A 57149-nucleotide genomic window follows, 5' to 3' on the forward strand; every position below is an offset into this window, starting at 1 on the left:
TGCTGCTCAACCTGCTGCTGGCGGCGCTGATGGGCGTGGTGATCCCGATGACCATGCTCAAACTGGGCCGCGATCCGGCGGTCGGCTCGAGCGTGCTCATCACCGCGCTAACCGACACCGGCGGCTTTTTCATCTTCCTCGGCCTCGCCACCCTGTTCCTGCTGTAATACGCCAAAAGCCGGCCCTGTGCCGGCTTTTTCGTCATTCTGTCTCCGGGTTTGCGCTAACGCAGTAAAGTCGGCCCTCCCGGTAGGTTTTCCTCCCGCGCTGTACTACCCTTTTTCAATAAATCATCTTGATTCATCCACGTCATGAATCCAATCACAGGCAGAGGTCATCGGTAAGGATGTCTATGGATATCAGCGCGCCGAACGCGTTCGGCACACACAAAGGCGTTATGCTGACACATTCTCTGTTCGTGGCGCTGGCGACATTTTTACTCGCCTTGCTGAGCCTGTCGTTATCCAGTGAGGCTCATCTCTTCACGCCGCTGTGGTTCCCGACCGCCGCCGCGATCGCCGTGCTGTATCGCCATCCCCCGCGTCAGTGGGGTTTGCCGCTGCTGGCCAGCGGCACAGGCATCGTACTCGCCAGCTTCCTGCTGTTCGGCTTCAGCGCCATTCCGGTCAAGCTGGCCGCCATCAACCTGCTGGAAGCAGCAGTGTGCGCTCTGCTGCTGCGCCGCACGCTGCCGGCGATCGATCCGCTGAGCGATCTGGGCTGTTGGCTGCGCTTCGTGGTCTGCGCGGTGATCTTTACCCCGTTGTTCAGCGCGCTGCTGGCCGCCGGACTGACCCCCACGCCGGACCAGACGTTTTGGCAATCGTTCGGCACCTGGTTCATCTCTGAAGCGATAGGGGTGCTGTCGCTGGCGCCGCTCGGGCTCACCTATCACCGCCGTCTGTTGGCCGGGCTGAATCCGTATCCGCTGCTGTTGACCCTGATGGGCTCGCTGGCCTTCAGCTATCTGGCGCTGACGCATCTGCCCTTCCCCTTTACCTTCGTCATCCTGCCGCTGCTGTGGGCGGCCATCGCCCTGTCGCGCTTCGAAACCTTCACCGTCTGTTTCTGCACTCTCCTGCTGATCACCGTCCTGCTGTCGCTGGGCCTGCTGCGCCTTACGTCTTCCCGGCACACTTTCCTGGGCGAACTCGGCCTCTATCTGCCGATGTTGCTGATCCTGATCCCGGCGCACGCCATGGCGATGGTGATGCACACCTTCCGGGTGGAAAAGCAACATATCGTCGAGAGCGAAAGCCGCTTTCGCAGCGCGCTGGAGTATTCCGCCATCGGCATGGCGCTGGTGTCGCCGGAGGGCAAATGGCTGCAGGTCAATCAGGCGCTGTGCAAGCTGCTCGGCTATCCGCCCGAAAGACTTTATCGCCTGACCTTTCAAGAGATCACCCATCCGGACGATCTGAACGCCGACCTGACCCAACTGCACGAACTGCTCGACGACCATATCAGCAGCTACACCATGGAGAAGCGCTATATCCGCAGCGACGGCCAGACGGTCTGGGCGCTGCTGGCGGTCTCGCTGGTGCGCGACGGCGAAGGCCGGCCGTTGTACTTCATCTCTCAGGTGGAGGACATCAGCGACCTTAAGCGCAGCGAGGCGGAGAACAACCGGTTGGTGGAGCGCATCACGCTGGCCAACCAGGTGGGCGGCGTCGGCATCTGGGAATGGGTGATGAGCCAGGAAAGCTTCACCTGGGATCAGCGCATGTTCGAACTCTACGATCTCCCCCCCGACCAAACGCCGACGCTGGCGTTGTGGCGCACCCTGCTGGTGCCGGAAGATCGCGAGCGCACCGATCGCGAGCTGGCCGAGATCCTGGCGCAGCCGCGGCCATTCATCATGGAGTTTCGCATCACTACGCGCAGCGGCAAAGTGCGCCATATCCGCGGCCAGGGCAACGTGATCCTCGACGATCAGGGCCGGCCGCTGCGCCTGATCGGCACCAATATCGACATGACCGAGCTCAAGAGCCTCGCCGAGGCGCTGCACGAAGAGAAAGAGCGCCTGCACATCACCCTCGACGCCATCGGCGAAGGGGTGATCTCCACCGACAGCCACCTGCGCATCACCTTTATGAATCCGGTGGCGGAACAGATGTGCGGCTGGCCGCTCGACCTGGCGATCGGTATGCCCGTCGCCGGCGTGGTGCGCCTGACCAACGGCAAAGACGGCCCGGAAATCGAAAACCTCACGCAATACCCACGGCAATGGCCGGCGGATTATGCGCTGGTGCTGCACAGCCGCGACGGGCGTTATTTCGACGTACAGCAGTCGGTCTCACCGCTGAAAACCCTCGACGGGGAAACCATGGGCGCGGTGATGGTGCTGCAGGACGTCACCGCCTCGCGCGAACTGATGAAAAAACTCAGCTACAGCGCCTCGCACGATGCGCTGACCGGATTGCCGAACCGCACCCGTTTCGAGAAACAGCTGAAAGCGGCGATCGTCGCCGGCGGGGAACCGTCGCCGCCGCATTCGCTGGTGTTCCTCGATCTGGATCGGTTCAAGGCGGTGAACGACACCGCCGGCCATGCGGCGGGCGATGCCCTGCTGCGGGATATCGCCCAGCTGATGCGGCATCAGCTGCGCCATAGCGACTGCCTGGCCCGGCTGGGCGGCGACGAGTTCGGTCTGATCCTGTACGACTGCCGGCTGGAACAGGCCAAATCGCTGGTGCAGCAAGTGGTTAATCAAATCAGCCAGCACCCGTTCTACTGGGAAGGGAAGATTTACCGCGTCGGCGCCAGCGCCGGCATCACGCGCATCAGCGCCGACGCCAAAAGCAGCGAACTGCTGGCGCAGGCCGATATCGCCTGCTATACCGCCAAACACCAGGGGCGCGGCCAGGTTTATCTGTACGAAACGCGGCAGAAACAGCTGCTGGAGCGGCAGCACGAGGTGCTGAGCCAGCAGGAAGTGCAGACGATCATCAGCGAGGGGCAACTGCGGCTGCTGACTCACGCGGTCGCGCCGCCGGCGACGCCGCTGTCGGCCGCGTTTCACCAGGTGAAGCTGCAGGTGATGGCGCCGGACGAGCGCCCGCTGTCGCACGAGGCGTTCATCGCCGCCGCGCAGCTGTACGGCCTGATGCCGGACATCGACCGCTGGACGGCGGCGCAACTGCTGGTGAAATATGCCGACGACATCAAACGCAAAGGGCTGTCGCTCGCGCTGCCGCTGGCCATCGACAGCCTGCTGAGCGCCGACTTCCAGCGCTACCTGACGGAAACGGTGCGCGCTTCCTCGCTGCCGCCGCAGGCGCTGCTGTTCAGCGTCGATGAGGCCGCGATACTGGAGCACGCTGCGCAGTGTCGGGCATTGCTCCGCGAACTGCAGCAGCAGGGCTGCCGGCTGATAGTCAACGGCTTCGGACATAACATCAATGCGTTCGATGAGCTCAGCGACCAGAGGATCGACATCATTCGCATCGATGAGCGCTTTATCACCAACGTGCACTGCAACCAGATGGACGAGCTGATGGTCTCGATGCTCAACGGCGCGGCGCATCGCATTAAAGCGCAGACCTTCGCCGGGCCGGCTCACCAGCCGGTGACGCTGCAGGCGCTGCGCGACATCGGCGTCGATCTGGCGGACGGCGACCAGGTGGCGCTGGAGCAGCCGCTGGCGGTGTTGCTCAGCGACGGCTATTTCGGCATCCGTTAACCTTCTCCCCCCTCTCAGGCGCCGTCTCCCGGGCGGCGCCTCGCATCTCGTTCGTTACATGATATTAACCAAGACAAGATTAGTGATATAAATAACACCTGAAGCTTAAACGATTAAGTAAGATGAAGCGCCCATGCGATTATCAGCGTATCCGTTGATTTTCCTCGACATGTGATAGCTCAGGGATAAGGGACTATGGAAAAGAAATGGTTTTCCGCCAGGGAACTGATGGGTAAGGCGGGGTTGCCTTCAACTCCGCAAGGGGTCAATTTGATGGCCCGGCGTGAAGGCTGGGTCAGCCGCCGCCGCAGCGGCGTACAGGGCAAAGCGCTGGAATACCATATCGACAGTCTGCCGTTCGGCGCGCGCAGCCTGTCGGCGTTGCGCGAAACCGACCATCCGGATTACGACGTCAAACGCCAGGATCCGATACGGGTCTGGATCGAGTATTACTACCACCTGACGCCGGCCGAGCGGGAAAAGCTGCTGGCGTTCCTGATGCGCGAGGGCATGAGCCGCCTGCTGCAGCTGATCGACACCCCTCGCTAGCTCTGCGTTCAACTCTCCCCTTCCGGCGCCCAGCCGTCGTTGTGCCACAGATGCAGCGTGGCGTAAGAACGCCACGGGCGCCAACGTTCAGCGTAGCGTTCTATCTGGCGCGGCGTCATGCCGGGAAAACGCTGTTTGATCAGGTAATCACCGGCCAGGAACACATCCGGCCACGACCAGGCGCGCATCGCGATATAGCTGGCGGTCCAGCTGCCGATGCCCGGCAGCGCGGTCAGCGCCTTGATGCCCTGTTCAATATCCAGCACGTTGTCGAGCTGCAGCCGCCCTTCGCCCAGCGCGCGGGCGATCTCGATCAGCGCCGCCGCGCGCTTCACTTGCACCCCAAGCGGGCGCAGTTCTTCGGGCTGCAGCTGCGCCACCCGTTCTGCGGTGGGGAAGACATGGGTGATGCCCTCATGCGGCGTCGCCAGGGCTTCCCCCCAGCGTTCAGCCATCCGCCCGGCGAAGGTCGCCGCCATTTTTACGCTGACCAACTGGCCCAGCACCGCCCGCGCCGCCTGCTCGAAACTGTTCACACAGCCCGGCAGGCGCAGCCCCGGCGCATCGGTCGCCAGCGAGCCCAGCGCCTCATTGATGCGATCCGGCGCGGCATCCAGATCAAACAGCAGGCGCACCCGCCGCAACACCTCCGTCGTCACCAGACTGAGCGCAGGCGCGATCTCTACCCGAACCCGATTGCGCGCTTCTTCCGGCTGCACGCTGACCCAGCCGCGGTGTTCCGTGCCGCCCTGGCTGACGGCGATCGAGCGCAGGTAGCGGCGTCCGTCGACCCGCTCCACGCCCTGCACGGCGCGCGCCTGCAAGAAATTCAGCATGCGCTCCCAGTCATAGGGCGGCCGATAGCCCAGGTGAAACACCAGCCCACTGGCGGCGGCCCGTTCACCGCGCGCGCCGCCGCTGCGCAGCGCTGACGGTATCAGGCGGTAGCGCGCCTTGAACAGCTCGTTGAAACGCCGCAGGCTGCCGAATCCGGCGGCGAACGCCACCTCGCTGAGCGGCAGATCGGTATCCGCCAGCAGGCGTTTGGCCTGCAGCAGCCGGTGCGACTGCGCGTAATCGATCGGCGAGGCGCCAAACTGTTCGGCGAAGATGCGCCGCAGGTGACGATCGGAAATGCCCAGCCGCGCCGCCAGCGCTTCACAGCTGTGTTCAGACAGATACCCCTGTTCGATGAGCTGCACCGCCACCTGCGCATAGCGGTTGCCCAGATCGATCAGCGCCAGACCGGGCGCCAGCTCCGGTCGGCATTTGAGGCAGGGGCGAAATCCCGCCAACTCTGCCGCCGCCGCGCTCGGATAGAAGGTGCAGTTTTCCAGCTTCGGCGTGCGGGCGCTGCACACCGGCCGGCAATAGATACCGGTTGAAGAGACGCCGACGAAAAAACGGCCGTCGAATTTGCGGTCACGCGCGCGCAGCGCGTCGTACAACGCTTGCTGTTGAGTATTCATGGCAACGCTCGGGTTCGGTTTTTTCTGCATTATGGGACTCGGCTAGCGTGCTGACGTGCGGAATTCGGACATTAAGTTACGCACCTTCCCACCGTCCAGATTAGCGATTGTCTTTAATGATTATGCGTCTGAACAGCGTTCAGACACACCATTTTCAACGCCACCGACATAAAGCCCCGCTGCCCGACGACTTATTGCCCCTGGCGCGGTACCCCCAATGCCCGGCGCATCAGCCCATCGAAGGCGCGATCGGACAACAAGCGCCGCAGAAAAATCAGCGGTTTCGCGCCAAACCCCACGGCATAGCGCGTTTTCGGACGATGGGCGGCGACGGCTTTGGCGATCGTATCGGCAATCACGCTCGGCGGCGATTGCCGTTTCTTGCTGGCGTCGCTGACCATGGCGTGGGCGACAGCGTGAGCCTGAGCGGCGTACTCGCTCTGGCCGGAAACGCCGATCAGTTTTTCCGCGGCGATATCCGCCCATTCACTCTGGATGCCGCCGGGTTCGATCACCACGACATCGATGCCGAAAGGTTGCACCTCCATGCGCAAACAGTCACTGATGGCCTCCAAGGCGAATTTGGTGCCGTGATACCATCCGCCCAGCGGCGTATGTATTTTCCCGCCCATCGACGTAATATTGATGACGGTGCCGGAGCGCTGCGCTCGCATGTGCGGTAAAATCAGCTGCGCCAGCCGAACCGCACCGAACACATTCACATCAAATTGAGCGCGAGCCTCATCCGCAGAAACGTCTTCAATAGCGCCATAGGAGCCGTAACCGGCGTTATTGACCAACACATCGATACGCCCCGTTTCGGCGATGATGGTCTTTACCGCCTGCGCCATGGAAGCATCGTCGGTGACGTCCAACGGCAAAACGCGAATGCCGGCGGCAGCCAGAGCCTGCATGCGTTCAACCCGGCGGGCGGCCGCATAAACGGTGTGCCCGCGCTGCTTTAACGTGACGGCGGTGGCTTCGCCAATACCGGATGAGGCGCCGGTCACCAGGATCACTTTGGACTTCATACTGACTGCTCCTTATTAGGATAATTGCGTTGGCGACTGCCTGCGCAGTCTGTATGTTGTCCACTTTAAGCGACGGGCGCTGCCGCAACCATGTCGAACCGCGCCAATCAACTCGCAGAATGCGCCAACGTGAACAGCGCCTCTCGGCTAATTCAGCCGCATCGCCTGGCGAGCCGCTTCCGGCGTTTGCCCTGTCCATTCGTGAAAGGCGCGGAAGAAAGAGTTCGGTTCTTCAAAACCGAGCAAAAAGGCAATCTCTCCGCTGGTAAGGGTCGAATGCTTAAGATAGTGGCGCGCCAATTTTTCCCGGGTGCCGTTGCTCAGCGAACGAAAACTCTCGCCCTCATCTTCCAGACGCCGCTGCAGCGTCCGGCGGCTCATGCCCAATCTTGCCGCCACCGCGTCGATGCCGGCGGTATTGCTGGGAATCAACTCCAGCAGCACCGCACAAACGCGCTCTCCGGTGGTTGCCGTGGCGTCCAGTTCACTGAGGCGACGACGCAACTCGGGTTCGAAAACGCGCCACATGCCCTCATTCACTGTCAAAAAGGGACGCAAGGCATCTGCGGAGGAGAAAGTAATGCCCGGCCCTGCCCCAGGCGTTACCGCGCAGCCGAAGAAGGCTGCCAAGGGGCGTGAAAGGGCTGCAGGCGGCAGTTCAGGCAAGGTGATACGGCGCGCTTTTACCGGTTCGCGCGTGGCAAGCTGCGCCAGCCGAACATAAAATGCCAGCTCAGCCACCAGCAAAGACGCCGGTACCGCCTCCTCCGCCAACAGCCAGCGGGGTGAAATCGTCATTTCGCCTTCAGGGCCGATGGCGAGCTCCAGGCTCATCGGCGCCGTAAGTTGCTTGTATTTCGCTAACCGCTGGACAGCTTGCGCCAGATTGGCGCTGCACAGGGCGGCGAATATCGGAGGGTCAAACGATTCCGTTGACATCAGCGCCACGATTTTCAACGGAAACAACGGGTCGCCCGTTCCTTCCTCCATCGCGCGCCAGAAGCGGAAATATTCTTCCGTAGTGATCCCTTCAGCGGTGCGTGACAACAGATCTTCAGGCAATGCAGCCCGGCGTAAAACATCCGTCGGCTGGAGCCCCAGATCTTTCAGCAGGGTTCTCCAGCCGATATTCATGAGAAAGGTAGAGTTGCGCGTCATGAAATCCTCATCACAGAGTCATAGGGAAAGGCATTCCCCGCTCGGAATACCTGTTGAGTATAAAGAAATGGCGTGCGTCTTGATGGGCGAAGCACGCCATTTTCATAGCCGACTGTGCCATTGCTGCGGCTTGAGCGTTATCCGCACTGAGAAAGTTCGCGCACGCCGCCGCGCCCGCTAAATTTTTCGACACTCGCGCATTGGCGCATTGCCCGCCGGCCTCGTCTCGGGTAAAGTCGCCCCCCTTCATTGGCATGGGGACAAAAAAGAGATGTTTATTGGATTCGATTACGGGACAGCCAACTGTTCCGTTGCAGTGATGCGCGACCACGGCCCCGAGCTGTTGACGCTGGAAAACAACGCGCCCTATCTGCCTTCGATGCTGTGCGCGCCGACCCGTGAAGCGGTGAGCGAATGCCTGCACCGCCATTGGCAGATCCCGACCGGCAGCGAAGAAAACCAGCAGTTGCTGCGCCGCGCCATCAGTTACAACCGCGAAGAAGACATTCCGGTCAACGGCGACAGCGTGCTGTTCGGTCTGCAGGCGCTGGCGCACTACATGGAAGATCCGGAAGAGGTGTACTTCGTGCGCTCGCCGAAATCCTTCCTCGGCGCCAACGGCCTGAAGCCGCAGCAGATCGCGCTGTTCGAAGACCTGGTGTGCGCCATGATGTTCCACATCAAACGCCAGGCGGAAAAGGTGCTGCAGACCGGCATCGATCAAGCGGTGATCGGCCGGCCGATCAACTTCCAGGGCATCGGCGGCGACGAAGCCAACCGGCAGGCGCAGGGCATTTTGCAGCGCGCCGCCGAACGCGCCGGTTTCAAGGACATTGAATTCCAGTTCGAGCCGGTGGCGGCGGGGCTGGACTTCGAGGCGACGCTGAGCGAAGAGCAAACCGTGCTGGTGGTGGACATCGGCGGCGGCACCACCGACTGCTCGGTGCTGCTGATGGGGCCGCAGTGGCGCGACCGCGCCGATCGCCAGCAGAGCCTGCTGGGCCACAGCGGCTGCCGGGTCGGCGGTAACGATCTGGACATCATGCTGGCCTTCAAACAGCTGATGCCGCTGTTCGGCCTCGGTGGCGAAACCGCGAAGGGCATCGCCCTGCCGGCGCTGCCTTACTGGAACGCGGTGGCGACCAACGACGTGCCGGCGCAAAACGATTTCTACAGCGCCGCCAACGGCCGCGTGCTGCGCGATCTGATCCTCGACGCGGCGGAGCCGGAAAAGGTGAAACGCCTGCTGAAAGTGTACCAGCAGCGCCTGAGCTACCGACTGGTGCGGGCGGCCGAAGAGAGTAAGATAGCCCTGTCCGGCCAAACGGCCATCAGCGCGCCGCTCAATTTCGTGCAGGCCGATCTGGCGGAGAGCATCAGCCAGGATCAGCTCGCCGACGCCATCTCGCAGCCGTTGATGCGCATTCAGGAGCAGGTCAGCGCCGCGCTGGCCAGCAGCCAGACCGCGCCGCAGGTGATCTACCTGACCGGCGGCAGCGCGCGTTCGCCGCTGCTGCGCGCCGCGCTGCAACAGCAGCTGCCGGGCATTCCGATCGTCGGCGGCAACGACTTCGGCTCGGTCACCGCCGGGCTGGCGCGCTGGGCGCAAACGCTGTTCCGTTGACAGCCCAAGGGCGCGGCTCGCCGCGCCTTTGTTTATTGGAGGCCCTATCATGTCCACCTTGCTTACCCTCGACAGCGCCAGGCTGCGGCTGCGCCCCTGGCGTGACGACGATCTGCCGGCCTTCGCCGCGCTTAACGCCGATCCGCAGGTGATGCGCTATTTCCCGGCGCCGATGACGGCCGAGGAAAGCCGCGCGCAGGCCGAACGCATCCGCGCCTTCATGCAACAACACGGCTGGGGGCTGTGGGCGGTGGAAGTGAAAGACGGCGCGCCTTTTATCGGCTTTGTCGGGCTGGCGCGGCCGGGTGACGACCTGCCTTGCGCCCCCTGCGTGGAGATTGGCTGGCGGCTGGCGGCGGCTCACTGGGGCAACGGCTACGCCGCTGAGGCGGCGCGCGCCGCGCTGGCGTGCGCCTTCGACACGCTGCACCTGCCGGAAGTGGTGTCCTTCACCGCCGAAGATAACCAGCCGTCGCGCCGGGTGATGACGCGCATCGGTATGCGCTTCGACGGTGAAACCTTCCTGCACCCGCGCCTGCCGGCGGGCCATCCGCTGCAAAAGCACGTCTTGTACCGGCTTAACCGGCAAACGTGGCGCGAACGCCACGGCGATTAATACAGCGTATCCTTCAGCCGCTGCGGCAGCGCGCTATCGTACTCCTCACCGTCGAAGCGCGTTTGGCTCACCGCGGCCAAGATTTGGCCGGGGCTGGGCAGCGCCGAACGTTCGAGGCGGCGGCCCTCTTCCCACAACCCAGAACGCAAGATCGCCCGGCTGCACTGGAAGAACACCGCCTCCACCCGAATGCGCAGCACCGAACGCGGCAGCTGGTTGCGGTGGGCGAAGCGCTGCAACACCGCCGGCGCCACCACGATCTCCGCCCGCCCGTTAATCCGCAGCGTTTCGCCGATGCCGGGGATCAGCAACAGCAGCGCCACCCGGTTATCGTGCAGGATATTGCGCAGGCTATCGATGCGATTATTGCCGCGCCGGTCCGGCAACAGCAGGGTTTTCTCGTCTTCGATCTGGATAAAACCGGCCGGATCGCCGCGCGGGGAGACATCCATGCCGTCCGGCCCGACGGTCGAGAGGGCGGCAAACGGCGCCGCCTCGATAAACGGACGGTACGCCGGGTGGATATAGCTGACTTCTTTAAAAACCGAGGGCGCGGCAGGTTTGCCGTAAAGCTGTTCCAGCGCCGCGAGGTCGTTGATGATATCGCCAGACATTGCAGTTTCCTGAATAAGTCATATTGACCCCTTCAGCATAGAGCAAAATCGCCGGCGGCTCTTACTCAGCGCTGGCGTGGTTCAGCGTCTGAATGTCGTCCGCATCCAGCGTCAGGCGGGTGGCGCTGACCAACTCATCCAGCTGCGGCAACGAGGTGGCGCTGACGATCGGCGCGGTGATGCTCGGACGCGCAATCAGCCAGGCCAGCGAGACCTGCGCCGGAGAGCTGCCGTGTTTGCCCGCCACCTGATCCAGCGCTGCCAGAATGCGGAAACCGCGCGGGTTCAGGTAGCGTTCGACGATGCGATCGCCGCGCTGGCTTTTGCCCTCGTCCGCTTTGCTGCGGTATTTGCCGGTCAGGAAGCCGCTGGCCAGCGCGAAGAAATTGATCACCCCGAGCCCGTGGCGCTGCGCCACGCCTTCCAGCTCGGCTTCATACCCTTCGCGCGCATAAAGATTGTATTCCGGCTGCAGGGTTTCGTAGCGCGCCAATCCGTTGTTCTCGCTCACCCGCAGCGCTTCTTCCAGGCGATCCGCCTGATAGTTGGAGGCGCCGATCGCCCGCACCTTGCCGGCCTTGATCAGCGCATCGAACGCCGCCAGCGTCTCTTCCAGCGGCGTATCGCGGTCATCGTCGTGCGACTGGTAGAGATCGATATAATCGGTTTGCAGGCGCCGCAGCGAATCCTCCACCGCCTGCTGAATATAGCGCGGCGACAGCCCCTGTTTGCCTTCGCCCATCGGTTTGCCCACCTTGGTGGCGATGATCACCTGGTCGCGCTTGCCGCTCTTCTTCAGCCATTCGCCGATGACGGTTTCCGATTCGCCGCCCCGGTTGCCCGGCGCCCAGCTGGAATAAACGTCGGCGGTATCGATAAAGTTGAGCTGATTGTCCACCAGCGCATCCAGCAGATTGAACGAGGTCGCTTGATCCGCCGTCCAGCCGAACACGTTGCCGCCAAAGGTCAACGCCGGCACCTGAATGCCCGAACGGCCCAGTTGTTTCTTGCTCATCACAAAGGCTCCATGGGTTAAATGATTTGCCTGTTAATTATTAGCGCCAAATGCAGGAAATCGTTAAAACGTATTGGCTATAAGCCGGAATAAATCACTTATAAACATAGCACGCGCAAATCACCCACTTATTAAGACAATGCTGACGGTTCCTCCATATTTCCTTCATTTTTATGCCGTCCCCGCTGGCTAAACTAGTATCCTGTAAGGAGTGTCATTTTTGTGGCAATGAGTGCCCGCGCCCCTGCCTTTTGGAGAGAATTTTCACCACCATGAATGCAAAACCCCAACGTCGTTCCCTGCTGCTGCGCCTGCTGGCTGCGGCGATTGCGATCATCGTCGCTGTTCTGGCCTGGCGCCATTTCAGCGCAGCCCAACCGACCGCCGGGACGACGCCGGGCGCGCACCAGGCCGCCGGTAAAACGGGAGCGGGCCGCGCGGCGGGTGGCAGACGCGGCGCGCCAATGTCGCCGGTGCAGGCGGCGACAGCCACGCAACAAACCGTGCCGCGCTATCTTTCCGGCTTGGGCACCGCCACCGCCGCCAATACCGTGACCGTCACCAGCCGGGTCGATGGCCAACTGATGGCGATCCACTTTACCGAAGGCCAGCAGGTCAAAGCCGGCGATCTGCTGGCAGAGATCGATCCCCGGCCGTTCCAGGTGCAGCTGACCCAGGCGCAGGGGCAGTTGGCAAAAGATCAGGCCACGCTGGCCAACGCCCGGCGCGATCTGGCGCGCTATCAGCAATTGGTGAAAACCAATCTGGTTTCCCGTCAGGAGCTGGATACGCAGGCCTCGCTGGTGCAGCAAACCGAAGGCGCCATCAAAGCCGATCAGGGCGCGGTCGACAGCGCCAAACTGCAGATCACCTACAGCCGCATCACTGCGCCAATCGACGGCCGCGTCGGGTTGAAACTGGTCGACGTCGGCAACTACGTCACCAGCGGCAGCACCACCGGTTTGGTGGTGATCACGCAGACGCACCCGATCGACGTGGTGTTCACGCTGCCCGAAGGCAACATCGCCGATCTGCTCAAGGCGCAAAAAGCCGGGCCGGTGAGCGTCGAAGCCTGGGATCGCACCAACCAGAACAAGCTGACGACCGGTTCGCTGCTGAGCCTGGACAACCAAATTGATACCGCCACCGGCACCATCAAGCTGAAAGCGCGCTTCGCCAATGAAGATGACGCGCTGTTCCCCAACCAGTTTGTCAACGCGCGGCTGCAGGTGGATACCCTGCACGATGCGGTGGTGATCCCAACCGCCGCGCTGCAGATGGGCAACGAAGGCAACTTCGTCTGGACGCTCGGCGAAGACAACAAGGTCAGCAAACATCGGGTCACCGCCGGCGTGCAGGACAGCCGGCAGGTGGTGATCAGCGCCGGCCTCAACGCCGGCGATCGGGTGGTGACCGACGGCATCGATCGCCTGACCGAAGGCATGCAGGTGGAAGTGCTCGCGCCGAACGACGCGCCTGCGACGTCAAAAGCCAAGCGCGAACCTGACGTTCAGAGGAAGTCCTGATGCAGGTGATGCCTCCCAACGCCGGCGGCGGTCCGTCCCGCCTGTTTATTCTGCGCCCGGTCGCCACCACGCTGCTGATGGTGGCGATATTGCTGGCGGGGATTATCGGCTATCGCGCGCTGCCGGTATCCGCGTTGCCGGAGGTGGACTACCCCACCATCCAGGTGGTGACGCTATATCCCGGCGCCAGCCCGGACGTGGTCACCTCCGCCATTACCGCGCCGCTGGAACGCCAGTTCGGCCAGATGTCCGGCCTGAAGCAAATGGCGTCGCAAAGCGCCGGCGGCGCCTCGGTGGTGACGCTGCAATTCCAGCTGACGCTGCCGCTCGACGTCGCGGAGCAGGAAGTGCAGGCGGCGATCAACGCCGCCACCAACCTGCTGCCGAACGATCTGCCCTACCCGCCGATTTACAGCAAGGTTAACCCCGCCGATCCGCCGATCCTGACGCTGGCCGTGACCTCCACCGCCATGCCGATGACGCAGGTGGAAGACATGGTGGAAACCCGCGTGGCGCAAAAAATTTCTCAGGTGACCGGCGTCGGCCTGGTGACCCTGGCCGGCGGCCAACGCCCGGCGGTGCGCGTAAAATTGAACGCCGCGGCGGTCGCCGCCTATGGCCTGAACAGTGAAACCATCCGCGCCGCCATCAGCAACGCCAACGTCAACTCGGCGAAAGGCAGCCTTGACGGCCCGACCCGATCGGTCACCCTGTCCGCCAACGACCAAATGAAATCCGCCGACGACTATCGCCAGCTGATCGTCGCCTATCAGAACGGCGCGGCGATCCGCCTGCAGGATATCGCCACCATCGAACAAGGGGCGGAAAACACCCGGCTGGCGGCCTGGGCCAACCAGCAGCAGGCGATCGTGCTGAACATCCAACGCCAGCCCGGCGTCAACGTCATCACCACCGCCGACAGCATCCGCGAAATGCTGCCGACGCTGATTAAAAGCCTGCCCAAGTCGGTCGATGTCAAGGTGCTGACCGATCGCACCACCACCATCCGCGCCTCGGTCAGCGACGTGCAGTTCGAGCTGCTGCTGGCAGTCGCACTGGTGGTGATGGTGATCTACGTGTTCCTGCGCAACGTGCCGGCGACCATTATCCCCAGCGTGGCGGTGCCGCTGTCGCTGGTGGGCACCTTCGCCGCCATGTACTTCCTCGGCTTCTCCATCAACAACCTGACGCTGATGGCGCTGACCATCGCCACCGGCTTCGTGGTGGACGACGCCATCGTGGTGATCGAGAACATCTCGCGCTACATCGAGAAAGGGGAAAAACCGCTCGACGCCGCGCTGAAAGGGGCCGGGGAGATCGGCTTCACCATCATCTCGCTGACCTTCTCGCTGGTGGCGGTGCTGATCCCGCTGCTGTTCATGGGCGACATCGTCGGCCGCCTGTTCCGCGAGTTCGCCGTCACGCTGGCGGTAGCGATTTTGATCTCCGCCGTAGTGTCGCTGACGCTGACGCCGATGATGTGCGCGCGCATGCTCAGCCACGAATCGCTGCGCAAGCAGAACCGTTTTTCCGCCGCCTCCGAACGCTTTTTCGAGCGGGTGATCGCGCGCTACGGCCAGTGGCTGAAAACGGTGCTTAACCATCCCTGGCTGACGCTCGGCGTGGCCGTGGGCACCCTGGCGCTGACGGTGCTGCTGTACCTGCTGATCCCGAAAGGTTTCTTCCCGGTGCAGGACAACGGCATCATTCAGGGCACGCTGGAAGCGCCGCAGAGCGTCTCGTTCAGCAACATGGCCGAGCGCCAGCAGCAGGTCGCGGCGCAGATCCTCAAGGATCCGGCGGTGGAAAGCCTGACCTCGTTCGTCGGCGTCGACGGCAGCAACGCCACGCTCAACAGCGGCCGGCTGCAGATCAACCTGAAACCGCTGAGCGAACGCAGCGACCGCATTCCGGCGATCATCAGCCGCCTGCAGCAGCAAACGGCGCAGTTCCCCGGCGTGAAGCTGTACCTGCAGCCGGTGCAGGATCTGACCATCGATACCCAGGTCAGCCGCACCCAGTACCAGTTCACCCTGCAGGCGATGTCGCTGGACGATCTCAGCCTGTGGGTGCCGCAGCTGATGGATGAGCTGAAACAAACCCCGCAGCTGGCGGACGTCACCAGCGACTGGCAGGATCAGGGGCTGGTGGCCTACGTCAACGTCGATCGCGATTCGGCCTCCCGCCTCGGCGTCACCATGAGCGACGTGGACAATGCGCTGTACAACGCGTTCGGCCAACGCCTGATCTCCACCATCTACACCCAGGCCAACCAATACCGCGTGGTGCTGGAGCACGACGTCAGCGCGACACCGGGGCTGGCGGCGCTCAATGAGATCCGTCTGAGCGGCAACGACGGCGCCGTAGTGCCGCTGAGCGCCATCGCCAAAATCGAAGAGCGCTTCGGCCCGCTGTCGGTCAACCATCTCGATCAGTTCCCGTCGGCCACCGTTTCGTTCAACGTCGCCGACGGCTACTCGCTCGGCGAAGCGGTGGACGCGGTCACCCAGGCGGAAAAAAATCTCAACATGCCAAGGGACATCACCACCCAATTCCAGGGGGCGACCCTGGCCTTCCAGGCGGCGCTCGGCAGCACGCTGTGGCTGATTTTGGCGGCGGTAGTGGCGATGTACATCGTGCTGGGCGTGCTGTATGAAAGTTTCATTCACCCGGTGACCATCCTCTCCACCCTACCGACCGCCGGGGTCGGCGCACTGCTCGCGCTGATGATGGCCGGCAGCGAGCTGGACGTGATCGCCATCATCGGCATCATCCTGCTGATCGGCATCGTGAAGAAGAACGCCATCATGATGATCGACTTCGCGCTGGCCGCGGAACGCGAGCAGGGCTTATCGCCGCGCGACGCCATCTATCAGGCCTGCCTGCTGCGTTTTAGGCCGATCCTGATGACCACGCTGGCGGCCCTGCTCGGCGCGCTGCCGCTGATGCTGAGCACCGGCGTCGGCGCGGAGCTGCGGCATCCGCTCGGCGTCTGTATGGTCGGCGGTTTGATCATGAGCCAGATCCTGACGCTGTTCACCACGCCGGTGATCTACCTGCTGTTTGACAAACTGGCGCGCAACACGCATCGCCAGCCGGATACGCAGGAGCTGCCGTGAAATTCTTCGCCCTGTTCATTCACCGGCCGGTGGCCACCACCCTGCTGACGCTGGCCATCGCCATCAGCGGCGCGATCGGCTTTCGTCTGCTGCCGGTGTCGCCGCTGCCGCAGGTGGATTTTCCGGTGATTTCGATCAGCGCGTCGCTGCCGGGCGCCTCGCCGGAAACCATGGCGTCCTCGGTGGCGACGCCGCTGGAGCGCGCGCTGGGCCGCATCGCCGGGGTTAACGAAATGACCTCGATGAGCTCGCTCGGCAGTACCCGGGTCATTTTGCAGTTCGATCTCGATCGCGACATCAACGGCGCCGCGCGCGACGTGCAGGCGGCGATTAACGCCGCGCAAAGCCTGCTGCCGACCGGCATGCCGAGCCGCCCCAGCTACCGCAAGGTCAACCCATCCGACGCGCCGATCATGATCCTGACGCTGACCTCGGACACCTACAGTCAGGGGCAGCTTTACGATTTCGCCTCCACCCAGCTGGCGCAGAAGATCAGCCAGACCGAGGGCGTCGGCGACGTTTCCGTCGGCGGCAGCTCGCTGCCGGCGGTGCGGGTGGAGCTGAACCCTTCGGCGCTGTTCAATCAGGGCGTGTCGTTGGACACCGTACGCCAGGCCATCGCCAACGCCAACGTGCGCCGCCCGCAGGGCGCCGTGGAAAACCCGCAGCAGCGCTGGCAGATCCAGGCCAACGACGCGCTGAAAACCGCCGATGCTTATCGTCCGCTGATCATTCATTACAACAACGGCTCGGCGGTGCGTTTAGCCGACGTGGCCGAGGTCAAAGACTCGGTACAAGACGTGCGCAACGCCGGGATGACCGACGCCAAACCGGCGATCATTCTGGCCATCAGCCGCGCGCCGGACGCCAACATCATCGAAACCGTCGATCGCATTCGCGCCGAGCTGCCCGCCCTGCAGGAGAATATCCCGGCTTCGATTCAACTCAACGTCGCGCAGGATCGTTCGCCGACCATCCGCGCGTCGCTGGCCGAGGTGGAACAGTCGCTGGCGATCGCCATCGGGCTGGTGATCCTGGTGGTGTTCATCTTCCTGCGCTCCGGGCGCGCCACGCTGATCCCGGCGGTCGCCGTACCGGTGTCGCTGATCGGCTCGTTCGCCGCCATGTATCTGTGCGGGTTCAGCCTCAACAACCTGTCGCTGATGGCGTTGACCATCGCCACCGGCTTTGTGGTGGACGACGCTATCGTGGTGCTGGAAAACATTTCCCGCCACGTCGAGGCCGGCATGAAACCGATCAACGCCGCGCTGCTGGGCGCGCGGGAGGTCGGTTTCACCGTGCTGTCGATGAGCGTTTCGCTGGTGGCAGTGTTTATCCCGCTGCTGCTGATGGAAGGCCTGCCCGGCCGGCTATTCCGCGAGTTCGCCGTCACCCTGTCGGTGTCGATCGGGCTGTCGCTGATCGTCTCGCTGACGCTCACGCCGATGATGTGCGCCTACCTGCTGCGCCACCAGCCGCCGCGTTCGCAGCGGCGGGCGCGCGGCTTCGGTAAAATGCTGCTGGGGCTGCAGCAGGGCTACGGGCGCTCGCTGAACTGGGTGCTCGGCCACTCGCGCTGGGTGCTGGCGGTGTTCCTCGCCACCGTTGCGCTCAACGTTTGGCTGTATATCAGCATCCCGAAAACCTTCTTCCCGGAACAGGATACCGGGCGTCTGATGGGCTTTATCCAGGCCGACCAAAGCATTTCGTTCCAGGCGATGCGCGGCAAACTGGAAGATTTCATGAAAATCGTGCGCGAAGATCCGGACGTGGAAAACGTCACCGGTTTTACCGGCGGTTCGCGCACCAACAGCGGTTCGATGTTCATCTCACTGAAACCCCTGTCGGTACGCAGCGACGACGCGCAGAAAGTGATCGCCCGCCTGCGCGCCCGCCTGGCCAAAGAACCGGGCGCCAGCCTGTTTCTGATGGCGGTGCAGGATATCCGCGTCGGCGGCCGGCAGGCCAACGCCAGCTATCAATATACGCTGCTGGCGGACGATCTCGCCGCGCTGCGCGAATGGGAGCCGAAGATCCGCACCGCACTGGCCGCATTGCCCGAGCTGGCGGACGTCAACTCGGATCAGCAGGATAAAGGCTCGGAGATGGATCTGGTCTACGATCGCGAAACCATGGCGCGCCTCGGCATTTCGGTGTCCGACGCCAACAACCTGTTGAACAACGCCTTCGGCCAGCGACAGATTTCGACCATCTACCAACCGCTAAACCAATACAAAGTCGTGATGGAAGTGGCGCCGCCCTACACCCAGGACGTGAGTTCGCTGGACAAAATGTTCATCATCAACAACGAAGGCAAAGCGATACCGCTCTCCTACTTCGCCAGTTGGCGGCCGGCCAACGCGCCGCTGTCGGTCAACCATCAGGGGCTGTCCGCCGCCTCGACCGTCTCCTTTAACCTGCCGGACGGCGGCAGCCTGTCGGACGCCACCGCGGCGGTCGAGCGCACCATGACTCAGCTCGGCGTGCCGTCTACGGTGCGCGGCGCGTTCGCCGGCACCGCCCAGGTGTTCCAGGACACCCTGAAGTCGCAGCTGATCCTGATCCTGGCGGCGATCGCCACGGTGTATATCGTGCTCGGCGTGCTGTACGAGAGCTATATCCATCCGCTGACCATCCTTTCCACGCTGCCTTCCGCCGGCGTGGGGGCGCTGCTGGCGCTCGAGCTGTTCGGCGCGCCGTTCAGCCTGATCGCGCTGATCGGCATCATGCTGTTGATCGGCATCGTGAAGAAAAACGCCATCATGATGGTCGACTTCGCGCTCGAAGCGCAGCGCAACGGCGGCATCAGCGCCCGCGAGGCGATTTTCCAGGCCAGCCTGCTGCGTTTCCGGCCGATCATGATGACCACGCTGGCGGCGTTGTTCGGCGCGCTGCCGCTGGTGCTGACCCGCGGCGACGGCGCGGAGCTGCGCCAGCCGCTCGGCATCACCATCGCCGGCGGCCTGGTGATGAGCCAACTGCTGACGCTGTACACCACCCCGGTGGTCTACCTTTACTTCGACCGGCTGCAGGCGAAGTTCCGCCGCAACAAGCAACTGGCCCCGCTGCCCCATTAATGGCCGACCGATGCTGATGAAACACACCGCCACGGTACGCTGGCAACTCTGGATAGTGGCATTCGGCTTCTTTATGCAGACGCTGGATACCACTATCGTCAACACCGCCCTGCCCTCGATGGCCGCCAGCCTGGGGGAGAACCCGCTGCGCATGCAGTCGGTGATCGTCTCCTATGTGCTGACGGTGGCGGTGACGCTGCCGGCCAGCGGCTGGCTGGCGGACAAGATCGGCGTACAGCGGGTGTTTTTCAGCGCCATCGTGCTGTTTACCCTCGGCTCCCTCCTCTGCGCCCGCTCGGAAACCCTGAACGAGCTGATCGCCTCGCGCGTGATTCAGGGCGTCGGCGGCGCGATGATGGTGCCGGTCGGGCGCCTGACGGTGATGAAGATCGTGCCGCGCGAGCAGTACATGGCGGCGATGACCTTCGTGACGCTGCCGGGCCAGATCGGCCCGCTGATGGGGCCGGCGCTCGGCGGTTTCCTGGTGCAATACGCCAGTTGGCACTGGATTTTCCTGATCAATATTCCGGTGGGCATCGTGGGCGCCATCGCCACGCTGCTGCTGATGCCCAACTACCAAATGCAGACCCGCCGCTTCGATCTCAGCGGCTTTATCCTGCTGGCGATCGGTATGGCGTCGCTGACGCTGGCGCTCGACGGCCATAAAGGCATGGGGCTGTCAGGTGGCGCCATCGCCGGCCTGGTGGCGCTGGGCGCAGCGGCGCTGTTAGGGTATGTTTGGCATGCCTACGGCAATAGCCGCGCCCTGTTCTCGCTGCGGCTGCTGCGCACCCCGACCTACAAAATCGGGCTGTTGGCCAGCCTGCTGGGGCGCATCGGCAGCGGCATGCTGCCGTTCATGACGCCGCTGTTCCTGCAGGTGGGCATGGGTTTCACGCCGTTCCACGCCGGGCTGATGATGATCCCGATGATCATCGGCAGCATGGGCATGAAGCGCATCGTGGTGCAGGTAGTCAACCGCTTCGGCTACCGCAACGTGCTGGTGGCCGCCACGCTGCTGCTGGCGCTGGTCAGCCTGAGCTTCCTGCTGGCGGCGATGCTCGGCTGGCTGTGGCTGCTGCCGGTGGTGCTGTTCTTCCAGGGGATGATCAACTCACTGCGCTTCTCGGCGATGAACACCCTGACGCTGAAAGATCTGCCGGACCGGCTGGCCAGCAGCGGCAACAGCCTGCTGTCGATGGTCATGCAGCTGTCGATGAGCCTCGGCGTCAGCGTCGCCGGCATCTTGATCGGCAGCTTCGCCCATCACCAGGTGGTGGCCGATAGCCCGGCCATCCACAGCGCATTTATTTACAGCTATTGCTGTATGGCGTTGATTATCGCCCTGCCCGCGCTCGCCTTCGCGCGCGTGCCGGCCGATAGCGCGCCCAACCGCACGCTGACCAAAGAGCCGGGTACCGGCTCAACGAGGTTGCAATGAGGATAGGCATTACCGGAAAACTGTTCCTGGCCATTTTCGCTACCTGCATGCTGGTGTTGATCACTATGCATTGGGGGGTGCGCGTCAGCTTTGAGCGCGGCTTTATCGATTACATCAAGAGCAGCAACGAGCAGCGCATCAACATGCTGAGCGAAGCGCTGGAGGAACAGTACAGCCAACATGGCAACTGGATATTCCTGCGCAACAACGATCAGGTGGTCTACCAGATCATGCGTTCGTTCGAGCAGAATAGCGACAGCAGCCACAATCTGCCGCCCAAGGGGTGGCGCACCCAGTTTTGGGTGGTGGACAGCCAGTTCAACCGCTTGGTCGGGCATTCGGGCCCCTTGCCGAAGGAGGGGCCGCGCCACCCGATCCGCTACAACAACGAGATCGTCGGCTGGGTGCTCACCACCCCGGTCGAGCGCCTGACGCGCAATACCGACATCAACTTCGATCGCCAGCAGCGACGCACCAGCTGGATTATCGTCGCGCTCTCCACCCTGTTGGCGGCGGCGGTGACCTGGCTGCTGTCGCGCGGCATGCTGGCCCCGGTCAAGCGCCTGGTGGCGGGTACCCACCGCCTGGCAGCGGGCGATTTCACCACCCGCGTGGCGGTCAGCAGCCAGGATGAACTGGGCAGGCTGGCGCACGACTTCAACCAGTTGGCCACCTCGCTGGAAAAAAACGAGCAGATGCGCCGCGCCTTTATGGCCGACGTATCACATGAGCTACGCACGCCGCTGGCAGTGCTGCGCGGCGAGCTGGAGGCGCTGCAGGACGGCGTGCGCCAGCCGACGCTGGCGTCGCTCAGTTCGCTGCAGGCCGAGGTATCCACCCTGACCAAGCTGGTCGACGACCTGCACCAGCTGTCGCTCTCCGATCTCGGCGCGCTGGCCTATCGCAAGGCGTCGGTGGACTGCGTGCACCTGGTGCAGATCGCCGTCGCCGCCTTTCGCGAACGCTTCCGCGCCAAAGGGCTGGAGATCGTCACCCATCTGCCGGCCCAGGCGCCGCTGTTCGGCGATCCCGATCGCCTGAACCAACTGTTCAATAACCTGCTGGAAAACAGCCTGCGTTACACCGACGCCGGCGGCCGGTTGGAGATCGGCGTCGAACTGCAGCCGGGGCGGCTGCTTCTTTACTGGCAGGACAGCGCGCCGGGCATCAGCGATCAGCAACTGACGCGCATTTTCGAACGTTTCTACCGGGCGGAAGGTTCACGCAACCGCGCCAGCGGCGGTTCCGGGCTGGGGTTGGCGATCTGCCACAACATCGTGGAAGCGCACGACGGGAAAATCCGCGCTGAGCATTCGCCTTTAGGCGGCGTGCGCATTACAGTAGAATTTGCTACCCCGATAAAAAATAAGGCGCCCTGATGGACATTCAGAATCAACCCGTGCAGATCATGATTGTTGAAGATGAGCCCAAGCTGGGCCAGCTGCTGGTGGATTATCTCCAGGCGGCGGGCTACGCCACCCGCTGGCTGACCAACGGCAATGAGGTGGTGCCGACCGTGCACCAGCATCCGCCGGCGCTGATCTTGCTCGATCTGATGTTGCCGGGGGCCGATGGGCTGACGGTGTGCCGCGAGCTGCGCCGCTTCAGCGACGTACCCATCGTGATGGTGACGGCGAAAATTGAAGAGATTGACCGCCTGTTGGGGCTGGAGATCGGCGCCGACGATTACATCTGCAAACCCTACAGCCCGCGCGAAGTGGTGGCACGGGTGAAAACCATCCTGCGCCGCAGCTATCGGCCGCAGGAGAACGCGCGGGAAGATGACCTGCTGCATATCGATGAACCGCGCTTCCAGGCCAGCTATCAGGGGCAGTTGCTGGATCTGACGCCGGCGGAGTTCCGCCTGCTGAAAACGCTGGCCAGCCAGCCGGGCAACGTGTTTTCACGCGAGCAGCTGCTGAACAACCTGTACGACGACTACCGGGTGGTCACCGACCGCACCATCGACAGCCACATCAAAAACCTGCGCCGCAAGCTGGAACTGATCGATGGGGAAAAATCCTTTATCCGCTCGGTATACGGCGTGGGCTACCGCTGGGAAGCCGAGCCCTGCCGGCTGATGAATGGGGTTTAGGGGGAAATCAGCGCGTCCAGTCTTCAACTGCCAATCCGGGCACCATGGCGAATGCGCGATCGTTGGTCACCAGCGTCGCGCCACGGCTCTGCGCGTGAGCGGCGATCAGTTGATCCATCGCGCCCATGATTTTGCCCTTTCTCTCCATGTTTGCCCGCATTTCACCGTAGCAGCGGGCGGCCTCGCTATCCCATGCATAGACCGTCACCGCAGCAAGAAAGGCCTCGACCATGCTTTGCAACGCCTTGTTCCGCCGTTTAGCCACACCGTAACGCAGTTCCGCCTCCGTGACGCTGGAAATACATACGGCAGAAGGCGGAAGCTTTTCCATAACGTTAAGCACCTGCGGATGCTGCCGAAACAAGTGGCTGACGGTGTTGGTATCAAACATGTACATCGCCTACTCTTCCTCTGAGAAGGGATCGCGGTCTGCAACCCCTTGCTGACGATCTTCCGCGCCAAGAAACTCTTGCGGCACCGGCGTTTGGGCGATAATGCTCAGCAGCGGTGCCCAGCTGTCCGGCTTTGCCGGATATTTGGATAAAATCACGTTGCCCTCCCGATCGCGACGGATATAGACACGATCCGTATCAAATTCAAATTCCACCGGTAACCTCACCGCCTGATTTCTGCCGTTTTTAAACAGCTTTGCGATCCTTTCCATCTCGACACCTCCACAGCAGGCATAGGCCAAAGCATATGCCTGTGGCGTGTCGATGCCAAGATGTATCGCTCATTTTTCATCCACATTGACGAAACGGCCAAACAGTAACGCACAATCTCACGGGGTGACACCCTGTTCCCCTCGTTATGCGGCGCACTGCGCAATCGCCGCCTTCTCCCTTAGCTTCCCGTGCGGCGCTGTGCTTCTCGGGCGAAAACTCCGCGCCGGCGCAAAAAAACTGCGCATTTTTTCAACTAAGCTGCTGTGAGGTTTAGCCGCCGATTTTCAAGCGATTGGCTACACTTACATCACGAATCGGAACCTACAGGAGAAGAACCATGGCAATCGGTCATTACGAGCTGAAAAAAGCAAAGAACGGACAGTACCACTTCAACCTGAAAGCCAGTAACGGCGAGATCATTCTGGCCAGCGAGATGTATGCCAGCAAAGCCTCGGCGGAGAACGGCATCGCCTCGGTGCAGACCAATTCACCGCACGAAGCGCAATACGAACTGAAGCACAGCGCCAGCAATCAGCCCTACTTTGTGCTGAAGGCCAAGAACCATCAGGTGATCGGCGTCAGCGAAATGTACAGCTCCGAAAGCGCGGCCAAAAACGGTATCCAGTCGGTGATAAAAAACGGCCCGGCCACCGATATCCGCGATTTGAGCGCCTGATCCCCCGTTTCGCCCGCGCGGTGGCCGCCACCGCGCGTTTTCCGTTTGACCGGGATCAATCTCCCTTGAATAAATCCGGTTAACTGCTGATTTCTTGCCGCGCTGCGGCTACAATCCCCCGCTTTTACTGCGCCATCAGGTGGCGTGGTGCTGACCTGAAATCAGACCGAGACACACTATGTTTACACCGGAACTTCTCTCCCCGGCCGGCACGCTGAAAAATATGCGTTACGCCTTCGCCTACGGCGCCGATGCGGTTTACGCCGGCCAGCCGCGCTACAGCCTGCGGGTGCGCAACAACGAGTTCAACCACGAGAATCTGGCGCAGGGCATCAACGAAGCGCATGCGCTGGGCAAAAAGTTCTACGTAGTGGTGAACATCGCCCCGCACAACGCCAAGTTGAAAACCTTCCTGCGCGATCTGAAGCCGGTTATCGATATGGGCCCGGATGCGCTGATCATGTCCGATCCCGGCCTTATCATGATGGTGCGCGAAGCCTTCCCGCAGATGGACATCCACCTGTCGGTGCAGGCCAACGCCGTTAACTGGGCGACGGTGAAGTTCTGGAAGCAAATGGGCCTGACCCGCGTGATCCTGTCGCGTGAACTGTCGCTGGAAGAGATCGCCGAGATCCGCGCCGAAGTGCCGGACATGGAGCTGGAGATCTTCGTCCACGGCGCGCTGTGCATGGCCTACTCCGGCCGCTGCCTGCTGTCCGGCTACATCAACAAGCGCGACCCCAATCAGGGCACCTGCACCAATGCCTGCCGCTGGCAGTACAAAGCGGAGGAAGGCAAAGAGGACGACACCGGCAATATCGTGCACCTGCACGAACCGATCCCGGTGCAAACCGTCGAGCCGACGCTGGGCATCGGCGCGCCGACCGACAAGGTGTTCATGCTGTCTGAAGCGCAAAAGCCAGGCGAATATATGAGCGCCTTCGAGGACGAACACGGCACCTATATCATGAACTCCAAGGATCTGCGCGCCATCCAGCACGTGGAGCGTCTGACGCAGCTCGGCGTGCATTCGCTGAAGATCGAAGGGCGCACCAAGTCCTTCTACTACTGCGCCCGCACCGCTCAGGTCTATCGCCGCGCCATCGACGACGCAGCCGCCGGCAAACCGTTCGATCCGGCCCTGCTCACCACGCTGGAAGGCCTGGCGCACCGCGGCTATACCGAAGGCTTCCTGCGCCGCCACGTGCACGAAGCGCAGCAGAATTACGACTACGGCTCCTCGCTCTCCGAGCGCCAGCAGTTCGTCGGCGAATTCACCGGCGTGCGCCGTGATGGCTGGGCGGAAGTCGACGTGAAGAATAAGTTCGCGCTCGGCGACAGCGTTGAAATGATGACGCCGGGCGGCAACGTGGTGTTCACCCTCGAGAGCATGCAAAATAAGAAAGGTGAATCGATTGAGGTGGCGCCGGGCAACGGCCATATCGTTTATTTGCCGATCCCGCAGGATATCGATCTCAATTATGCGTTGCTGATCCGCAATTTGGCGGAAGAAAATAGCGCCGGGGCATAAAAATGAATCGCCGTCATTCGGCGGTGATTTTTAGCAAATATTAGAATTGGATCACATCAATGTGCGCGCAGCTTGGTTACTATCACGCTGCTTAAAACGAACAACGAAAATATTTGCATAGCAATACTAGGAACCACCTCCTTAGCCGGCCCAATCTCCCTTGGGCTGGCTTTTTCTTTATGGGCGCGCCTATTTTTTTCCACCACGCCTATTTCCATAACTTATTCCCATTATCCGTTTTAATAATAATAATCACGCCGCTTCGATATATAAATAACACTACAGCGATTAATCCTCGCTTCTTTAACACTTCGCTTATTTCTGCGTAAAATTCAGATAAATTCGCATTGCTTCATATTCACTGAGTGCCGGCAAATAACCGAAATTAGCTGAATATTCTGATGGCCTGGTGGCGGCAGCTGGTTTATCTTGAGGCATTCTTGGTTTTCCGCCGGAGGATATCGGCAATGCCTCAACACTCACATGCGTCCGCCCTGCTTATCATCAACGGCAAAGGCGCCGGTAACGAAGAGCTGCGTCAGGCGGTCAACCGGCTGCGCGAAGAACAGATAACGTTGCACGTGCGCGTCACCTGGGAGCACGGCGATGCCGCGCGCTATGTCGCGGAAGCCGCGCAGCTCGGCGTCGGCACCGTCGTCGCCGGCGGCGGTGACGGCACCATCAACGAAGTGGCCGCCGCGCTGGTGCAGCTGCCGGCGCACAACCGGCCGGCGCTGGGCATCCTGCCGCTCGGCACCGCCAACGACTTCGCCATGGCGTGCAATATCCCTCCGTCCCCCGAACTGGCGCTGCAGCTGGCGATCAAGGGCCGTTCAGTGCCGATCGATCTGGCGAAGGTCAACGGCGAGCGCTATTTCATCAACATGGCCACCGGCGGCTTCGGCACCCGCATCACCACCGAAACGCCGGAGAAGCTGAAAGCGGCGCTGGGCGGCGTGTCCTACTTTGTGCATGGCCTGCTGCGCATGGATACGCTGCAGGCCGACCGCTGTGAAATCCGCGGGCCGGACTTTCGCTGGGCCGGCGAGGCGCTGGTGATCGGCATCGGCAACGGCAAACAGGCCGGCGGCGGCCAGGAACTGTGCCCCAGCGCGCTGATCAACGACGGCCTGCTGCAGCTGCGCCTGCTGATCGCCGATGAACTGCTGCCGGCGCTGGTCGCCGCCCTGTTCAACGACGAAGAGAGCAACAGCATCCTCAGCGCGGCGCTGCCGTGGCTCGAGATCGACGCGCCGCATGAGATGACTTTCAACCTCGACGGCGAACCGCTCAAAGGCCGCCATTTCCGCATCGAAGTGTTGCCGCAGGCCATCGAATGCCGCCTGCCGCCTAACTGCGCCCTGCTGGGCTGACCTTGCCGGGCGCAGCCGCTGCGCCCCGCTTCTTCCCCTCTGTTCACCCGCTTCCGCGCACGATCAAATGTGATCCTCTCCGGCAAATTCATCAATTCATACTTGTATGGTAGTTAGTTCATGGCGTATTTTCGCGCTATCTCTCCGCAGCTACAGGATGTGAAGGTTATGAAAATCGTCAACGCCGAGGTGTTCGTCACCTGCCCGGGGCGCAACTTTGTCACGCTGAAAATCACCACCGATGACGGCATCATCGGCCTCGGTGACGCCACGCTGAACGGGCGCGAATTGCCGGTGGCCTCTTACCTGAAAGATCACCTCTGCCCGCAGTTGATCGGCCGCGACGCGCAGCGGATCGAAGACCTCTGGCAATTCTTCTACAAAGGCGCTTACTGGCGGCGCGGCCCGGTGACCATGTCCGCCATTTCCGCCGTCGACATGGCACTGTGGGACATCAAGGCCAAGGCCGCCAACATGCCGCTGTATCAGCTGTTGGGCGGTGCCTCGCGCTCGGGAGTGATGGTGTATTGCCATACCACTGGCCACTCGATCGACGAAGTGCTCGACGACTACGCCAAACATAAAGAGCAAGGCTTCAAGGCGATCCGCGTTCAATGCGGCGTGCCGGGCATGAAAACCACCTACGGCATGGCCAAGGGCAAAGGCCAGGCTTATGAGCCGGCCACCAAGGGCGACTGGCCGGAAGAGCAGCTGTGGTCGACGGAAAAATACCTCGACTTCACCCCCAAACTGTTCGACGCGGTGCGCAACAAGTTCGGTTTCAACGAGCACCTGCTGCACGACATGCACCACCGCCTGACGCCAATTGAAGCGGCGCGCTTCGGTAAAAGCGCCGAACCGTATCGCCTGTTCTGGATGGAAGATCCGACGCCGGCGGAAAATCAGGCCTGTTTCCGCCTGATCCGCCAGCATACCGTCACGCCGATCGCCGTCGGCGAGGTGTTCAACAGCATCTGGGACTGCAAACAGCTGATCGAAGAACAGCTGATCGACTACATCCGCACCACCCTGACGCACGCGGGCGGCATTACCGGCATGCGGCGCATCGCCGACTTCGCCTCGCTGTATCAGGTGCGCACCGGTTCACACGGCCCTTCCGATCTGTCGCCGATCTGCATGGCGGCGGCGCTGCACTTCGATCTGTGGGTGCCGAACTTCGGCGTGCAGGAATACATGGGCTATTCCGAGCAAATGCTCGAGGTGTTCCCGCACAGCTGGACGTTCGACGACGGCTATATGCATCCGGGCGACAAGCCGGGCATCGGCATCGAGTTTGATGAGAAGCTGGCGGCCCGTTACCCCTATGAACCGGCCTACCTGCCGGTCGCGCGTCTGGAGGATGGCACCTTATGGAACTGGTAAACACCATGCGCAGCGTCGTGATCGAACAGCCCGGGCGCCTGGCGCTGCAGACGCGCGCGCTGCCGCAGCCGGCGGCCGGCGAGGTGCGGGTCAAGGTGAAATTCGCCGGCATCTGCGGCTCCGACATCCATATCTATCACGGCCATAACCCGTTCGCCCGCTATCCGCGGGTGATCGGCCACGAGTTCTTCGGCCTGATCGATGCGCTGGGCGAAGGCGTCGATCCGGCGCGCCTCGGCGAACGCGTCTCGGTAGACCCGGTGGTGAGCTGCGGCCACTGCTATCCCTGTTCGGTCGGCCGCCCCAACGTCTGCACCTCGCTGCAGGTGCTCGGCGTGCACCGCGACGGCGGCTTCAGCGACTATGCCTGCGTGCCGGCGCGCAACGCCTATCCGGTTCCGCCGGCCATCAGCGATCGCCACGCCGCGATGATCGAGCCCTTCAGCATCGCCGCCAATATTACCGCCCATCTGCAACCGCGCCCCGACGACATCGCGCTGATCTACGGCGCCGGGCCGATGGGTCTCACGGTGATCCAGACGCTGAAAGGGGTGTACGGCGTCAGGCAGGTGTGGGTCGTCGATCGCATCGCCGAGCGGCTGGAGATGGCGCGCGCCAACGGCGCCGACCAAACATTCAACAACGCCGAGGCCGCATTGCCGCAGGCGCTGCAGCAGCGCGGCGTTCAGCCGACGCTGATCGTCGATGCCGCCTGCCACCCCGCCATTTTACCGGAGGCGATCGCGCTGGCTTCGCCGGCGGCACGTATCGGCATCATGGGCTTTTCCGGCGACGCCTGCACCCTGACCCAGCAGAGCATCACCAGCAAGGAGCTGTCGATCTTCTCCTCGCGCCTGAACAGCGCGCGCTTTCCGCAGGTGATCGCCTGGATGGCGGACGGCAAGCTAGACCCGCAGCGGCTGCTCACCCACTGCGTACCCGCCGACGACGTCGAACGGGCGATGCAGATGTTCGAGCGGGATCAGCGCACCTGCTGCAAGGTGCTGCTGCAGTTCGAGTAACGCCAAGGCGGCATCGGGGCATGGGCGGCGCCCGCCGCCCGTGCAAACAACGAAGCATCACGATTAAAACGACACCCAGTGGAGCGCTTTATGTTTAAAAACCTGCGTTGGACCATCGTGTTCCTGCTGTTCATGGTCTACATGATCAACTACCTCGACCGCGTGGCGCTGTCGATCACCGTGCCGATGATCGAACAGGATCTGATGCTGAACGCCGAACAGTTCGGTCTGATCTTCGGCAGCTTCTTCTTCGGCTACGCCATTTTCAACTTCGTCGGCGGGCTGGCGGTCGACCGCTTCGGCCCGACACTGGTGCTGGGCGTGGCGGTCGGCCTGTGGTCCATCTTCTGCGGCATGACGGCGATCGCCACCGGTTTTTACTCAATGCTGATCCTGCGCGTTCTGTTCGGCATGGCCGAAGGGCCGATCTGCGCCTCGGCCAACAAGATGATCAACGGCTGGTTCCCGAAGAAACAGGCGGCGACCGCCGTGGGCCTGCTCAGCGCCGGTTCGCCGTTGGGCGGCGCGGTGGCCGGGCCGATCGTCGGCTATCTGGCTCTGGCGTTCGGCTGGCGGCCGGCGTTTATGATCATCTGCGCTATCGGCATCGTCTGGATGCTGGTGTGGTTCTTCGTGGTGGCGGATAACCCGGCGAAAAGCCAACGCGTCAGCAACGAAGAACGGGCGCTGATCGCACGGTTGAAACAGGAAAATCTCGGCGAGGAAAGCGCCTTGAGCGACGCCCCGCACGGGCTGGGTTACTACCTGAAGCAGCCGATCATTCTGGTCACCGCCTTCGCCTTCTTCTGCTACAACTACATCCTGTTCTTCTTCCTGAGCTGGTTCCCCTCGTATCTGGTGCAGGCGCACAACCTGAACATCAAAGAGATGAGCCTGACCACGATGATCCCGTGGATCGTCGGCTTCGTCGGGCTGGCGCTCGGCGGCTATATTTCCGACAAGATCTTCAACATCACCGGCAAATTGCTGCTGTCGCGCAAGATCGTGCTGGTCACCAGCATGCTGGCGGCGGCGGTGTGCGTGGCGTTGGCGGGCACCGTCAGCAGCGTGGTGCCGGCGGTGATGCTGATGTCAGTGTCGATCTTCTTCCTCTACATTACCGGCGCTCTCTACTGGGCGATCATCCAGGACGTGGTGCATAAATCCCGGGTCGGCGGCGCCAGCGGGTTCATTCATTTGATCGGCAGCGTCTCCGGCATCATCGGGCCGATCGCCACCGGCTACATCGTGCAGAACACCGGCAAATTCGACAGCGCCTTTATGCTGGCGGGCGGCGTCGCCGCGCTGGGCGCGCTGCTGGTGCTGCTGGTGATCAAGGCGCCGCGCGCAACGGCGGGCGTGCAAATCTTAAAACCCTAACGCCAGACGGGGCGGCTTCGCCCCTTTGCTTACCTCTCCAGGGACATTGAACATGAGACTTTCCGCCCACAGCGCGCTGCCGGCCGCCGTTATCCGGCCCGGCTACGCACGTGAGCGCGTGAAACCGCGCATGGCGCATATCGGCTTCGGCGCGTTTCACCGCGCGCACCAGGCGATATACGCCGACAGGCTGGCCAGCGAGCACGGCAGTGACTGGGGCTACTGCGAAATCAGCATGCAGCACGGCCGGCAAAAGATCGCCGATCTACGGCAACAAGACCTGCTGTTCTCGGTGGCGGAGATGGACGACGACGGCTGGCGGGGCCGGGTCATCGGCGTGGTGCGCCAGGCGCTGCACCTGCAAACCGACGGACTGGCGGCGGTGCTGGCGGCCCTGACGCAGCCCGAGATCGCCATCGTCTCGCTGACCATCAGCGAAAAGGGCTATTGCCACCACCCCGCCAGCGGCCGGCTGATGGCGGAACACCCGGCGATCGCGCATGATATCGCCCAGCCGGCACAGCCGCAGTCGGCGCCGGGGCTGCTGCTGGCGGCGCTGCGCCTGCGCCGTGAACGCGGGCTGCCGCCGTTCGCCGTGATGTCCTGCGATAACATGCCGGCCAACGGCCGGGTCACGCGCCAGGTGCTGGTCGAACTGGCGCAGCGGCAGGATCCGGCGCTGGCCGACTGGGTGCGTCAAGAGGTCGCCTTCCCTTCCACCATGGTGGATCGCATCGTGCCGGCGGTAACGCCGGAGACTCGCCGGCAACTGCGCACCTGGCTGGGCGGCGTCGAAGATGAGGTCGGCGTGGCCTGCGAGCCGTTCAGCCAGTGGGTCATTGAGGACCGATTTCCCCAGGGGCGCCCGGCCTGGGACAAGGTCGGCGCCGAACTGGTGAGCGACGTGCTGCCGTACGAGGAGATGAAGCTGCGCATGCTGAACGGCAGCCACTCGTTTCTCGCCTACCTCGGCTACCTGGCCGGTTATCAGCACATCGGCGACTGCATGCAGGATGCGGATTTTGTCCGCGCCGCCCGTCACCTGATGCTGGCGGAACAGGCGCCGACCCTGCAGGTGCCGAACGTCGATTTGGCGCAGTATGCCGACTCGCTGCTGCAGCGTTACCGCAACCGCGCGTTGAAACACCGTACCGCGCAGATCGCCATGGACGGCACGCAGAAGCTGCCGCAACGGCTGCTGGACGCGATCCGCTGGCATCTGGCGCGCGGCAGCCGCTTCGACTGCCTGGCGCTGGGCGTCGCTGGCTGGATGCGCTTCGTCGGCGGCCGTGATGAACAAAGCGAGCCGATCGCCATCAGCGATCCGCTGCGCGAGCGCCTCGCCGCGTTGGTCGCCGGCAGCGAGGAAGGCCGGCCCCGCGTCCTGGCGCTGCTGCAACTCGACAGCGTCTTCGGCCGCGATCTGCCCGATTCGCCTGACTTCGTCCACGCCGTCAGCCACGCTTATCACCAACTGCTGAGCCTGGGGGCCAAAGCCGCCGTCGCCGCTCTGCCGCTTACCGACCGGGAGGTTTCCGATGACCGTCACCACGCATAACGCCGTCAATACCGGCAATCAACCGCTGCTGCGGCGCGTCGCCAGCGCGTCGGCCATCGGCACCGCCGCCGAATACTATGATTTCTTCGCCTACGGCACCGCTGCGGTGCTGTTCTTCGGCCAGCTGTTTTTCCCCAGCGCCGATCCGCTGATCAGCACGCTGGCGGCCTTCGCCACCTACGCGGTCGGTTTCCTGGCGCGCCCGCTGGGCGGCATCGTGTTCGGCCATATCGGCGACAAAGTCGGCCGCAAGAAGGCGCTGGTGATCACCATCCTGATCGTCGGCCTCGGCACCTTTTGCATCGGCCTGCTGCCTACCTATGAGCAGATCGGCATCTGGGCGCCGATCGCGCTGATCTTTATCCGCGTGCTGCAGGGCTTCGGCGTCGGCGGCGAACAGGCCGGCGCGGTGCTGATGACCGCCGAATACGCGCCGCCGCCGCGGCGTGGTTTCTACGCCAGCTGGGTGCAGATCGGCGCACCGGCCGGTTTCCTGCTGCCGTCCGGGCTGTTCGCGCTGCTGACCGCCGTGCTGTCGCCGGCGCAGATGCTGGACTGGGGCTGGCGCATTCCGTTCCTGCTCAGCCTGCTGCTGGTGCTGGTCGGGCTGTTTATTCGCCTGAAGATCGACGAGTCGCCGGTGTTTACCCAGATCCGCGCCACCAAAGCGGTGGAGAGCCGGCCGGTGGTGGAAGTGGCTCGCCGCTATCCCGGCCTTATCGCCAAAGGGGTGTGCGCCAAGCTGATCGAAGCCTGCGCCTTCGCCATGTTCACCGTGATCGTGCTGGCCTACGGTAAGGCCAACCACCTCAACGAAAGCATTTTGCTGGAGGCGATGATCGTGGCGGTGCTGCTGGAGATTTTCGCCATTCCGCTGATGGGCCGCCTCTCCGATCGGCTGGGGCGCAAACCGGTTTACATCGCCGGCGCGCTGCTGCAGGTGGTGTGCATCGTGCCGTTCTTTATGGCGATCAACCTCGATAATTTCTGGGTGACGCAGATCGCCATGATCGTGGTGCTGACCTTCGGCCACAGCATGTGCTACGCGCCGCAGGCCTCCTACTTCCCGGAGCTGTTCCCCACCCGCGTGCGCTGCAGCGGCATCGCGCTGATCTGGCAGATCGGCTCGCTGATCGGCAGCGGCATTCTCGGGCTGCTGGCAGTGAAGATCCTGCAGGTGACCGGCGGCCATTACTACGGGCTGGCCGGTTACATGATGGTGCTGGGCGTGGTGTCGGCCCTCGGCCTGAGCCTGATGCCGGAAACCGCGCCAGAGCGGCGCAAGCAGGAATATCAGGATTGGCATCACTGAGTTCCCCTGCCTGGCGGGTGGATTTATCCCCCCGCCCTCAACCAATAATCTGCTAGTATGGTGGCATTCGAATTCCAGCCAGATGCCTGATTGTCACCATGTCTGAAACGTACAGTCTCACCAACAACGTCCCGGTCAACCAGCAGATCTATCGCTTCCTGCGCAAAGATATCGTCGACTGCACCATCCCCCCCGGCACCCTGCTGTCCGAGAAAGAGATCTCCACCCGCTTTTGCGTTTCGCGCCAGCCGGTGCGCGAAGCCTTCATCAAGCTGGCGGAGGCCGGCCTGGTGCAGATCCTGCCGCAGCGTGGCACCTTCGTGATGAAGATTTCCGCCAAGCGCGTGGCCGACGGGCGCTTTATCCGTCAGGCGGTGGAATGCGCCATCGTGCGCCGCGCGGCCGAGCGCGCCACTCCGGCGCAGCTGATGACGCTGGAGCATAACCTGCACCGTCAAGAACTGGCGGCGCAAAACGGGCAAACGCGCGAATTTTTGGCGCTGGACGACGAGTTCCACCAGCTGCTGACCCAGTTTGCCGACTGCCCGCTGGCGTGGGAGACCATCGAAACCATCAAGGCCACCATGGATCGGGTGCGTTTCCTCAGCCTGAGCGAAGTCTCGCCGCCGGAGAGCCTGATCAAGCAGCACTACCGCATCTACGAAGCGCTGAAAGCGCGCGATGCCGAGGCGGCGGAGCGCGCCATCCACGATCATCTGCAGGAGATGATCTACTCCATCACCCCGATCGCCCAACAGAATACCGCGTGGTTCGAGATCGAATAATCAATCGCTTAGCGCGCCGGGGGCGATCGCCCCCGCGTATTTGGCCACGCAAATGGCATTTCCTCTCAATCGCATCTATTGTTTGTCCTTGCCGGAGCAAGTTCGGTAGCATCGCTTTACAGCTTCAATCACCGCTTTTTACTGCGCCGGTGGTCAAAAACCCTTGCATTGCCGGTGTATGAAGAAGCTTAATCGGGAGTGAATCATGACTGATATTGTGCAGTTGCTAGGAAAGGAAGCGGAAGATCTGCTGCAACACCGCTGTACCACTATCCCCGCCGAGAATCTCTACCTGCCGGGCGCCGACTTCGTCGACCGCGTAATGATCGATAACAACCGCCCCAACAGCGTGCTGCGTTCGATGCAAACCCTGTTCAACCACGGCCGCCTGGGCGGCACCGGTTATCTGTCTATCCTGCCGGTCGACCAAGGCATCGAGCACTCCGCCGCCGCCTCGTTCGCCGCCAACCCGCTGTATTTCGATCCGAAGAACATCGTCGAGCTGGCGATTGAAGCCGGCTGTAACTGCGTCGCCTCCACCTACGGCGTGCTGGCGTCGGTATCGCGCCGCTATGCGCATAAAATTCCGTTCCTGGTCAAACTCAACCACAACGAAACGCTGAGCTACCCGACCCAGTACGACCAGACCCTGTACGCCAGCGTCGAGCAGGCGTTCAACATGGGGGCAGTGGCGGTCGGCGCCACCATTTACTTTGGTTCAGAGCAGTCGCGCCGCCAGATCGAAGAGATCTCGATCGCCTTCGAGCGCGCGCATGAGCTGGGGATGGTCACCGTGCTGTGGGCCTATCTGCGCAACCCGGCGTTCAACAAAGACGGCGTGGACTACCACTCCAGCGCCGATCTGACCGGCCAGGCCAACCACATCGCCGCCACCATCGGCGCCGACATCGTCAAACAGAAAATGGCGGAAAACAACGGCGGCTACCGCGCGGTGAAATTCGGCTATACCGACGACCGCGTCTACACCAAGCTGACCACCGATCACCCGATCGATCTGGTGCGCTACCAGCTGGCCAACTGCTACATGGGCCGCGCCGGGCTGATCAACTCCGGCGGCGCCGCCGGTGAGAACGATCTGCAGGAATCGGTGCGCACCGCGGTGATCAACAAACGCGCCGGCGGCATGGGCCTGATCCTGGGGCGTAAAGCCTTCAAGAAATCGATGAAAGACGGCGTGGCGCTGATCAACGCCGTGCAAGATGCCTATCTGGACAAGAAGGTCACCATCGCCTGATGTGACGGACCGCCTGTCCCAAAGCCCGGTTCGCCGGGCTTTTTTGTGCTCGTTCCCCTAAATCCTACGCCGCCAACCTTCTCTTTCTTTCACTTTAAACTTTCAAAATAAAATATTTATCTTTCAAATTGTGATATATTTAAAACAAATAGCCCAACAAAGTGACTACTGTAAGGCCCATGGCGATAGAGCCGCCGTTCGCTCCAGGCCATAACAGTCCATTACAGGAGAACATAATGATTGAGCTAATCACCCACGGCGCCGAGTGGTTTATCGGCCTGTTTCAGAAAGGCGGTGAAGTGTTTGTCGGCATGGTGACCGGCATTTTGCCTTTGTTGATCAGCCTGTTGGTTATCATGAACGCGCTGATCAAATTTGTTGGCCAGGAACGTATCGAACGATTGGCGCAGCGCTGCGCGGGCAACCCCGTTTCGCGTTATCTGCTGCTGCCGCTGATCGGCACCTTTGTCTTCTGCAACCCGATGACCCTCAGCCTGGGGCGCTTCATGCCGGAGAAATACAAGCCGAGCTACTACGCGGCGGCCTCCTACAGCTGCCACTCGATGAACGGCCTGTTTCCACACATCAACCCCGGCGAGCTGTTCGTTTACCTCGGCATCGCCAGCGGCCTGACCACCCTCGGCCTGCCGCTCGGCCCGCTGGCGGTGAGCTATTTCCTGGTGGGGCTGTTCACCAACTTCTTCCGCGGCTGGGTCACCGATCTGACCACCAGCCTGTTCGAACGCAAGATGGGCATCCGTCTGGATCGCCAGGTGCAACTTTAATTCGTGGAGTGCAGCATGAGTGCTTATATCCGTATTGAAAAAGGCGCCAGCGGCTGGGGCGGCCCTTTGGAACTGCCGATCGAACCCGGCAAAAAAGTGGTGTACATCACCGCCGGCACCCGGCCTTCCATTGTCGATCGCCTCAGCGAATTGACCGGCTGGCCGGCCGTCGACGGTTTCAAAGAGGGCGAGCCGCCGGCGGAAGAGATCGGCGTGGCGGTGATCGACTGCGGCGGCACCCTGCGCTGCGGCCTGTACCCGAAACGCCGCATTCCGACGGTCAACATCCACGCCACCGGCCAGTCCGGCCCGCTGGCGCAGTTTATCCTCGAAGACATCTATGTCTCCGGCGTGCGCGACCACAACATCAGCCGAATCGAAGCGGCAGATAGCCAACCCGCCGCCGTCGATGCAGCGCCGCCCAAGGCGCGCGACTACGACACCAGCAAAAAGATCACCGAGCAAAGCGACGGGCTGCTGGCGAAGGTCGGCATGGGCATGGGATCGGTGGTGGCGGTATTTTTCCAGGCCGGGCGCGACACCATCGACACCGTGCTGAAGACCATCCTGCCGTTTATGGCGTTCGTCTCGGCCTTGATCGGCATCATCATGGCCTCCGGCCTCGGGGACTTTATCGCTCACGGCCTGACGCCGCTGGCCAACAGCCCGATCGGCCTGGTGACGCTGGCGCTGATCTGTTCATTCCCGCTGCTGTCGCCGTTCCTCGGCCCCGGCGCGGTCATCGCCCAGGTGATCGGCGTGCTGGTCGGGGTGCAGATCGGCCTTGGCCATATTCCGCCGCAGCTGGCGCTGCCCGCGCTGTTCGCCATCAACGCGCAGGCCGCCTGCGACTTTATTCCGGTCGGCCTGTCGCTGGCGGAAGCCAAACAGGACACCGTACGGGTCGGAGTACCTTCAGTGCTGGTCGGCCGCTTCCTGACCGGCGCGCCGACGGTTCTGATCGCCTGGGCCACCTCGGCCTTCATTTATCAATAATGTGATCCCCAGGGAGACGTTTATGCACACCATTTTTCACACCACCATCACGCAGATCGGCGGCTGCGCCCGCGACGCGTTGCTGGACAACATGCTGATCACCTTCCGTGAAGGCGCCCCGGCGGATATCGAAGAGTTCTGCTTCATCCACCGCCACGGCGCAACCGCCGGCGAGCTGCAGGTCGGCGGCGTGATGGAACTGGCGCAGCAGCGCTACGCCATCACCGCCGTCGGCAGCGTCGCCACGCAGAATCTGCGCGAGCTGGGCCATATCACCGTGCGCTTCGACGGCGAAGCCGAAGCCGAATTTCCCGGCTCGATCCACGTATCCGGCCCGACGCCGACCGATATCCCGTTGGGCAGCACGCTGTCATTTATCGCATAAGGAGTAGACCATGTCTGAAGTAGCTGTAGTGATTGGCGGCGGCCAAACGTTAGGTGCCTTTTTGAGCCACGGGCTGGCGCAGGCCGGTTATCGGGTGGCGGTGGCCGATCTGAACGCCGACAACGCCAGTCTGGTGGCACAGCAGATCAACGAAGAGTACGGCACAGGCAGCGCCTGCGGTTTTCAGGCCGACGCCACCGACGAGCAGAGCGTGATCGCGCTGGCGGCGGCGGTTGACCGGGCGTTTGGCCAGGCCAATCTGCTGGTGTACAGCGCCGGCATCGCCAAGGCGGCGCCGATTACCGATTTCCCGCTGGGGGACTTCGACCGCTCGCTGCAGGTGAACCTGGTGGGCTATTTCCTCTGCGCCCGCGAGTTCTCGCGCCTGATGATCCGCGACGGCATCGCCGGGCGCATCATCCAGATCAACTCCAAGTCCGGCAAGGTCGGCAGCAAGCACAACTCCGGCTACAGCGCCGCCAAGTTCGGCGGCGTGGGGCTGACGCAGTCGCTGGCGCTCGATCTGGCGGAGTACGGCATCACCGTGCATTCGCTGATGCTCGGCAACCTGCTGAAGTCGCCGATGTTCCAGTCGCTGCTGCCGCAGTACGCGCAAAAACTGGGCATCGCGCCGGATCAGGTGGAACAGTACTACATCGACAAGGTGCCGCTGAAGCGCGGCTGCGACTACCAGGATGTGCTGAACACCCTGCTGTTCTACGCCAGCGATAAGGCTTCTTACTGCACCGGCCAATCGATCAACATCACCGGCGGCCAGGTGATGTTCTGACGCCACCGGCGCCCCCTTCCACGGAAGGGGGCGTAAGGAGAACCCCCATGACACAAGCTTTGATCGCCTTCGCGCTGCTGGCCTGGCTGCTGCAAATCGCCTTCGGCTGGTGGCAACTGCAACGTTTCAACCGCGCCTTCGACGGTTTATGCCGGCTGGGCGCCGTGGGCGTCGGCCGTTCCGGCGGCCGTTTCCGCCCGCGGGTGGTGCTGGCGCTGGCCTTCGACGCCGATCGGCGGGTGTGCGGCAGCCTGTTGCTGCGCGGCCTGACCGTCTTCGCCCGGCCCCGCCCGCTGCCTCATTTGCACGGTTTGCATCAGCGGGATTTGCGCCCGGATGTGATCTTCCCCGAGGATCGCGCATGCCAGTCTGCACTATCGTTAGCGATTGAACCCAAATCGTGATATTTTCACATTAAAAGACATTACCTTTCATAGTGAATTATTCAGCGAGGGGAAATGCTCAACTCTTGTGAACGGGAATCGCGATGAAACCAAAGCAGCGGCAGGCCGCTATCCTTGAATATCTGCAGCGGCATGGCAAAACGGCAGTGGACGCCCTGGCCGAGCATTTCTCCACCACCGGCACCACCATCCGCAAGGATCTCACCCTGCTGGAAGAAGAAGGCGAGGTGATCCGCACCTACGGCGGCGTGGTGCTCAGCCGCGACGACGGCGATCAGCCGATCGACCGCAAAACCCATATCAACACCGAGAAAAAACGCCAGATCGCCAGCGCCGCCGTGGCGCTGATCGCCGACGGCGACTCGCTGATCTTCGACGCCGGCAGCACGGTGCTGCAGATGGTGCCGCACCTGGCACAGTTCAACAACATCACGGTGATGACCAACAGCCTGACCATCGTCAACGCGCTGGTGGAGCTGGACAACGATCAGACCATCCTGATGCCCGGCGGCACCTACCGCAAAAAATCGGCCTCGTTCCACGGCAGCCTAGCGGAATCGGCGTTTCAGCAGTTCAGCTTCGACAAGCTGTTTATCGGCGCGGACGGCGTCGATCTCAACGCCGGCGTCACCACCTTCAACGAAGTGCACAACGTCAGCAAGGCGATGTGCGAAGCCGCCAGCCGCATTATTTTATTGGTAGACTCCTCGAAATTCGGCCGCAAGAGCCCGAACGTGGTGTGCGAGCTCAGCGCCGTCGATACGCTGATCACCGACCGAGACATCAACCCCGATTACCTCGCCGCCCTGCAGGCGAAAGGCATCAATATTATTCTGGTAGGAGACCCCGATGAGTAACGCCAACGCCCTGCTCGCCTTCGCCCGCGAAACGCTGGAGATCGAGCTGACCGAAGCGCAGCGCCTGCTGGCGCGCCTGGATGACAACTTCGTCTGCGCCTGCGAGCTGCTGCTGAACTGCCGCGGCAAAGCGGTGATTTCCGGCATCGGCAAGTCCGGCCATATCGGCAAGAAGATCGCCGCGTCGCTGGCCAGCACCGGCACGCCGTCGTTCTTCGTGCATCCGGCGGAGGCGCTGCACGGCGATCTCGGCATGATCGGCGCCGACGACGTGGTGGTGTTCATCTCCTATTCCGGCCGCGCCAAAGAACTGGATCTGATCCTGCCGCTGCTGGCGGAGAACGGCATTCCGGTGATCGCCATCACCGGCGGCAAAGAGTCGCCGCTGGCGCTGGCCGCTGCCTGCGTGCTGGATATCGGCGTTGAGCGCGAAGCCTGCCCGATGGGGCTGGCGCCGACCTCCAGCGCGGTCAACACCCTGATGATGGGCGACGCCCTGGCGATGGCACTGATGCGCCAGCGCGGTTTCAACGCGGAAGACTTCGCCCGCTCGCACCCGGGCGGCAGCCTGGGCGCGCGCCTGCTGAACCGCGTGCATCACCTGATGCGCACCGGCGAGCGCCTGCCGCGCGTGAGCGAAAGCGCCAACGTGATGGAGGCGATGCTGGAACTGAGCCGCACCGGGCTGGGGTTGGTGGCGGTCTGCGACGCGCAGCAGCGTGTGGTGGGCGTATTTACCGACGGCGACCTGCGCCGCTGGCTGGTGAAGGGCAACAGCCTGCAGGATCCGCTCAGCCCGGCGATCACCCGCCCCGGCTATCGGCTGCCGGAGCAGTGGCGCGCCGGCGAGGCGCTGGAAGCGCTGCACGAACAGCACATCAGCGCGGCCCCGGTGGTCAACATGGACGGCGTGCTGGTGGGGGCGCTCAACCTGCACGATCTGCATCAGGCCGGCATCGGCTGATCAATGCCGGGGGCGCCGGCACCGGCGCCCCCGGTCAGATTATTTCCAGTCGGGATTGTTCTCGAACTGCTGCTTCAGCAGCGCCTTCATGTCTTCATCCGGCTTACCGAGCCACTGGTACTTAGCATATTTCTTCGGATGATCGACGGCTTCCGGCCGATCTTCCACCTCCACCCGCACGCCCCAGGCCTGGGATTTATCCGCGCTGAACGCCACGATCAAAAAGTTGTTGCCGCAGTCGTGCGGTTTGCACAGGTTGCCGACCAGATACTCTTTGCCTTTCCAGTTCAGATTCTGCGCCGGCGTAGAGGTACCGACGCCCTTGCGCGCCCAGCCCGGCATCCGCGCCTGGCCTTTGACCATGTTTTGCCAGCTGGCCTGATACCCCGGCTGCTGAATCAAATCCGACGTGGTGACGATCTGCTGGGCAAAGCTGCCCGCACTGAAGCTAAGCAGTGCGCCGAAGAGGGCGCAACGCAGCGCCTGGTGTCCCGTCATAGTCCTTCTCCCTAGGTTAAATCAAGTTTCGCCCATAAAACCGGGCCTGAACCAGTCAGACCACGGTTGCGGCAAAAAGTTGACTCACCACCAGGCGTGAAAATGATGCACCGGCCCGATGCCGTGCCCCACTTCCAGCGTATCTGCCTGTTGCAGCGCTTGTTGCAGGTAGTCCTTGGCGGCGGCCACCGTGGCCGCCCAGTCGGCATGGCGCGGGCGCAGCGCCGCCAGCGCGGCCGAGAGCGTGCAGCCGGTGCCGTGGGTATGGCGGGTGGCGACGCGCGGCGCGGTAAAGCGCTGCTCGCCTTCGGCGGTAAACAGCCAGTCCGGGCTCTCGCTTTCGCTCAGGTGGCCGCCCTTCATCAGCACCGCCCGGCAGCCCATCGCCAGCAGCGCCCGCCCCTGCTCACGCATCTGCGCTTCATCTTCCGCCGGCGCGCACGCCAGCAGCGCCGCCGCTTCCGGCAGGTTCGGCGTAATGATCGACACCAGCGGCAACAGCTCGCGCCGGATAGACTCTACCGCCTCCGGCGCCAGCAACGGATCGCCGCTTTTCGCCAGCATCACGGTATCCAGCACCACGAATTCCGGCCGGTAATGGCGCAGGCGTTCGGCCACCGCCTGCACGATGTCGGCGTTGGCCAGCATGCCGATCTTGACGCTGTCGATGCGCACGTCGCTGAACACCGAGTCCAGCTGCGCGGCAACGAACGCCGGATCGATGTAATACACCGACTGCACGCCGCGGGTATTCTGCGCCACCAGCGCGGTGATCACCGAAGTGCCGTAAGCGCCGAGCGCCGAGAAGGCCTTCAAATCGGCCTGAATACCGGCGCCACCGCTGGGATCGGTGCCGGCGATGGTCAGCGCGTTAATGCGTTTCATCACAGATCCTCCCCGCGCAGTTGATACAGAGCGTCGAGGAACGCCGGCGTAAAGCTGCCCGGCCCGGCGGCCTGCCTGGCCGCGAGGCCGCCGCAGTGAGACATCACCCGACAGGCGGTCGCCACGTTGTCCAGGCGATCGCCCGGCAGGGCGCAAAACGCCGCCGCCACCGCCGACAGCGCGCAGCCGGTGCCCACCACCCGCGTCATCAGCGGGGAGCCGCCTTCGATCGCCCAGTCGCGTTGGCCGTCGGTGACGTAATCCACCGCGCCGGTGACCGCCACCACCGCGCCGCTGCGCTGCGCCAGCTCACGCGCGGCCGGCAATGCCGCCAAGGAATCGTCGCCGCTGTCCACGCCGCGGCCGCTGGCCAGCAACCCGCTGAGCGCCATGATTTCCGAGGCGTTGCCGCGTATCGCCGCCGGTTTTTCGTCCAGCAGCTGTTTGGCGAAGGCGGTACGGTAGGAGAGCGCGCCGACCGCCACCGGATCCAGCGTCCAGGGCTTGCCGGCCTGATTGGCGGCGGCCACCGCCGCCCGCATCGATTCGGCGCGCAGCGCATTGAGGGTACCGACGTTGATCAGCAGGCCGTCGGCCAGCGCGCTGAACTGCGCCGCCTCTTGCGGCTCCACCACCATCGCCGGGGAGGCGCCGAGCGCCAGCAGCACGTTGGCAGTCAGCGATTGCACCACTTCATTGGTCAGGCAGTGGATCAGCGGAGGCCGCTGTTGGAATTGAGTCAGGCAGGCCGCGGCGCGAGCGCCGGGTAGTGCATCAGGTCGAGCGATCATATTCCTCCCAACCGGCGTTCAAGAAGGCGGCGCCGGCTGGGCGGCCGTGACTTCCCTACGCTGGCATTATCCAGATCAGGTAATACGGGTATTTCTCAGCCTTCACGCAGAAGGGCACCCCGAGTCATGAAAATCAATAGGTTGTGATCAACGCTGCGTTAATCCCTGCAGGGGATCATGCCAGTGGCGGCGCGGACAAACAAGCGATTAAATTGGCTCGCGCCTAAGCGATGCTTCCCTCTTTTCCCGCCAGATACAGGCTCAGCACGCCGGGCAGCTCCGCCAGGGTGAACGCCACGTTCTGCGGCGCCGTTTTGAAGATGTGGTGCAAGGTGCCGGCCACCAGGCTTTGCAACAGCCGGGTTTGCTGCAGGATCTCCGCTTCGGCGGTCTCGGGGCGGCGCAGCTGCAGCACTCGGGCGATCAGCGCCAGGAAGCTGGACTTTTCATCCGGCAGGTTCATTTCCCGCATCACCGGCAGGTAGTCGGCGTGCTCGCGCAGGTACTGCGCATAGGGTGAAAACAGCCGCTGGATCACCTCTTCAGCGGAGAGGCGCCGCCACTCGTCGTCGCTGGCCAACGCCATGTCGCGCACCAGCGCCTCGATCGATTCGGTGTGCCGATCCGCCAGCGCCTTGATCACCGCGTGGCGATCGGGGAAAAAGTGATACATCGAGCCGATGGAGGTTTTGGCGTGCTTGGCGAGCCGCTGCATGCTGAGCGCCGCCAGCCCGTCCTGCGCCACGATCGCCGCCGCCGAATCCAGAATGGTTTGTACGCGTTGCCGCCCTCTTTCCTGCTGCGGCTCTCGCCCGGTGATGTGTTCGTCGATTTGCATATTCGTTTCTGCCCGCTGTCATCAACGCATTATACCCATTTGCCGCCGCGAAGGCAGGGTGACACAAAAAACTAGATTAACTCCTCTAGTTTAGAGTAGAGTATTTATTCTAGTTTCTCCTTGCGCAAGCGTGGGGAAGACAAACAGTGACCTCACTCACTGAAAAAGAGTCATTCCATTCGGCCCGTCGACCAAGCCAATCGCCAGAGAACGCCCTATGCCCGACAAAAAACTGCTTATCACCTGCCTGACCGCACTGCTGCTCACCGGGTGCTCACCGGCACCGTCCATGGTGGTGTTCGGCGCTTCGTTCCCCGACTGGCTGTTTTGCCTGTGCGGCGGCGTGGCGGGCATGGTGGCGATCCACCTGCTGCTGCGCACCCCGGAAAAACGCGCCTGGCTGGCGCCGCAGCTGCTGACGTATCCGGCGCTGACCGCGCTGATCGCCATGCTGACCTGGTTACTGGTTTTCCCCCACTGAGACTGACGCCATGACCCAACCACAAACCTCCAACAAGCGCAGACTGCTGGTGCTTACCATCCTGGCGTTGACGCTCATCGTGGCCGCCGTCGTCGTCTGGCGGGTGGAAAACGCCCCCACTACCGACGATGCCTACGCCTATGCCGACACCATCGACGTAGTGCCGGAGGTGAACGGCCGCATCGTCGAGATGCCGATCCGCGACAACCAGGAAGTGCGGCAAGGCGATCTGCTGTTCCGCATCGATCCGCGCCCTTACCAGGACGTGCTGGCGGCCAGCGAAGCGCGCCTGATCACGCTGAATGAACAGATCAAACTGACGCAGCGTTCGGTCAACGCGCAGCAGTACAACGCCGAATCGATGAACGCCATCGTCAAACGCTCGCAGGCGCTGGTGGCGCAGGCGACCGACACCCTCAACCGCCGGCAGAAGCTGCTCGGCAAGAACTACGTTTCGGCGGAAGAAGTGGAAACCGCCCGCACCTCCCAGCGCTCGGCGCAGGCGGAACTGCAGGCCGCATTGCTGCAGGCGAAACAGGCGGAAGCCGCCGTCAGCGGCGTCGAAGCCCTGGTCGCGCAGCGCGCCGAAGTGCAGGCCGACATCGCCATCGCCAAACTGAACCTGGAGTTCACCGAGGTGCGAGCGCCGTTCGACGGCCGCATCGCCTCCCTGAAAACCACCGTCGGCCAATATGCCTCCAGCGCCAAACCGGTGTTCACGCTGATCGACACCCGCCACTGGTACGTGGTCGCCAACTTCCGCGAAACCGACCTGAAAGGCGTGCATCCCGGCGTGCCGGCCACGCTGTATTTAATGAGCGACGCCGGCCAGACCTTCAGCGGCAAGGTGGAGTCGGTCAGCTACGGCGTGCAGCCCGACGACGGCGGCACCGTGCTGGGCGGGCTGCCCAACGTGTCGCGCAACATCAACTGGGTGCACGTTTCTCAGCGCTTCCCGGTCAAGATCGCGGTAGAGGCCCCCAACCCGGCGCTGTTCCGCGTGGGCGCTTCGGCGGTGGCCAAGCTGAACCTGCGCCATGAAGAATAAAACGATGTCTCGCGGCTGGCTGTCCCGGTTGATCGACGAGCTGCGCCCTTCGGACAGCCGCATAAACCTGGTGATCCGCGCCCTGCTCTCCAGCGCGATCGCCATCGTGATCTCGCAGACGCTGCAGGTACCGTGGCTGGCGCTGTCGCTGATCGCTGTCTTCTTTATCACGCAGTCCAATATCGTGATCACCCGCGCAATCGGCATCCTGTTTTTCGTCAGCTCCACGCTGGCGATCGGCGCCGCTATCCTGGTGCTGAAGTTCACCTACGACTACCCGATGCTGCGCATCTTGCTCTCCAGTGCGCTATTTTTCCTCAGCGTGTTCCTGATGCGGGTGACCAAGGTTGGGGTGCTGTTCTTCCTGATGGCGCTGGTGGTGATCTACACGCAAAGCTTTGTCGATCTCACTCCGCAGGCGGAAGTGGTGATACGGCTGGTGCTGTGGGTATGGGTGGCGATCAACTACGCCATCCTGCTCACCCTGATCGTTAATACCCTGCTGCTGCCGGCCGAACCGCTGAAACAGCTAAAGGGCCGGATGAACGCGGTGTTGGACGAAACCCGCGCTATGTTGATCAACGGCGGCGAGACGCGCGATCTGAGCGCCATCTCCCAGCACGCCACCGAGCTGCATAAGCTGCTGCGCTTTTCGGTGATGCGCAGCGATCGCTGCCGTGCCAACGAGCCCGGTTATCTGGCGCTGATCACCCTGGTGTTACAGCTCAATATCCTGGCCTACCAGCTGCCGCCGGCTTTCGGCGCGGCCGCGCGTCAATTGGCGCAAGAGATAGATGCCGCCTGCCGCGCACTGCAAACCGCGATAAGCCACGACAGCGCGCTGCGATTTTCCGTCGCGATCGCCGGCAGCGACGATCCGCAGGTGCCGGCGCCGCTCAATGAAATGGCCGGCCTCCTGCAGGTCTACGCCAACCGCAGCGACTACGCCGACGCCCTGCAGGCCGCGCCGCCGCCGAAAGTGCCCTTCTTTACCCCCGACGCCCTGACCAACCCGGTTTACATCCAGTTTTCGTTGAAAACGCTGCTGACCGTGCTGGTCGCCTACGTGTTTTATACCGCCGTCGATTGGTCCGGCATTCATACCATCATGCTGAGCTGCCTGATCGTGGCGCAGCCCAGCCTCGGCGCCACACAGCGGCGGGCGCGGCTGCGTCTCGGCGGCGCGGCGATCGGCAGCCTGCTGGCGCTGATCTCGGTGGTGTGGATCATGCCTCACCTCGACAGCCTCGTCGGCTTGCTGCTGCTGACGCTGCCGGTGATCGCCCTCTCCGCCTGGATCGCCGCCGGCTCCGAGAAAATAAGCTATGCCGGGGTACAGATCCTGTTCACCTTTTCTCTGGCGCTGCTGGAAAGCTTCGGCCCGGTCACCGGGCTGACCGAGATCCGCGATCGCCTGATAGGCATCGTGCTGGGGGTAGGGTTCGCCACCTTCATTCACGCCACGCTGTGGCCGGAATACGAAGGGGAGTCACTGCGGCAGCAGGTTGCCAACGTGCTGCGGGAACTGTCGCGCTTCCTCGGCGGCGAGAACACAAACGCCATCGGCATCTGGCAAAAGATCGAGGGCTGCGAAGCGGTAGTGGCCCGGGTGACGCTGGAGCCCACCTGGCAGCTGGCGGACGATAACCATGAAAGCTTCACCCGGCATATCCAACTGATCTTTAACCAGACGCGCAGCCTGTTGCTGACCAGCGAAAAGCTCAACACCTATCTGGCAGGCAGTGGCGCGGCGCTGTCCGCGCAGGAACGCCAGGCGCTGATCGAGGTGCAACGTCAGGGCGGGCGCGTTCTCGCCGAGTATGCGGCGCAGCTTTCACGTACGCCGCAAGCGTTGCGGGCGCCCGACTTTCATCCACCGTTGGCCGCCCTGCACGCCGATACCGTGCGCCACCTGACTCAGGAGCTGAGCGACGGAGTCAATCGCCTGCCCGCCTGGGGCGACGCCTAGCATTTTCCGTTTGTGGCCATGCACGCCCGGCGCCATGCGCTATAGTGAGCACAAACCACCGGGAGATGCCATGCAAATAAGACCTTACCAAGAGGCCGATCGCCCCTTCCTGCGCACGCTGTACCTGGCGTCGCGCAAGGCGGCGTTCGGTTGGCGCGATACCTCGAACTATCAGTTGGAAGATTTCGACCGCGCGACGCTGGGCGAAGCGATTTGGGTGGCGGAAGACGGCGGCGTGCTGCTGGGATTCGTCTCCATCTACCGCGAAGACAACTTCATTCATAACCTGTATATCGATCCCCATCAGCCGCCGCGCGGCGTCGGCAGTGCGCTGCTGCAGGCCGCGCAAGCCACCTTCACCGCCACCGGCTCGCTGAAATGCCTGGTGAAGAATGAAAAGGCGCTGACGTTCTACCGCAAACACGGCTGGCGCATCATCTCCACCGGCAACGACGGCGAAGAAGATTATTACCTGATGCACTCACCGGCACGCTAGCTCTTACCCGCGGCATCCGGCATGCCGCGCAGCGTCAGCCGCCAAAACAGCAGTGCGCTCAGGCTGACGCCCGCCCCCAGCCAGCAGACGCCGCTCCAGCCCGCCCAGGCGTACATATGGGTGCCGGCAAAGGCGCCCAGCCCGCTGCCGACGGCGTAAAACAGCATGTAGCAGCCCACCAGCCGGCTATGCGACTGCGGGTGGGCGCTGAAGATCATGCTCTGGTTCAGCACGTGGATCGCCTGGCCCGCCAGATCCAGCAGCACAATGCCCGCCACCAGCCAAACCAGGCCGCTGCCGAGCAAACCGAGCGGCAGCCAGGCCAGCGTCAACAGCAGCAGACACGCGCCGCTGGCCACCTGCCCCAGCCCGCGATCCGCCAGATGCCCGGCGCGCACCGCCGCCAGCGCGCCCACCGCGCCGACCAGGCCGAACGCTCCCACCGCGGCATGGGTGAAGTTGAACGGCGGCCGGCTCAGCGGCAACACCAGCGAACTCCAAAAGAGGCTGAAAGCGCCGAACATCAGCAGCGCCAGCATGCCGCGAATTTGCAGGGTGCGGTCATGCCGCAACAGGCTCAACATTGAACGCAGCAACGCGGGATAACTCAGCGTGCTGGGCGCGATGCGCGGCGCAGGCAGCAGGCGCGACAGGATCGGCAGCAATACCAGCGTCACTCCGGCTGAGAAGAAGTACACCGTGCGCCAGCCGCCGACGTCCGCCAGCGTGCCGGAGAGAGTGCGCGCCAGCAACAGCCCCAGCACCACCCCGCCCTGCGCCGCGCCGACCACCCGCCCGCGCTCCTGCGGCGCCGCCAGGGCCGCGGCGAATGCGATCAGCCCCTGCGTCATGGCGGTGCCCAGTAGCCCCACCAGCAACATCCCCGCCAGCAACCAGGGCGCGCTGTGCGCCCAGCCCACCAGCAGCAGCGCACCGATCAGCCCCATCTGTTGCCCCGCCAGCAATCGATGCCGGTTCAACCGATCCCCCAGCGGCACCACCAACAGCAACGCCAGCGCGCAGCCCAACTGAGTCACGGTGATCACCATGCCGACCGCCGCCAGGCTGATGGAAAAATCGCGGGCGATGGCGTCCAGCAGCGGCTGCGCATAATAAACGTTGGCCACGCTAAAGGCGCTGGCACCGGCCAACAGCAGCACCAGGGCGGCCGGCAGGCGCCCCAGCGCCGTACAGGGAGGATCCAGCAGTTTGTCGCTCATCGCACACCTCAATCTAGTTTCATAATTAAACCCAATGAACTTTAGGTGCGGAGGTTTTATAATGCAACCAGAATATGTCGCTGGAGATAAACGCCGTGAAACGTAAAAGCCTGGAAGACGCGCCGTGCCCGGTAGCGCGCACGCTGGATGTGATTGGCGACTGGTGGTCGCTGCTGATCGTGCGCGACGCCTTCGACGGCGTCACCCGTTTCAGCGAGTTTCAAAAAGGGCTGGGGATGGCGAAGAACATTCTTGCCACCCGGCTGCGCGCCCTGGTGACGCACGGCGTGCTGGAGATCGTGCCCGCCGCGGACGGCAGCGCCTATCAGGAGTATGTGCTGACTGAGAAAGGCCGCGCGCTGTTTCCGGTGATCGTCGGCCTGCGCCAGTGGGGGGAAGATCATTTGTTCGCCGAGGGAGAGGCGCACTCAACGCTGGTGGAAAGCGACAGCGGCCGCCCCGTACCGCGCCTGACGCCGATCGGCAGCGCCGGGCAGACGCTCACCCCGCTGAATACCCGGGTGGTGAAGGTGGGGGAACGGTTTGAGCCGTCTTTTAACAATCCCCAATTAGCGATAAAAGAAACACTTCCAACCGAAATCGCCGCACAGATCGACGCCGCATGCAACGTGCTGACAGAGCAACTCGGCGAGACACTCTTGGGCATCCATCTGTATGGATCCGCGGTCGATGGCGGTCTTAAACCCAACAGCGATATCGACATCTTGGTCGTCATCAGCAAGCCGCTGATGTCAACCACTCGGGCCGCCCTCATGAAAGCTTTGCTGACCGTGTCGGCTCCGCCAGGTGCCGACAGTATTTTTCGCCCGCTGGAAGTCACCGTGCTGGTACAGACCGACATCAAACCCTGGCGTTATCCGCCAAGACGTGAGTTACAGTTTGGCGAATGGCTGCGTGAAGAGTTGCTGGTGGGAATTGTCTCCCCCGCCACCTTGGATCCTGATGTGGCGATCCTGCTTACCAAAGCCCGGCAGCATCATCGACATCTGTTCGGCGCCTCCTTTGAACTCCTGTATGACAGCGTCCCTCGCAGCGACTTCATCGCCGCGCTCACCGATACCCTGAGTCAATGGAACGAGCCTGATGACTGGCATGGCGACGAATGCAACATTGTGCTGGCGCTGGCGCGCATCTGGTTCAGCGCGGCGACCGGTCGGATCGCCCCCAAAGATGTGGCCGCCGAATGGCTGCTGGAACGCTTGCCATCTGAACACCAGCCGGTACTCAGCACCGCGCGGCGAGTTTATCTCGGACAAGCGATAGATGATCTGCCTCAGCATCAGCAGCCGTTGGCAGCATTCATCGGCTATGCCAAAACGACGATCGCAAGTCTATTGACGACAACAGCATCGCAATAAGACGCAGGCCTGTCGACACCACTTATCGTCTGCACTTATTGATGCAGGGACGGATTTTGTTCATGGCCGCCGCCCCCTGCATGATTCGCTTCGCAGCGTCATCCGGGTAATGTATAGTCCGCGTTTTACGGAGATCCCATGCTGACCAACTCATCCATTCGTCTGAACAAATACATTAGCGAGAGCGGCATCTGCTCACGCCGCGACGCCGATCGATACATCGAACAGGGCAACGTTTTCATCAACGGTAAACGCGCCACCGTTGGCGCCCAGGTATTTGCCGGCGATGTCGTGAAGGTTAACGGTCAGCTGATCGAACCGCGTAACGAAGAAGATCTGGTGCTGATCGCGCTGAACAAACCGGTCGGCATCGTCACCACCACCGAAGACGGCGAGCGCGACAACATCGCCGACTTCGTCAACCACAGCAAGCGCATCTTCCCGATCGGCCGCCTGGACAAGGATTCGCAGGGGCTGATCTTTCTGACCAACCACGGCGATCTGGTCAACAAGATCCTGCGCGCCGGCAACAATCACGAGAAAGAGTATCTGGTGACGGTCAACAAGCCAGTGACCGACGAGTTTATTCGCGGCATGGGCGCCGGCGTGCCGATGCTTGGCACCGTGACCAAAAAGTGCAAGGTGAAGAAAGAGGCGCCGTTCGTGTTCCGCATCACGCTGGTGCAGGGGCTGAACCGCCAGATCCGCCGCATGTGCGAACACTTCGGCTACGAGGTCACCAAGCTGGAACGCACGCGCATCATGAACGTCAGCCTGAAAGGCTTGCCGCTGGGCGAATGGCGCGATCTGACCGATGACGAGCTGATTGAGCTGTTCAAGCTGATTGAAGGCTCTTCGTCCGAGGCTAAACCGACGAAGAAAGCCCCGGCCAAATCTGCCCCGGCGAAAAAACCGAGCGCCGGCGGACCGAAAAGCGCCGATAAAGCCGCTGCGCCGGCCGGCCGCAAGCGCTTTACCCAGCCGGGGCGCAAGAAAAAAGGGCGTTAAACGTCCTTCCCTGCTCAGCCCGCCGTTGCGCGGGCTTGGCGAGGGCGAAACCCTGACCACCACCAGACGAGTCTGATTGAAAACGAGGAAAAATCAGGGGGTAAGAGTAAGAGTCACTATTTTTTTAACAGCGTGGTCTTACCGTCAGGCTCTTGAGCAAAAGTCTTCCCATCCAGACTGATAAAAATCCTTTTATTAGCATCACCATTAATAATCATCGCTATATCCTTATAGATACATTTGTTCTTGGTATCGCCCTCGCCAAAACAATGATAGTCATCGACACTTCCATCATTGCTACCCGTCGGAGCGGCAACATAGCCGTCAAAATTCATTACGGCAACGGTAAAATGACTCTCGTCTTTGATAATATGATATTTTTCCTGAAGTTTATCTTTATTATCATTCCACCAAGATATTTTACCTTCCGTGGTCAGCGGAAGGTATTGAACATAAACAGCAGCACCATCAACCCGCACAACATTAGCCGGCCTGACAAGCACCCAAACCAACCAAAAAGCCGCTACGGCAACCAAAGAAAAGAACGCAACCTTTTTCTTGTTAAGCATAGTTTTCACCTGTCACTATTATCTTCGCGCCAAAGTTGGTGAAAAAGGGTCTAAACGCGAACTCTTTATACCTTTGAAGTACAAACCAAATCCTGAAAAAACCAATAGAATTAAACGTTAACTTGCTAATATCTTCTTTATCCAATCCAAAATGATCCTGAGCTTTATAGCTAATCACGGCAGTATATCTATTACCTTGAAAAACCAAAGAATCAACACTGATCTCTGTACTGTTGACCTCATGCACACTGACTCCCATTCCATTTATGCAGTCTTCCCAGCGAACATACTTTGGCAAACGGCTCTGTGATAACTGAAGAGCAAATGCCTCTTTATTCAGCCGATATGAGTTAAAGTCAAAGGTGTCGAGAACACTTTTAATTCGAATTAGCGTACTATTTTCTGATTTATCGCTCAGTATCAGCCTTTTATAGGCTAAATCCATTTGAACATCTTGAAAGTCAGTTCCGTTATTGTACTGCATGTGATTGAAAAGCTTAACTATCAAGCCTTGATAAACGCCAGTAAAAGAAAAGTATCTCGATGCAGCTCTCAGCTCATCAAAAAGCATGGCAACCGCCTTTTCTTTTCCTGCTGCCGGAATATTTCGCGTTGCCGGATGATCATAGGGCGATTTATAAGTACTCCAATCGATAAACGTTGATACTTGCCCCAAGCGATACCGTTGCTTAAGTGTACGTTCATCCATATCGCCATATTGCATATCATCCGCAAAACGGTCGTTAAAAGGCTTCTTGCTGGTGAAAATCGTTAACGGCCTTGTCAATTCACGCATTGGAAAATCAGTCCCTTGCCCATACCAAGAAGAGCATTAATCATACAGGCAATCCCGCCCTGCTCATATCGGGAAATGTCTTAGCGCCCCCTTATGCAGGCTCACGGGAAACTTAATGCCCACCATAAAAAAGGCCCGCATCAAGCGGGCCTGCAAGTACCAGAGAAGTCTGGAGGGAAAATCAGAACGACCAGCGCAGGTTGGCGTTGACCGAATTAACGCGGGTATCGGCGCCGAATTGCCCCTGATAGCCGACATCCAGCGTCGCAGCGCGCGACAGCTTCACGCTCACGCCGATATCGCCCACCATCACGTTGTCATCCACGGCCTGGCCCTGCGTGACGAACGCGTCGCTGCCGGCAAACGCCATGCGCGATGAGGTGTTCTTATCGCCGTAGGCATGTTGCCAGCCGAGCGAGCCGTAAAGGCTGACGTTCTTCGGCAGTTCGGTCACGCCGCGCACCCCGAGCGTGGAGTAGAAGGTGTTCATCGTTTCATTGCGCACGCTCAGCGCCGCCGCGCCACCCGACTCCTGGAAGCTGTCGGTATGCAGGCGGATGTAGCTCAGGTTGATGAACGGTTCGACGTTCATCTCCGGCTGGCCGAAACGGTAACCCGCTTCGGTGAACGCCAGCAGCGAGTTGGCGTCGTAATCCGACTTCAGTCGATCCGAGAAGCCGCTGAAATCGACGTTGCGCTTGCCTTCAATCTTGTGCCAGGTGTAACCCAGCGCGCCGCGCAGCGAGAACGCATCCTGTTGCCCGGCCGCATACAGGCCGAGGTGGTAGTTGTCGGTATCGGCCTTGGAGCGGCGGCTGTCGACGTCATAATCGCCGCGGCTGTAACCGAAGTAGCCGCCGATGCGCACGTTATGGTCCGCCAGCTTGCGATCCGCCCCCAACAGGAAGCCGGTGGTGTTGCCATCCAGCTTGCCCACGTTGCCGTTGCCGCTGTTTCTGCCCCAGGAACTGAAGGTCTGGCCCCAGACGCCGCTGTTTTGCGCCTGCGCCGGTTGCACCAGCGACATCGCCAACGGCGGTACCGGCAGACTGTCGTTGTCGAACAGGCGCAGCATGCGCTGGTTCAGCACATTGAACAGCTGGGTGCTGCCGGCGATCAGGTTAGACTGCATCGACGGATAGACTTCGCCGGACAGCTGATTGAACGCCTCGCGCGCTTCCGGCGCGCTCAGCAGCAGCAGCGAGTTGTACAGTGCCAGCGAAGGTCCACTCTGCGTCAGCGTCGAGAGGGCGCCGGCGGTATTCCACTGGTTGCCGCTCTCAGCCACCGTTTGGAAAATGCCCGGCTTGCCGCTGCCCGGATTCTCGCCCCCCGGATTTTCCCCGCCTGGGTTTTCTCCGCCCGGATTCTCGCCTCCTGGATTCTCACCGCCAGGGTTTTCTCCGCCCGGATTCTCACCGCCCGGATTCTCACCGCCCGGATTCTCACCGCCCGGATTCTCACCGCCTGGATTCTCACCACCCGGATTTTCACCGCCCGTGTCTTTCTGCGCGATGGTCAGATCCACGGCGTTGGCGCTGTGCTTCAGCGCCACATCGAGGAAGGCAGACTTGGAGACCGCCGCCGCGAACTGGCCGTCAATGCCGCCGTCCGAGGTCAGAATGCGGTAGCTTTGGCCGGTTTTATAGCTGGTTTGCGGATCCAGCGCCGTCACCTGCACCTTGGCCTGATCGCTGATAGTGGTTTTGCCCGCCACCAGCAGTTGGTCGCTGCGGCCGTCGCCGGCGATATCAACGTCGTAGAAGGATTCGCCGATAAAGTTCAGGTAGCGTTTCAGCGTCAATGTGCCGATATTGCCGTCGCCGGGCGAGATATGGCCGCCGGACTGGATCTCGGTCTGGCCCAGCGTGCCGTTGCCGCCCAACGTGCCGCCGGCCTTGATCGAGGCGGCGCTGCTGTAGCCTAGCCCGTTATTGACGTCGGAACCCGCCGTCGCGTTCAGGATCAGCGTGCCGCCGTTCTCGGCGCCGAGGGTTTGGATCTCGAAGATGTCGTCTTCTTTCTGGGTATTGATGTCGCTGGCGATGATGAGCTTGCCGCCGCGCGCGGTGACGTTCGCCTGCAGCCCAGAGAGATCGCCGTTCAGCGTCGTGTGCCCGGCGCTGTTGATCACCTCGCCTTCGCCGCTCATCTTGTTGCTGAAAACGTAATTGCCGTCGGTATGGTTAAAGTACACATAGCTGCGGAACAATCCGCCCCGCAAGGCGATCGCCGTCTGGGCATCGATGGTGCCTGCGGCGCCCGCCGCGCCGAGCGTCGGCTCGGTCAACCCGGTGCCGGTGTCCATATTGCCGCGGCTGCCGATAATCAGCGCGCCGCGGTTCGAGCCGGAACCGGTCTTGCCCAGCACCACTTCGTTGCCGCTGGCGGAGAATGTCCCGCCGTCCATGACCGCCAACACGCCGTTGCCGTAATCGCCGACGTTGACGCTGCTGCCGCTGGTAAAGCGCGAGCCGTTGCCGGCGACCACCAGCTCAGCGGTTTTACGCGCGCCGGAGACGCCCGCCACCTGGATGTTGCCGACGTTGACCGCAGCGCCGTTCAGCACGTCCAGATCGCCGTAGAGCGTGAGCGCACGGCCGACGTTCCACTGGGAATTGGCCCCCGTGACCGTGGCTTTCGGGCTCAGCGTATCGCTCTCACCCGGCCCGCTGCCATTGCCGATGCGCGCGTCAAAGGCGGTGTTCAGCACCGCGCCGTCTTCGATCGCCAGCGTGGATCGTGCCCCTAAATCGGTGCCGACACTGAGAAAATTGCTGGCGACGCGAGAACCGGCGCCGGTGGCGATCAGGTGGCTGTCGTAGCCACGGGTGGTGCCGACCACGATCTCTTTCGCGCTGGCCAGCGCGCCGTCTTCAACCCGCAGCGTGCCCCGCCCCAGATTCAGGCCGCCGCGCAGCACGAACTGATCGTTCACCGCGTTCAGCTCGGCGTTCGGCCCGCGAACCGTGACCACGCTGTCGTGAATTTGGCCGTTGAACATCCGGCCGATATTGATGTTATAGGCGCTGATCTTGCCATTCTCGATCAGCAGGTTGCCGCTTTGATTACGGCCGACGTAAACGTCCCCGGTGTAGGCCAATGATTCGGTAATTTTTGAGTCGCCGTCAAAAATGGCATCGTCTGCGCGAGCGAGATCGGCGGGCGCCAGCATCAACAACGGCGCGGAAAATAGAGCGAGGTAAAGTTTGGAAAGCGGTGTTCTAACCGCTAAAGGGTGCGATGTCTTGTCATTCACGGGCTATCTCCGTACTCGTTAGCGTGATGTCGCGAAATTTATTGTTATAGGGAACTCAATACACTAGAGGAGAAGTGAGGCGTTATTTCGCGCACGCCGGTTTAGTGATCGTCGAAGCAAAAGCTTATTGCCCCCCGGCGCTGACGCTCCGACGATGAAAAACCAGGAAGCGGTAATACCGCCCCCAAAGCGAATTATTTATGCGTGACCACCGGCGTACAGGTCGGCGCGCTCAGCGACGGCGACGAACCTAAAATTCCCGGCATCATCAGCGACGAGCAATCGAAAATGCGGCCTTTTTCCGTGGTGGCGCGATAAGAAAGTTTTTGGCCGCCCAGCGCATCCGGCTGCGCGCCATTGACATTGGTCACGGTAATTTCGTCCGACGATCCCAGCCCCAGCATTTTGGCGGTTTCCGCCTGCAGTAATGGAATGGCCTGATCGATTTTCAGGGTGGAACAACCGGCTAGCATCATCGTAACGGTTAAAGCGATAAGTGGTTTCTTCATAAATTATCCTTTATAACCAATCAGTTAAAATTACCGATTGGCTTTATGTTTTCTCTTATCCAAATCCTCGAATAATATATTTCCCTTTCCTAAACGAAAAAACCCTCCTAAAGTAGGGAGGGTTGATAATAATTCATCAGGCCTATCTGATATTTGAAGGCGAAAGGAGAATCCTTTGGGGCAGGATTATGCGTTGGTCGTTGATGACCATCCATTGGTAGCAAGCGGCATCGCCAATTTTCTCAGCACGCATTGCCGATTCAAAC

51 protein-coding genes, 1 pseudogene and 1 riboswitch (2 of these 53 running past the window's edge) are annotated in these 57149 nt (G+C 61.9%); of the genes and pseudogenes, 36 read left to right on the forward strand and 16 right to left on the reverse strand.

Annotation, left to right across the window (positions count from 1 at the left end):
• The 3 genes from mgtE to ACJ8PN_RS18700 form a co-directional block, all read left to right on the forward strand.
• A protein-coding gene (gene mgtE / locus ACJ8PN_RS18690; RefSeq protein WP_171454531.1) for a magnesium transporter crosses the window boundary here: on the forward strand, window positions 1–167 show its end. 1267 nt of this gene lie to the left of the window's left edge; 167 of the gene's 1434 nt are visible here — the last part of the coding sequence; the start codon falls outside the window, past its left edge; its stop codon occupies window positions 165–167.
• Between the two features lie 185 nt (window positions 168–352).
• A complete protein-coding gene (locus ACJ8PN_RS18695; protein ID WP_171454532.1) occupies window positions 353–3682 on the forward strand; it encodes a diguanylate cyclase in 3330 nt (1109 codons plus the stop codon).
• Window positions 3683–3877: 195 nt separating this feature from the next.
• Entirely contained in the window at window positions 3878–4231 is a 354-nt protein-coding gene (locus tag ACJ8PN_RS18700) for a DNA-binding protein (RefSeq protein WP_004941591.1), read from the forward strand.
• 8 nt (window positions 4232–4239) lie between these two features.
• On the opposite strand, the gene alkA is transcribed toward ACJ8PN_RS18700, so the two are convergent.
• The 3 genes from alkA to ACJ8PN_RS18715 form a co-directional block, all read right to left on the reverse strand.
• Window positions 4240–5730, reverse strand: a complete 1491-nt coding sequence (gene alkA, locus ACJ8PN_RS18705; RefSeq protein ID WP_171454533.1) for a DNA-3-methyladenine glycosylase 2 — start codon at window positions 5728–5730, stop codon at window positions 4240–4242.
• Between the two features lie 161 nt (window positions 5731–5891).
• Window positions 5892–6731, reverse strand: coding sequence for an oxidoreductase (locus tag ACJ8PN_RS18710; RefSeq protein ID WP_171454534.1), 840 nt, complete (start codon window positions 6729–6731; stop codon window positions 5892–5894).
• 147 nt (window positions 6732–6878) lie between these two features.
• Window positions 6879–7889, reverse strand: coding sequence for an AraC family transcriptional regulator (locus tag ACJ8PN_RS18715; RefSeq protein ID WP_033644051.1), 1011 nt, complete (start codon window positions 7887–7889; stop codon window positions 6879–6881).
• Between the two features lie 271 nt (window positions 7890–8160).
• Between ACJ8PN_RS18715 and yegD the strand changes: the two genes are divergently transcribed.
• Complete coding sequence (gene yegD / locus ACJ8PN_RS18720; RefSeq protein WP_085337330.1) at window positions 8161–9513, forward strand: molecular chaperone; 1353 nt, start codon at window positions 8161–8163, stop codon at window positions 9511–9513.
• Window positions 9514–9562: 49 nt separating this feature from the next.
• Entirely contained in the window at window positions 9563–10129 is a 567-nt protein-coding gene (locus ACJ8PN_RS18725) for a GNAT family N-acetyltransferase (protein WP_171454536.1), read from the forward strand.
• On the opposite strand, the gene ACJ8PN_RS18730 is transcribed toward ACJ8PN_RS18725, so the two are convergent.
• Window positions 10126–10743, reverse strand: a complete 618-nt coding sequence (locus tag ACJ8PN_RS18730) for a pyridoxamine 5'-phosphate oxidase family protein (RefSeq protein WP_004941582.1) — start codon at window positions 10741–10743, stop codon at window positions 10126–10128. The genes ACJ8PN_RS18725 and ACJ8PN_RS18730 overlap by 4 nt on opposite strands.
• Window positions 10744–10804: 61 nt before the next feature.
• Complete coding sequence (locus ACJ8PN_RS18735; RefSeq protein WP_085337329.1) at window positions 10805–11758, reverse strand: aldo/keto reductase; 954 nt, start codon at window positions 11756–11758, stop codon at window positions 10805–10807.
• Between the two features lie 272 nt (window positions 11759–12030).
• On the opposite strand from ACJ8PN_RS18735, the gene ACJ8PN_RS18740 reads away from it, so the two are divergent.
• Genes ACJ8PN_RS18740 through baeR form a run of 6 tightly spaced genes read left to right on the forward strand, consistent with a single transcriptional unit; the run spans window position 12031 to window position 23016 of the window.
• Window positions 12031–13284, forward strand: a complete 1254-nt coding sequence (locus ACJ8PN_RS18740) for an MdtA/MuxA family multidrug efflux RND transporter periplasmic adaptor subunit (protein WP_103086183.1) — start codon at window positions 12031–12033, stop codon at window positions 13282–13284.
• Window positions 13284–16403, forward strand: a complete 3120-nt coding sequence (locus ACJ8PN_RS18745; protein ID WP_015378736.1) for an MdtB/MuxB family multidrug efflux RND transporter permease subunit — start codon at window positions 13284–13286, stop codon at window positions 16401–16403. The genes ACJ8PN_RS18740 and ACJ8PN_RS18745 overlap by 1 nt, the downstream gene beginning before the upstream one ends.
• On the forward strand, window positions 16400–19480 hold the full coding sequence (gene mdtC / locus ACJ8PN_RS18750; protein WP_015378737.1) for a multidrug efflux RND transporter permease subunit MdtC: 3081 nt from the start codon (window positions 16400–16402) through the stop codon (window positions 19478–19480). The genes ACJ8PN_RS18745 and mdtC overlap by 4 nt, the downstream gene beginning before the upstream one ends.
• Before the next feature lie 10 nt (window positions 19481–19490).
• Entirely contained in the window at window positions 19491–20921 is a 1431-nt protein-coding gene (gene mdtD, locus ACJ8PN_RS18755; protein ID WP_171454538.1) for a multidrug transporter subunit MdtD, read from the forward strand.
• Complete coding sequence (gene baeS, locus ACJ8PN_RS18760; protein WP_351109136.1) at window positions 20918–22300, forward strand: two-component system sensor histidine kinase BaeS; 1383 nt, start codon at window positions 20918–20920, stop codon at window positions 22298–22300. The genes mdtD and baeS overlap by 4 nt, the downstream gene beginning before the upstream one ends.
• Window positions 22300–23016 (forward strand): two-component system response regulator BaeR, encoded by a 717-nt coding sequence (gene baeR, locus ACJ8PN_RS18765; protein WP_004941568.1) that lies wholly within the window; start codon window positions 22300–22302, stop codon window positions 23014–23016. Before baeS ends, baeR begins: the two co-directional genes overlap by 1 nt.
• Before the next feature lie 7 nt (window positions 23017–23023).
• On the opposite strand, the gene ACJ8PN_RS18770 is transcribed toward baeR, so the two are convergent.
• Both ACJ8PN_RS18770 and ACJ8PN_RS18775 read right to left on the reverse strand, forming a co-directional pair.
• Window positions 23024–23413: a type II toxin-antitoxin system VapC family toxin gene (locus tag ACJ8PN_RS18770; protein WP_021504433.1), complete on the reverse strand. Its 390-nt coding sequence runs from the start codon at window positions 23411–23413 to the stop codon at window positions 23024–23026.
• A gap of 3 nt (window positions 23414–23416) precedes the next feature.
• Window positions 23417–23680, reverse strand: coding sequence for an antitoxin (locus tag ACJ8PN_RS18775; protein ID WP_004941563.1), 264 nt, complete (start codon window positions 23678–23680; stop codon window positions 23417–23419).
• A 338-nt stretch (window positions 23681–24018) separates the two neighbouring features.
• Here ACJ8PN_RS18775 and ACJ8PN_RS18780 point away from each other — a divergent pair, with 338 nt between their 5' ends.
• The 17 genes from ACJ8PN_RS18780 to gutQ all read left to right on the forward strand — a co-directional run bounded on the left by ACJ8PN_RS18780 (window position 24019) and on the right by gutQ (window position 41137).
• Window positions 24019–24357 (forward strand): YegP family protein, encoded by a 339-nt coding sequence (locus ACJ8PN_RS18780; protein WP_171454540.1) that lies wholly within the window; start codon window positions 24019–24021, stop codon window positions 24355–24357.
• A gap of 178 nt (window positions 24358–24535) precedes the next feature.
• Window positions 24536–25888: a prephenate-dependent tRNA uridine(34) hydroxylase TrhP gene (trhP, locus tag ACJ8PN_RS18785; RefSeq protein ID WP_442535150.1), complete on the forward strand. Its 1353-nt coding sequence runs from the start codon at window positions 24536–24538 to the stop codon at window positions 25886–25888.
• Window positions 25889–26355: 467 nt separating this feature from the next.
• Window positions 26356–27261, forward strand: coding sequence for a lipid kinase YegS (gene yegS / locus ACJ8PN_RS18790; RefSeq protein ID WP_016926701.1), 906 nt, complete (start codon window positions 26356–26358; stop codon window positions 27259–27261).
• A gap of 168 nt (window positions 27262–27429) precedes the next feature.
• Entirely contained in the window at window positions 27430–28644 is a 1215-nt protein-coding gene (gene manD, locus ACJ8PN_RS18795; RefSeq protein WP_015378743.1) for a D-mannonate dehydratase ManD, read from the forward strand.
• A gap of 5 nt (window positions 28645–28649) precedes the next feature.
• Entirely contained in the window at window positions 28650–29666 is a 1017-nt protein-coding gene (locus ACJ8PN_RS18800) for a Zn-dependent oxidoreductase (protein WP_171455097.1), read from the forward strand.
• Window positions 29667–29756: 90 nt separating this feature from the next.
• Complete coding sequence (locus tag ACJ8PN_RS18805; protein WP_442535151.1) at window positions 29757–31046, forward strand: MFS transporter; 1290 nt, start codon at window positions 29757–29759, stop codon at window positions 31044–31046.
• A gap of 52 nt (window positions 31047–31098) precedes the next feature.
• Complete coding sequence (locus ACJ8PN_RS18810; protein ID WP_442535152.1) at window positions 31099–32604, forward strand: mannitol dehydrogenase family protein; 1506 nt, start codon at window positions 31099–31101, stop codon at window positions 32602–32604.
• Entirely contained in the window at window positions 32585–33916 is a 1332-nt protein-coding gene (locus tag ACJ8PN_RS18815) for an MFS transporter (protein WP_048325252.1), read from the forward strand. The genes ACJ8PN_RS18810 and ACJ8PN_RS18815 overlap by 20 nt, the downstream gene beginning before the upstream one ends.
• A gap of 98 nt (window positions 33917–34014) precedes the next feature.
• A complete protein-coding gene (locus ACJ8PN_RS18820; protein ID WP_004941533.1) occupies window positions 34015–34701 on the forward strand; it encodes a GntR family transcriptional regulator in 687 nt (228 codons plus the stop codon).
• A gap of 205 nt (window positions 34702–34906) precedes the next feature.
• Window positions 34907–35956 (forward strand): class I fructose-bisphosphate aldolase, encoded by a 1050-nt coding sequence (gene fbaB, locus ACJ8PN_RS18825; protein ID WP_015378749.1) that lies wholly within the window; start codon window positions 34907–34909, stop codon window positions 35954–35956.
• Between the two features lie 236 nt (window positions 35957–36192).
• A complete protein-coding gene (gene srlA / locus ACJ8PN_RS18830) occupies window positions 36193–36741 on the forward strand; it encodes a PTS glucitol/sorbitol transporter subunit IIC (RefSeq protein WP_004941528.1) in 549 nt (182 codons plus the stop codon).
• A 15-nt stretch (window positions 36742–36756) separates the two neighbouring features.
• Window positions 36757–37737 (forward strand): PTS glucitol/sorbitol transporter subunit IIB, encoded by a 981-nt coding sequence (gene srlE, locus ACJ8PN_RS18835; protein WP_171454543.1) that lies wholly within the window; start codon window positions 36757–36759, stop codon window positions 37735–37737.
• 22 nt (window positions 37738–37759) lie between these two features.
• On the forward strand, window positions 37760–38122 hold the full coding sequence (gene srlB, locus ACJ8PN_RS18840; RefSeq protein ID WP_004941520.1) for a PTS glucitol/sorbitol transporter subunit IIA: 363 nt from the start codon (window positions 37760–37762) through the stop codon (window positions 38120–38122).
• Between the two features lie 10 nt (window positions 38123–38132).
• Window positions 38133–38912, forward strand: coding sequence for a sorbitol-6-phosphate dehydrogenase (gene srlD / locus ACJ8PN_RS18845; protein ID WP_015378751.1), 780 nt, complete (start codon window positions 38133–38135; stop codon window positions 38910–38912).
• 47 nt (window positions 38913–38959) lie between these two features.
• Complete coding sequence (gene gutM, locus ACJ8PN_RS18850; protein ID WP_004941515.1) at window positions 38960–39316, forward strand: transcriptional regulator GutM; 357 nt, start codon at window positions 38960–38962, stop codon at window positions 39314–39316.
• Window positions 39317–39399: 83 nt separating this feature from the next.
• Entirely contained in the window at window positions 39400–40173 is a 774-nt protein-coding gene (srlR, locus tag ACJ8PN_RS18855; RefSeq protein WP_099981706.1) for a glucitol operon DNA-binding transcriptional repressor SrlR, read from the forward strand.
• The gene (gene gutQ / locus ACJ8PN_RS18860; RefSeq protein ID WP_164044799.1) at window positions 40166–41137 is read left to right on the forward strand and encodes an arabinose-5-phosphate isomerase GutQ; all 972 of its coding nucleotides are present in this window, start codon (window positions 40166–40168) and stop codon (window positions 41135–41137) included. Before srlR ends, gutQ begins: the two co-directional genes overlap by 8 nt.
• 39 nt (window positions 41138–41176) lie before the next feature.
• Here the strand turns inward: gutQ and ACJ8PN_RS18865 are convergent, their stop codons facing one another.
• The 4 genes from ACJ8PN_RS18865 to ACJ8PN_RS18880 all read right to left on the reverse strand — a co-directional run bounded on the left by ACJ8PN_RS18865 (window position 41177) and on the right by ACJ8PN_RS18880 (window position 44149).
• On the reverse strand, window positions 41177–41635 hold the full coding sequence (locus ACJ8PN_RS18865; protein WP_021504441.1) for an inhibitor of vertebrate lysozyme family protein: 459 nt from the start codon (window positions 41633–41635) through the stop codon (window positions 41177–41179).
• A gap of 84 nt (window positions 41636–41719) precedes the next feature.
• Window positions 41720–42520, reverse strand: coding sequence for a bifunctional hydroxymethylpyrimidine kinase/phosphomethylpyrimidine kinase (gene thiD / locus ACJ8PN_RS18870; RefSeq protein WP_048325239.1), 801 nt, complete (start codon window positions 42518–42520; stop codon window positions 41720–41722).
• Window positions 42520–43311: a hydroxyethylthiazole kinase gene (thiM, locus tag ACJ8PN_RS18875; protein ID WP_049278612.1), complete on the reverse strand. Its 792-nt coding sequence runs from the start codon at window positions 43309–43311 to the stop codon at window positions 42520–42522. Before thiM ends, thiD begins: the two co-directional genes overlap by 1 nt.
• 35 nt (window positions 43312–43346) lie before the next feature.
• Window positions 43347–43443, reverse strand: a riboswitch (TPP riboswitch).
• A 91-nt stretch (window positions 43444–43534) separates the two neighbouring features.
• Entirely contained in the window at window positions 43535–44149 is a 615-nt protein-coding gene (locus tag ACJ8PN_RS18880) for a TetR/AcrR family transcriptional regulator (protein WP_004941499.1), read from the reverse strand.
• Between the two features lie 217 nt (window positions 44150–44366).
• Here ACJ8PN_RS18880 and ACJ8PN_RS18885 point away from each other — a divergent pair, with 217 nt between their 5' ends.
• The 4 genes from ACJ8PN_RS18885 (at window position 44367) to ACJ8PN_RS18900 (ending at window position 48143) form a co-directional block, all read left to right on the forward strand.
• Window positions 44367–44630 (forward strand): YtcA family lipoprotein, encoded by a 264-nt coding sequence (locus tag ACJ8PN_RS18885; RefSeq protein ID WP_004941494.1) that lies wholly within the window; start codon window positions 44367–44369, stop codon window positions 44628–44630.
• 10 nt (window positions 44631–44640) lie between these two features.
• Window positions 44641–45678, forward strand: coding sequence for a multidrug transporter subunit MdtN (gene mdtN / locus ACJ8PN_RS18890; RefSeq protein ID WP_442535153.1), 1038 nt, complete (start codon window positions 44641–44643; stop codon window positions 45676–45678).
• 4 nt (window positions 45679–45682) lie between these two features.
• Window positions 45683–47647, forward strand: coding sequence for an FUSC family protein (locus ACJ8PN_RS18895; RefSeq protein WP_171454544.1), 1965 nt, complete (start codon window positions 45683–45685; stop codon window positions 47645–47647).
• 70 nt (window positions 47648–47717) lie between these two features.
• Window positions 47718–48143, forward strand: coding sequence for a GNAT family N-acetyltransferase (locus ACJ8PN_RS18900; protein WP_171454545.1), 426 nt, complete (start codon window positions 47718–47720; stop codon window positions 48141–48143).
• Here ACJ8PN_RS18900 and ACJ8PN_RS18905 read toward each other — a convergent pair.
• Complete coding sequence (locus ACJ8PN_RS18905; protein ID WP_171454546.1) at window positions 48140–49363, reverse strand: MFS transporter; 1224 nt, start codon at window positions 49361–49363, stop codon at window positions 48140–48142. The two genes, ACJ8PN_RS18900 and ACJ8PN_RS18905, sit on opposite strands and share 4 nt — an antisense overlap.
• A 95-nt stretch (window positions 49364–49458) precedes the next feature.
• Here ACJ8PN_RS18905 and ACJ8PN_RS18910 point away from each other — a divergent pair.
• The 3 genes and pseudogenes from ACJ8PN_RS18910 to rluF form a co-directional block, all read left to right on the forward strand.
• A pseudogene (locus tag ACJ8PN_RS18910) lies at window positions 49459–49896 on the forward strand (winged helix-turn-helix transcriptional regulator); the annotation flags it as partial.
• A gap of 42 nt (window positions 49897–49938) precedes the next feature.
• Window positions 49939–50742: an aminoglycoside adenylyltransferase family protein gene (locus tag ACJ8PN_RS18915; protein WP_060560462.1), complete on the forward strand. Its 804-nt coding sequence runs from the start codon at window positions 49939–49941 to the stop codon at window positions 50740–50742.
• 138 nt (window positions 50743–50880) lie between these two features.
• Window positions 50881–51750: a 23S rRNA pseudouridine(2604) synthase RluF gene (rluF, locus tag ACJ8PN_RS18920; protein WP_048796715.1), complete on the forward strand. Its 870-nt coding sequence runs from the start codon at window positions 50881–50883 to the stop codon at window positions 51748–51750.
• A 116-nt stretch (window positions 51751–51866) separates the two neighbouring features.
• Here the strand turns inward: rluF and ACJ8PN_RS18925 are convergent, their stop codons facing one another.
• The 4 genes from ACJ8PN_RS18925 to ACJ8PN_RS18940 all read right to left on the reverse strand — a co-directional run bounded on the left by ACJ8PN_RS18925 (window position 51867) and on the right by ACJ8PN_RS18940 (window position 56883).
• Complete coding sequence (locus ACJ8PN_RS18925; RefSeq protein ID WP_351109151.1) at window positions 51867–52319, reverse strand: DUF943 family protein; 453 nt, start codon at window positions 52317–52319, stop codon at window positions 51867–51869.
• A complete protein-coding gene (locus tag ACJ8PN_RS18930; RefSeq protein ID WP_411261543.1) occupies window positions 52312–53115 on the reverse strand; it encodes a YPO3983 family protein in 804 nt (267 codons plus the stop codon). Before ACJ8PN_RS18930 ends, ACJ8PN_RS18925 begins: the two co-directional genes overlap by 8 nt.
• A gap of 181 nt (window positions 53116–53296) precedes the next feature.
• Complete coding sequence (locus tag ACJ8PN_RS18935; RefSeq protein ID WP_442535154.1) at window positions 53297–56374, reverse strand: autotransporter outer membrane beta-barrel domain-containing protein; 3078 nt, start codon at window positions 56372–56374, stop codon at window positions 53297–53299.
• 194 nt (window positions 56375–56568) lie between these two features.
• Window positions 56569–56883 (reverse strand): lipoprotein, encoded by a 315-nt coding sequence (locus tag ACJ8PN_RS18940; protein ID WP_442535155.1) that lies wholly within the window; start codon window positions 56881–56883, stop codon window positions 56569–56571.
• A 175-nt stretch (window positions 56884–57058) separates the two neighbouring features.
• Between ACJ8PN_RS18940 and ACJ8PN_RS18945 the strand changes: the two genes are divergently transcribed.
• On the forward strand, window positions 57059–57149 hold the 5' portion of the coding sequence (locus ACJ8PN_RS18945; protein ID WP_171454549.1) for a response regulator transcription factor. Its footprint extends 542 nt past the window's final position; 91 of the gene's 633 nt are visible here — the first part of the coding sequence; its start codon is at window positions 57059–57061; the stop codon falls past the right edge of the window.

This window comes from Serratia sp. CY76391 (assembly GCF_052166695.1).
Taxonomy (GTDB): domain Bacteria; phylum Pseudomonadota; class Gammaproteobacteria; order Enterobacterales; family Enterobacteriaceae; genus Serratia; species Serratia nematodiphila.

Coding starts and splice junctions, on each gene's coding strand:
- ACJ8PN_RS18695 (WP_171454532.1), top strand. CDS start 353: ATGGATATCAGCGCGCCGAACGCGTTCGGCACACACAAAGGCGTTATG.
- ACJ8PN_RS18700 (WP_004941591.1), top strand. CDS start 3,878: ATGGAAAAGAAATGGTTTTCCGCCAGGGAACTGATGGGTAAGGCGGGG.
- alkA (WP_171454533.1), bottom strand. CDS start 5,730: ATGCAGAAAAAACCGAACCCGAGCGTTGCCATGAATACTCAACAGCAA.
- ACJ8PN_RS18710 (WP_171454534.1), bottom strand. CDS start 6,731: ATGAAGTCCAAAGTGATCCTGGTGACCGGCGCCTCATCCGGTATTGGC.
- ACJ8PN_RS18715 (WP_033644051.1), bottom strand. CDS start 7,889: ATGACGCGCAACTCTACCTTTCTCATGAATATCGGCTGGAGAACCCTG.
- yegD (WP_085337330.1), top strand. CDS start 8,161: ATGTTTATTGGATTCGATTACGGGACAGCCAACTGTTCCGTTGCAGTG.
- ACJ8PN_RS18725 (WP_171454536.1), top strand. CDS start 9,563: ATGTCCACCTTGCTTACCCTCGACAGCGCCAGGCTGCGGCTGCGCCCC.
- ACJ8PN_RS18730 (WP_004941582.1), bottom strand. CDS start 10,743: ATGTCTGGCGATATCATCAACGACCTCGCGGCGCTGGAACAGCTTTAC.
- ACJ8PN_RS18735 (WP_085337329.1), bottom strand. CDS start 11,758: ATGAGCAAGAAACAACTGGGCCGTTCGGGCATTCAGGTGCCGGCGTTG.
- ACJ8PN_RS18740 (WP_103086183.1), top strand. CDS start 12,031: ATGAATGCAAAACCCCAACGTCGTTCCCTGCTGCTGCGCCTGCTGGCT.
- ACJ8PN_RS18745 (WP_015378736.1), top strand. CDS start 13,284: ATGCAGGTGATGCCTCCCAACGCCGGCGGCGGTCCGTCCCGCCTGTTT.
- mdtD (WP_171454538.1), top strand. CDS start 19,491: ATGCTGATGAAACACACCGCCACGGTACGCTGGCAACTCTGGATAGTG.
- baeS (WP_351109136.1), top strand. CDS start 20,918: ATGAGGATAGGCATTACCGGAAAACTGTTCCTGGCCATTTTCGCTACC.
- baeR (WP_004941568.1), top strand. CDS start 22,300: ATGGACATTCAGAATCAACCCGTGCAGATCATGATTGTTGAAGATGAG.
- ACJ8PN_RS18770 (WP_021504433.1), bottom strand. CDS start 23,413: ATGTACATGTTTGATACCAACACCGTCAGCCACTTGTTTCGGCAGCAT.
- ACJ8PN_RS18775 (WP_004941563.1), bottom strand. CDS start 23,680: ATGGAAAGGATCGCAAAGCTGTTTAAAAACGGCAGAAATCAGGCGGTG.
- ACJ8PN_RS18780 (WP_171454540.1), top strand. CDS start 24,019: ATGGCAATCGGTCATTACGAGCTGAAAAAAGCAAAGAACGGACAGTAC.
- trhP (WP_442535150.1), top strand. CDS start 24,536: ATGTTTACACCGGAACTTCTCTCCCCGGCCGGCACGCTGAAAAATATG.
- yegS (WP_016926701.1), top strand. CDS start 26,356: ATGCCTCAACACTCACATGCGTCCGCCCTGCTTATCATCAACGGCAAA.
- manD (WP_015378743.1), top strand. CDS start 27,430: ATGAAAATCGTCAACGCCGAGGTGTTCGTCACCTGCCCGGGGCGCAAC.
- ACJ8PN_RS18800 (WP_171455097.1), top strand. CDS start 28,650: ATGCGCAGCGTCGTGATCGAACAGCCCGGGCGCCTGGCGCTGCAGACG.
- ACJ8PN_RS18805 (WP_442535151.1), top strand. CDS start 29,757: ATGTTTAAAAACCTGCGTTGGACCATCGTGTTCCTGCTGTTCATGGTC.
- ACJ8PN_RS18810 (WP_442535152.1), top strand. CDS start 31,099: ATGAGACTTTCCGCCCACAGCGCGCTGCCGGCCGCCGTTATCCGGCCC.
- ACJ8PN_RS18815 (WP_048325252.1), top strand. CDS start 32,585: ATGACCGTCACCACGCATAACGCCGTCAATACCGGCAATCAACCGCTG.
- ACJ8PN_RS18820 (WP_004941533.1), top strand. CDS start 34,015: ATGTCTGAAACGTACAGTCTCACCAACAACGTCCCGGTCAACCAGCAG.
- fbaB (WP_015378749.1), top strand. CDS start 34,907: ATGACTGATATTGTGCAGTTGCTAGGAAAGGAAGCGGAAGATCTGCTG.
- srlA (WP_004941528.1), top strand. CDS start 36,193: ATGATTGAGCTAATCACCCACGGCGCCGAGTGGTTTATCGGCCTGTTT.
- srlE (WP_171454543.1), top strand. CDS start 36,757: ATGAGTGCTTATATCCGTATTGAAAAAGGCGCCAGCGGCTGGGGCGGC.
- srlB (WP_004941520.1), top strand. CDS start 37,760: ATGCACACCATTTTTCACACCACCATCACGCAGATCGGCGGCTGCGCC.
- srlD (WP_015378751.1), top strand. CDS start 38,133: ATGTCTGAAGTAGCTGTAGTGATTGGCGGCGGCCAAACGTTAGGTGCC.
- gutM (WP_004941515.1), top strand. CDS start 38,960: ATGACACAAGCTTTGATCGCCTTCGCGCTGCTGGCCTGGCTGCTGCAA.
- srlR (WP_099981706.1), top strand. CDS start 39,400: ATGAAACCAAAGCAGCGGCAGGCCGCTATCCTTGAATATCTGCAGCGG.
- gutQ (WP_164044799.1), top strand. CDS start 40,166: ATGAGTAACGCCAACGCCCTGCTCGCCTTCGCCCGCGAAACGCTGGAG.
- ACJ8PN_RS18865 (WP_021504441.1), bottom strand. CDS start 41,635: ATGACGGGACACCAGGCGCTGCGTTGCGCCCTCTTCGGCGCACTGCTT.
- thiD (WP_048325239.1), bottom strand. CDS start 42,520: ATGAAACGCATTAACGCGCTGACCATCGCCGGCACCGATCCCAGCGGT.
- thiM (WP_049278612.1), bottom strand. CDS start 43,311: ATGATCGCTCGACCTGATGCACTACCCGGCGCTCGCGCCGCGGCCTGC.
- ACJ8PN_RS18880 (WP_004941499.1), bottom strand. CDS start 44,149: ATGCAAATCGACGAACACATCACCGGGCGAGAGCCGCAGCAGGAAAGA.
- ACJ8PN_RS18885 (WP_004941494.1), top strand. CDS start 44,367: ATGCCCGACAAAAAACTGCTTATCACCTGCCTGACCGCACTGCTGCTC.
- mdtN (WP_442535153.1), top strand. CDS start 44,641: ATGACCCAACCACAAACCTCCAACAAGCGCAGACTGCTGGTGCTTACC.
- ACJ8PN_RS18895 (WP_171454544.1), top strand. CDS start 45,683: ATGTCTCGCGGCTGGCTGTCCCGGTTGATCGACGAGCTGCGCCCTTCG.
- ACJ8PN_RS18900 (WP_171454545.1), top strand. CDS start 47,718: ATGCAAATAAGACCTTACCAAGAGGCCGATCGCCCCTTCCTGCGCACG.
- ACJ8PN_RS18905 (WP_171454546.1), bottom strand. CDS start 49,363: ATGAGCGACAAACTGCTGGATCCTCCCTGTACGGCGCTGGGGCGCCTG.
- rluF (WP_048796715.1), top strand. CDS start 50,881: ATGCTGACCAACTCATCCATTCGTCTGAACAAATACATTAGCGAGAGC.
- ACJ8PN_RS18925 (WP_351109151.1), bottom strand. CDS start 52,319: ATGCTTAACAAGAAAAAGGTTGCGTTCTTTTCTTTGGTTGCCGTAGCG.
- ACJ8PN_RS18930 (WP_411261543.1), bottom strand. CDS start 53,115: ATGCGTGAATTGACAAGGCCGTTAACGATTTTCACCAGCAAGAAGCCT.
- ACJ8PN_RS18940 (WP_442535155.1), bottom strand. CDS start 56,883: ATGAAGAAACCACTTATCGCTTTAACCGTTACGATGATGCTAGCCGGT.